Annotated in this window: 50 protein-coding genes, 1 tRNA gene and 1 pseudogene (2 of these 52 only partly in view); 32 read left to right on the top strand and 20 right to left on the bottom strand. The window is 71.1% G+C overall.

The window, feature by feature from the left end:
* Positions 1 to 270 carry the 3' end of an ABC transporter permease gene (locus C2L59_RS01845; protein WP_103347758.1) on the top strand. The gene continues 1056 nt to the left of window position 1, outside the view, so only the last 270 of its 1326 coding nucleotides appear in the window; its start codon lies off the left edge, out of view; its stop codon occupies positions 268 to 270.
* A gap of 3 nt (positions 271 to 273) precedes the next feature.
* Entirely contained in the window at positions 274 to 3015 is a 2742-nt protein-coding gene (locus C2L59_RS01850; protein ID WP_103347759.1) for a bifunctional YncE family protein/alkaline phosphatase family protein, read from the top strand.
* A gap of 40 nt (positions 3016 to 3055) precedes the next feature.
* Here C2L59_RS01850 and C2L59_RS01855 read toward each other — a convergent pair whose 3' ends face one another.
* Together C2L59_RS01855 and C2L59_RS01860 are read right to left on the bottom strand one after the other, a co-directional pair.
* Positions 3056 to 3679 carry a GNAT family N-acetyltransferase gene (locus C2L59_RS01855; protein WP_233223219.1) on the bottom strand — a complete coding sequence of 208 codons (624 nt, stop codon included), beginning with the start codon at positions 3677 to 3679 and terminating at the stop codon, positions 3056 to 3058.
* A gap of 21 nt (positions 3680 to 3700) precedes the next feature.
* The gene (locus tag C2L59_RS01860; protein WP_103347760.1) at positions 3701 to 4264 is read right to left on the bottom strand and encodes a hypothetical protein; all 564 of its coding nucleotides are present in this window, start codon (positions 4262 to 4264) and stop codon (positions 3701 to 3703) included.
* A 127-nt stretch (positions 4265 to 4391) separates the two neighbouring features.
* Between C2L59_RS01860 and C2L59_RS01865 the strand changes: the two genes are divergently transcribed.
* Both C2L59_RS01865 and C2L59_RS01870 read left to right on the top strand, forming a co-directional pair.
* Positions 4392 to 5012: a hypothetical protein gene (locus C2L59_RS01865; RefSeq protein ID WP_103347761.1), complete on the top strand. Its 621-nt coding sequence runs from the start codon at positions 4392 to 4394 to the stop codon at positions 5010 to 5012.
* A gap of 70 nt (positions 5013 to 5082) precedes the next feature.
* Complete coding sequence (locus tag C2L59_RS01870; protein WP_103347762.1) at positions 5083 to 5565, top strand: carboxymuconolactone decarboxylase family protein; 483 nt, start codon at positions 5083 to 5085, stop codon at positions 5563 to 5565.
* Here C2L59_RS01870 and C2L59_RS01875 read toward each other — a convergent pair.
* A pseudogene (locus C2L59_RS01875) lies at positions 5532 to 6709 on the bottom strand (aldehyde dehydrogenase family protein). The gene C2L59_RS01870 and the pseudogene C2L59_RS01875 overlap by 34 nt on opposite strands.
* Before the next feature lie 60 nt (positions 6710 to 6769).
* Between C2L59_RS01875 and C2L59_RS01880 the strand changes: the two are divergent.
* Positions 6770 to 7267: a TetR/AcrR family transcriptional regulator gene (locus tag C2L59_RS01880; protein WP_103347842.1), complete on the top strand. Its 498-nt coding sequence runs from the start codon at positions 6770 to 6772 to the stop codon at positions 7265 to 7267.
* Between the two features lie 24 nt (positions 7268 to 7291).
* Here the strand turns inward: C2L59_RS01880 and C2L59_RS01885 are convergent, their stop codons facing one another.
* The 3 genes from C2L59_RS01885 to C2L59_RS01895 form a co-directional block, all read right to left on the bottom strand.
* Positions 7292 to 9100 (bottom strand): glycoside hydrolase family 15 protein, encoded by a 1809-nt coding sequence (locus tag C2L59_RS01885; RefSeq protein WP_103347763.1) that lies wholly within the window; start codon positions 9098 to 9100, stop codon positions 7292 to 7294.
* 5 nt (positions 9101 to 9105) lie between these two features.
* Positions 9106 to 10158 carry a glucose 1-dehydrogenase gene (locus tag C2L59_RS01890; RefSeq protein WP_103347764.1) on the bottom strand — a complete coding sequence of 351 codons (1053 nt, stop codon included), beginning with the start codon at positions 10156 to 10158 and terminating at the stop codon, positions 9106 to 9108.
* A gap of 230 nt (positions 10159 to 10388) precedes the next feature.
* Complete coding sequence (locus C2L59_RS01895; RefSeq protein ID WP_103347765.1) at positions 10389 to 11051, bottom strand: lytic polysaccharide monooxygenase; 663 nt, start codon at positions 11049 to 11051, stop codon at positions 10389 to 10391.
* A gap of 251 nt (positions 11052 to 11302) precedes the next feature.
* Between C2L59_RS01895 and C2L59_RS01900 the strand changes: the two genes are divergently transcribed.
* Both C2L59_RS01900 and C2L59_RS01905 read left to right on the top strand, forming a co-directional pair.
* On the top strand, positions 11303 to 12709 hold the full coding sequence (locus C2L59_RS01900; RefSeq protein ID WP_103347766.1) for a DHA2 family efflux MFS transporter permease subunit: 1407 nt from the start codon (positions 11303 to 11305) through the stop codon (positions 12707 to 12709).
* Positions 12706 to 13119, top strand: a complete 414-nt coding sequence (locus C2L59_RS01905; RefSeq protein WP_103347767.1) for a MarR family transcriptional regulator — start codon at positions 12706 to 12708, stop codon at positions 13117 to 13119. The genes C2L59_RS01900 and C2L59_RS01905 overlap by 4 nt, the downstream gene beginning before the upstream one ends.
* 195 nt (positions 13120 to 13314) lie before the next feature.
* Here the strand turns inward: C2L59_RS01905 and C2L59_RS01910 are convergent, their stop codons facing one another.
* A complete protein-coding gene (locus C2L59_RS01910; RefSeq protein ID WP_103347768.1) occupies positions 13315 to 14208 on the bottom strand; it encodes a TIGR03619 family F420-dependent LLM class oxidoreductase in 894 nt (297 codons plus the stop codon).
* A 217-nt stretch (positions 14209 to 14425) separates the two neighbouring features.
* Here C2L59_RS01910 and C2L59_RS01915 point away from each other — a divergent pair, with 217 nt between their 5' ends.
* From C2L59_RS01915 to C2L59_RS01930, 4 genes are all read left to right on the top strand, one after another.
* A complete protein-coding gene (locus C2L59_RS01915) occupies positions 14426 to 14788 on the top strand; it encodes a YciI family protein (RefSeq protein WP_103347769.1) in 363 nt (120 codons plus the stop codon).
* Positions 14785 to 16002 carry an RNA polymerase sigma factor gene (locus C2L59_RS01920; RefSeq protein ID WP_103347770.1) on the top strand — a complete coding sequence of 406 codons (1218 nt, stop codon included), beginning with the start codon at positions 14785 to 14787 and terminating at the stop codon, positions 16000 to 16002. Before C2L59_RS01915 ends, C2L59_RS01920 begins: the two co-directional genes overlap by 4 nt.
* 170 nt (positions 16003 to 16172) lie before the next feature.
* Positions 16173 to 17633 carry an amidase gene (locus C2L59_RS01925; RefSeq protein WP_103347771.1) on the top strand — a complete coding sequence of 487 codons (1461 nt, stop codon included), beginning with the start codon at positions 16173 to 16175 and terminating at the stop codon, positions 17631 to 17633.
* A 158-nt stretch (positions 17634 to 17791) separates the two neighbouring features.
* Positions 17792 to 19579 carry a BTAD domain-containing putative transcriptional regulator gene (locus tag C2L59_RS01930; protein WP_158263016.1) on the top strand — a complete coding sequence of 596 codons (1788 nt, stop codon included), beginning with the start codon at positions 17792 to 17794 and terminating at the stop codon, positions 19577 to 19579.
* A gap of 1 nt (position 19580) precedes the next feature.
* Here the strand turns inward: C2L59_RS01930 and C2L59_RS01935 are convergent, their stop codons facing one another.
* Positions 19581 to 20660 carry an arylcarboxylate reductase gene (locus C2L59_RS01935; protein WP_103347773.1) on the bottom strand — a complete coding sequence of 360 codons (1080 nt, stop codon included), beginning with the start codon at positions 20658 to 20660 and terminating at the stop codon, positions 19581 to 19583.
* Between the two features lie 174 nt (positions 20661 to 20834).
* On the opposite strand from C2L59_RS01935, the gene C2L59_RS01940 reads away from it, so the two are divergent.
* The gene (locus tag C2L59_RS01940; RefSeq protein ID WP_103347774.1) at positions 20835 to 21815 is read left to right on the top strand and encodes a hypothetical protein; all 981 of its coding nucleotides are present in this window, start codon (positions 20835 to 20837) and stop codon (positions 21813 to 21815) included.
* Positions 21812 to 22291, top strand: coding sequence for a hotdog fold thioesterase (locus C2L59_RS01945; protein WP_103347775.1), 480 nt, complete (start codon positions 21812 to 21814; stop codon positions 22289 to 22291). Before C2L59_RS01940 ends, C2L59_RS01945 begins: the two co-directional genes overlap by 4 nt.
* 15 nt (positions 22292 to 22306) lie before the next feature.
* Here C2L59_RS01945 and C2L59_RS01950 read toward each other — a convergent pair whose 3' ends face one another.
* From C2L59_RS01950 to C2L59_RS01965, 4 genes are all read right to left on the bottom strand, one after another.
* Complete coding sequence (locus tag C2L59_RS01950) at positions 22307 to 23734, bottom strand: BTAD domain-containing putative transcriptional regulator (protein WP_103347776.1); 1428 nt, start codon at positions 23732 to 23734, stop codon at positions 22307 to 22309.
* A gap of 111 nt (positions 23735 to 23845) precedes the next feature.
* A complete protein-coding gene (locus C2L59_RS01955; RefSeq protein ID WP_103347777.1) occupies positions 23846 to 25279 on the bottom strand; it encodes an alpha/beta hydrolase in 1434 nt (477 codons plus the stop codon).
* Between the two features lie 26 nt (positions 25280 to 25305).
* A complete protein-coding gene (locus tag C2L59_RS01960) occupies positions 25306 to 26025 on the bottom strand; it encodes an ABC transporter permease (RefSeq protein WP_103347778.1) in 720 nt (239 codons plus the stop codon).
* Positions 26026 to 26036: 11 nt separating this feature from the next.
* Positions 26037 to 26921, bottom strand: coding sequence for an ABC transporter ATP-binding protein (locus tag C2L59_RS01965; RefSeq protein ID WP_103347779.1), 885 nt, complete (start codon positions 26919 to 26921; stop codon positions 26037 to 26039).
* Positions 26922 to 27029: 108 nt separating this feature from the next.
* Here C2L59_RS01965 and C2L59_RS01970 point away from each other — a divergent pair, with 108 nt between their 5' ends.
* Together C2L59_RS01970 and C2L59_RS01975 are read left to right on the top strand one after the other, a co-directional pair.
* Positions 27030 to 28166, top strand: a complete 1137-nt coding sequence (locus tag C2L59_RS01970) for a sensor histidine kinase (RefSeq protein ID WP_103347780.1) — start codon at positions 27030 to 27032, stop codon at positions 28164 to 28166.
* A complete protein-coding gene (locus C2L59_RS01975; RefSeq protein ID WP_103347781.1) occupies positions 28163 to 28765 on the top strand; it encodes a response regulator transcription factor in 603 nt (200 codons plus the stop codon). The genes C2L59_RS01970 and C2L59_RS01975 overlap by 4 nt, the downstream gene beginning before the upstream one ends.
* Positions 28766 to 28781: 16 nt before the next feature.
* Here C2L59_RS01975 and C2L59_RS01980 read toward each other — a convergent pair whose 3' ends face one another.
* Complete coding sequence (locus C2L59_RS01980; RefSeq protein WP_103347782.1) at positions 28782 to 29576, bottom strand: MerR family transcriptional regulator; 795 nt, start codon at positions 29574 to 29576, stop codon at positions 28782 to 28784.
* A 78-nt stretch (positions 29577 to 29654) separates the two neighbouring features.
* Between C2L59_RS01980 and C2L59_RS01985 the strand changes: the two genes are divergently transcribed.
* A complete protein-coding gene (locus C2L59_RS01985; protein WP_103347783.1) occupies positions 29655 to 30017 on the top strand; it encodes a nuclear transport factor 2 family protein in 363 nt (120 codons plus the stop codon).
* 27 nt (positions 30018 to 30044) lie between these two features.
* Positions 30045 to 30833, top strand: coding sequence for an SDR family oxidoreductase (locus C2L59_RS01990; RefSeq protein WP_103347784.1), 789 nt, complete (start codon positions 30045 to 30047; stop codon positions 30831 to 30833).
* Positions 30834 to 31333: 500 nt separating this feature from the next.
* On the opposite strand, the gene C2L59_RS01995 is transcribed toward C2L59_RS01990, so the two are convergent.
* From C2L59_RS01995 to C2L59_RS02005, 4 genes are all read right to left on the bottom strand, one after another.
* The gene (locus C2L59_RS01995; protein WP_103347785.1) at positions 31334 to 32794 is read right to left on the bottom strand and encodes a sulfatase; all 1461 of its coding nucleotides are present in this window, start codon (positions 32792 to 32794) and stop codon (positions 31334 to 31336) included.
* Positions 32795 to 32936: 142 nt separating this feature from the next.
* A complete protein-coding gene (locus C2L59_RS48540) occupies positions 32937 to 33872 on the bottom strand; it encodes an FAD-binding oxidoreductase (RefSeq protein WP_233223220.1) in 936 nt (311 codons plus the stop codon).
* Positions 33873 to 33929: 57 nt separating this feature from the next.
* The gene (locus tag C2L59_RS48545; protein WP_233223221.1) at positions 33930 to 34460 is read right to left on the bottom strand and encodes an FAD-binding oxidoreductase; all 531 of its coding nucleotides are present in this window, start codon (positions 34458 to 34460) and stop codon (positions 33930 to 33932) included.
* Complete coding sequence (locus tag C2L59_RS02005; protein ID WP_103347786.1) at positions 34457 to 35155, bottom strand: transporter; 699 nt, start codon at positions 35153 to 35155, stop codon at positions 34457 to 34459. The genes C2L59_RS48545 and C2L59_RS02005 overlap by 4 nt, the downstream gene beginning before the upstream one ends.
* Before the next feature lie 272 nt (positions 35156 to 35427).
* Here C2L59_RS02005 and C2L59_RS02010 point away from each other — a divergent pair, with 272 nt between their 5' ends.
* The 5 genes from C2L59_RS02010 to C2L59_RS02030 all read left to right on the top strand — a co-directional run bounded on the left by C2L59_RS02010 (position 35428) and on the right by C2L59_RS02030 (position 40801).
* The gene (locus C2L59_RS02010; protein WP_103347787.1) at positions 35428 to 36942 is read left to right on the top strand and encodes an NAD(P)/FAD-dependent oxidoreductase; all 1515 of its coding nucleotides are present in this window, start codon (positions 35428 to 35430) and stop codon (positions 36940 to 36942) included.
* A complete protein-coding gene (locus tag C2L59_RS02015) occupies positions 36935 to 37834 on the top strand; it encodes an alpha/beta fold hydrolase (protein ID WP_103347788.1) in 900 nt (299 codons plus the stop codon). Before C2L59_RS02010 ends, C2L59_RS02015 begins: the two co-directional genes overlap by 8 nt.
* A complete protein-coding gene (locus C2L59_RS02020) occupies positions 37831 to 39216 on the top strand; it encodes an FAD-dependent oxidoreductase (protein ID WP_103347789.1) in 1386 nt (461 codons plus the stop codon). Before C2L59_RS02015 ends, C2L59_RS02020 begins: the two co-directional genes overlap by 4 nt.
* A 198-nt stretch (positions 39217 to 39414) precedes the next feature.
* Positions 39415 to 40185: a hypothetical protein gene (locus C2L59_RS48550; protein WP_233223222.1), complete on the top strand. Its 771-nt coding sequence runs from the start codon at positions 39415 to 39417 to the stop codon at positions 40183 to 40185.
* A gap of 37 nt (positions 40186 to 40222) precedes the next feature.
* Entirely contained in the window at positions 40223 to 40801 is a 579-nt protein-coding gene (locus C2L59_RS02030; protein WP_255410224.1) for an aldehyde dehydrogenase family protein, read from the top strand.
* Between the two features lie 52 nt (positions 40802 to 40853).
* Here the strand turns inward: C2L59_RS02030 and C2L59_RS02035 are convergent, their stop codons facing one another.
* Positions 40854 to 42305, bottom strand: coding sequence for a helix-turn-helix domain-containing protein (locus tag C2L59_RS02035; RefSeq protein ID WP_199198866.1), 1452 nt, complete (start codon positions 42303 to 42305; stop codon positions 40854 to 40856).
* Between the two features lie 821 nt (positions 42306 to 43126).
* Positions 43127 to 43199 (bottom strand) — tRNA-Ala (locus C2L59_RS02040).
* Positions 43200 to 43469: 270 nt separating this feature from the next.
* Between C2L59_RS02040 and C2L59_RS02045 the strand changes: the two genes are divergently transcribed.
* The 10 genes from C2L59_RS02045 (at position 43470) to C2L59_RS02090 (ending at position 56288) form a co-directional block, all read left to right on the top strand.
* On the top strand, positions 43470 to 45644 hold the full coding sequence (locus tag C2L59_RS02045; protein ID WP_233223224.1) for an RICIN domain-containing protein: 2175 nt from the start codon (positions 43470 to 43472) through the stop codon (positions 45642 to 45644).
* A gap of 135 nt (positions 45645 to 45779) precedes the next feature.
* Positions 45780 to 46334, top strand: a complete 555-nt coding sequence (locus C2L59_RS02050; RefSeq protein ID WP_103347792.1) for an HdeD family acid-resistance protein — start codon at positions 45780 to 45782, stop codon at positions 46332 to 46334.
* 13 nt (positions 46335 to 46347) lie between these two features.
* Positions 46348 to 47274, top strand: coding sequence for a ribonuclease Z (locus C2L59_RS02055; protein ID WP_103347793.1), 927 nt, complete (start codon positions 46348 to 46350; stop codon positions 47272 to 47274).
* A gap of 10 nt (positions 47275 to 47284) precedes the next feature.
* Complete coding sequence (locus C2L59_RS02060) at positions 47285 to 48937, top strand: response regulator (RefSeq protein WP_103347794.1); 1653 nt, start codon at positions 47285 to 47287, stop codon at positions 48935 to 48937.
* A complete protein-coding gene (locus C2L59_RS02065; RefSeq protein ID WP_103347795.1) occupies positions 48934 to 50355 on the top strand; it encodes an ATP-binding protein in 1422 nt (473 codons plus the stop codon). The genes C2L59_RS02060 and C2L59_RS02065 overlap by 4 nt, the downstream gene beginning before the upstream one ends.
* A complete protein-coding gene (locus C2L59_RS02070; RefSeq protein ID WP_103347796.1) occupies positions 50355 to 51848 on the top strand; it encodes a carboxylesterase/lipase family protein in 1494 nt (497 codons plus the stop codon). Before C2L59_RS02065 ends, C2L59_RS02070 begins: the two co-directional genes overlap by 1 nt.
* Positions 51849 to 51930: 82 nt before the next feature.
* Positions 51931 to 53004, top strand: coding sequence for a hypothetical protein (locus C2L59_RS02075; RefSeq protein ID WP_103347797.1), 1074 nt, complete (start codon positions 51931 to 51933; stop codon positions 53002 to 53004).
* 1 nt (position 53005) lies between these two features.
* The gene (locus C2L59_RS02080; protein ID WP_103347798.1) at positions 53006 to 54133 is read left to right on the top strand and encodes a toxic anion resistance protein; all 1128 of its coding nucleotides are present in this window, start codon (positions 53006 to 53008) and stop codon (positions 54131 to 54133) included.
* Entirely contained in the window at positions 54130 to 55731 is a 1602-nt protein-coding gene (locus C2L59_RS02085; RefSeq protein ID WP_103347799.1) for a VWA domain-containing protein, read from the top strand. Before C2L59_RS02080 ends, C2L59_RS02085 begins: the two co-directional genes overlap by 4 nt.
* Positions 55728 to 56288: a hypothetical protein gene (locus C2L59_RS02090; protein WP_103347800.1), complete on the top strand. Its 561-nt coding sequence runs from the start codon at positions 55728 to 55730 to the stop codon at positions 56286 to 56288. Before C2L59_RS02085 ends, C2L59_RS02090 begins: the two co-directional genes overlap by 4 nt.
* A 156-nt stretch (positions 56289 to 56444) precedes the next feature.
* Here the strand turns inward: C2L59_RS02090 and C2L59_RS02095 are convergent, their stop codons facing one another.
* Positions 56445 to 57016, bottom strand: partial view of a hypothetical protein gene (locus tag C2L59_RS02095; RefSeq protein ID WP_233223226.1) — the 3' portion only. It continues 199 nt past the right edge of the window; the window shows 572 of its 771 coding nt (coding positions 200-771); its start codon lies off the right edge, out of view; the stop codon is at positions 56445 to 56447.

Consider the following 57016-nt stretch of genomic DNA (forward strand, 5'->3'; position numbering starts at 1 on the left):
GCGTGCACCAAGGGCGACGGCCTGGTCGAAGCCGAAGGGCCCGGCAACGACTGGCGCTGCGTCGTCTCCTGGCACCTGCCCGGCGTCGCCGCCACCGGGTCGGCCGTCTACCAGCTCGACGTCACCTCGGACGGGCGGTACGTCGCCGACGGCGACGGGCCGAAGGAAGTGAACGGCTACTTCCAGGTGCGGACCCCGGACGGGGACCAGCCCAACCCGCTCTGGCAGTTCGACGCGAACGTCGAGCTGCTCCCCACCACGAAGGGATGACCGATGCAGGTAACCCGCCACAGACGGCAGGCCAGGAAGGGCGGCACCGGCCGACGGCTCCGGTTCGCGACGGCCGGGTCCGTCACGCTCGTGCTCGTCGCCACCGGCGCGGGCGTCGGTGCCGCGTCGACCCGGCAGTTCGGCGAGGACCAGGTCGGCCAGGTCACCGGCCAGGGCCGGGTCGTCGCCGCCGACCAGTACCTCGACCCGATCGGTGACCGGCTGGTCGTGAACAACGGCAAGATCATGGCGTCCTCGGTCAGCCCGGACGGCAGCCACCTCGCCGCGCTGACCACCGACGGCGGGATCGCGCTCACCGTCGTCGACCTGAAGAGCTGGCAGGTGCAGCAACTCGTCGGCAACTCGGCCACGGCGAACCTGCGCATCGCCGGCAACGACGTCGGCCAGGAAGGCCCGTCGTACGCCCCGGACGGCAAGGCGCTGTGGCTGGCCCAGACCGACGGCTACACCAAGTTCACGGTCAACCCGGACGGCACGGTCGCCACGCCGGTGTCCGTCAAGATCCCCGCGGACGGCGCGAAGCACGCCTTGGTGGCCCAGGCGGTTTTCTCCGCCGACGGGTCCACCGTGTACTCGGCGGTCAACGGCCAGAACCGGGTCGTTGCCCTCGACGCGGCGACCGGGGCGGTCAAGCAGAGCTGGGCCGTCGGCAACGCCCCGCGTGACCTGGTCCGCGTCGGCAGCAAGCTGTACGTCAGCAACGAAGGCGGCCGCCCGGCGCGCCCCGGCGAGCCGACCCTGAACTCCTACAACACCCAGGTGCCGGCCAGCCCGTTCACCGGCGCCACCACCAGCGGCACGGTCAGCGTCATCGACCTGGCGAAGCCGGCCGCCGCGCCGGCGAGCATCGACGTCGGCCTGCACCCGACCGCGGTGTACGCCAAGGCCGGCGCGCTGTTCGTCACCAACACCGCGAGCAACACCGTCTCGGTCATCGACACCTCCCGCGACCAGGTCGTCCAGACCATCGCGACGCAGCCGTGGCCGGAGGCGGCGGTCGGGTACGAGCCGGACGGCGTCACCCTCACCGCCGACGGCCACCTGCTGGTGACGCTCGGCCGCGCCAACGCGGTCGCCGTCTACCGCTACCACCGGGCGCAGGAGCCGGTGAGCTACGTAGGCCTGCTGCCGACGGACTACTTCCCGACGGCGATCGCCACCGTCGGCCCGGACATCGTGGTCTCCAACACCCGCGGCATCGACGCCCGCCGCCCGACCACCGCGGCCGGGCACGGCACGCACGACACGACGTCGAGCCTGCAGAAGTTCCGGCTGCCGGCCGACCCGGCGATCCGCGGGTACACGGCCAAGGTGTTCCGGCAGAACGGCTGGACGCCCGGTTCGGTGCAGGTGGCCCACGACCACGGCCACCGCAACCCGGTGCCGGTCCCGGCGCGGCTCGGCGACCCGTCGACGATCAAGCACGTTTTCCTGCTGGTCAAGGAGAACCGGACCTACGACCAGGTCTTCGGCGACGAAGCACGCGGCAACGGCGACCCGACGGTGACGCAGTTCGGCGAGAACGTGACGCCGAACCAGCACGCGCTCGAGCGGCAGTTCGGCCTGTACGACAACACCTACGACATCGGCACGAACTCCGCCGAGGGCCACAACTGGCTGATGCAGGCCGACAACCCCGAGTACACCGAGTCTTCCGCGGGGGAGTACCTGCGCAGCTACGACACCGAAGACGACGCGCTCGGCCACCAGAGCAGCGGGTTCCTCTGGACCGGCGCGCAGGCGGCGGGCAAGTCGGTGCGGGACTTCGGCGAGTTCCAGCAGTTCCTGACCAAGCCGGCCGGGGCGAGCTGGCAGAACCTGTACTGCGACGCCAAGAACATGGCCGCGACCGGTGAGCCGACGGCGTACCCGCTGGTGTCGTCGTCGCCGATCCCGTCGCTGAACGACGTTTCGGTGCCGGGCTTCCCGAAGTTCGACACGTCGGTGCCGGACATCTACCGGTACCAGATCTGGAAGAACGACTTCGAGAAGCACGGGCCGGCCGACCTGAACATGTTCTGGCTGTCCAGCGACCACACCGGCGGCCCGCCGAACGCGGCCGCCCAGGTCGCCGACAACGACCTCGCCGTCGGCAAGATCGTCGACGAGATCTCGCACAGCCCGTACTGGAAGGACTCGGCGATCTTCGTCGTCGAGGACGACTCGCAGGCCGGCCTGGACCACGTCGACGGCCACCGCGCGCCGGTGCAGATCATCAGCCCGTACGCCCGCCGCGGTGTCGTCGACAGCCACTACTACTCGCAGATCACGATGATCCGGACGATCGAGCAGATCCTCGGGGTCAAGCCGATGAACCAGAAGGACAGCGCGGCGACACCGATGAGCGCGGCGTTCACGCAGAAGCCGGACTACACGCCGTTCACGGCGCTGCCGAACCGGACGTCGCTGACGGCGGGCCTGGCGACCCAGCCGTCCTGCGGCCCGGACACCCCGGCCGCGCCGAACCCGGCCGCCGCGCCGGTGCCGTCGGCGGCCGTGCCGGCGGACAAGGCGCTGCTCGCGACGCAGTGGCAGGAGTGGACGACGCACCAGCGGCTGACCGGCCCGGACGCCGTCGCGGACTACGCCAACCCCGCGCAGATGAACCACTTCACGTGGTACCAGACGCACGGCTGGCAGCTGCCGTACCCGGGTGAGCACCAGGTCTACGCCCCGGACCAGGTGCCGGGCGCCTACCTCCCGTCCGCGGAGTCGGACGGCTGAGCAGGTGACCGGGGGGCTCCTTCGGGGGCCTCCCGGTGCTTCAGCGGGCGAACCGCGGGAGCCGCCCCAGGTGTTCGGCCCGCCAGTGCCGGCCCCGCCGAGGCGTCCGCCAGTGCCGTCCCCGGCGGGGCTGCACCGGCCCGCGAGCGGCGACGACCACCGGCCGGTGCTCGGCGAACCGGGCGGCGGTGAGGCCCATCAGCACCGGGTACCGGACCTCGCCGCGACGCAGTTCGGTGTCGCGTGGCCGGCCTTCCTCCCGGAACCCGAGCTCGCCGTGCAGCGCGAGCGAGGCGAAGTTCGCGCCGTTGATGCTGACCTCGCACTTGCGGTAGTGGCGCAGCTCGAACATGACGCCGAGCAGGATGGTGACGGCGTCGGCGGCGTACCCGCACCGGCGGTACTGCGGCCCGATCCCGATGCCGTAGCTGAACCGGCCGGAAGCCGGGTCGGCCTGGATCCAGATCGACCCGACCAGCGTCCGGTTGTGCAGCGTCTCGATGGCGAAGTGGAAGTCGTCACCGGTGTCGCCGGCCACCCGGTGCGTCGCCCAGTGGCGGTAACCGCCGGCCCGCCCGTCGTGGTCGCGGTCGAACCGGATCAGGGTGCGGTGGTCCGCCGGGCGGACCTCCCGCAACCGCACTTTCCACCCGGCCCAGCTCATCGGCAGTGATGGTACCGCGTCTCACCAGTAGCACTGCGTCGTCATGTCATCCAGCCGGATGAACCGCGAAACCCCGTTCGCGCCGACGATCGCCTTGACGAACACGGGGTTGACCCCGTTGAGGTTCCACCGCGCGGTGTTGACGGCCTGGTAGGCGCCGCTGCCGTTGAGCCAAGGGTAGGTGCTGGCCAGCAGGTGCCCGTTGGCGTCCCAGATCTCGATGCCGACCTGAGCCCCACCGGCGGTCTGCATAAAGAACTGCGAAGCGCACTGGGCGCCGCGCGGCACCGAGTTCGTGACGACCCAGTAGCCCTCGAACGCCCAGCCGTTGGAGGCGAAGAGCCACCCGTTGTTCCGCCCGGAGCGGGCGGTCCCGGCCCCGACGTCGAACCCGGCGGAGGCCGAACCCCCGGTGGCGACCAGCCACGAGGACTGCGGGTTGACCTCGAACCCGTCCTGCACCTGCGACAGCGAGGCGTGGGCGACGCCGGAGCTGACGGCCATCAGCGAAGCGGACACGACGGCGGCCAGGGTGAGACTGCCGAAGCGGCGCAGGGTTCTGCCGCGGGAAATGGTTGCGAGCATGCCGGTTCCTTCCTCGATTCGTAGCAGTTACGACGCAACTGAGCAGCGCGGCCGTGGCGGTGATACATGCCGGGGCAGGGGAGTTGCGGCCGGTAACGGGGGAGGGTGCCGAGGGCGACTCCCGGATATGGACACACCGCCCTTGCCCGCCCTGCCGGATCGTGCCGCGGATGCCGGGTTCCGGCGCTGCCTCGCGGACCTCCTCGGCCTCGTCCGCACCCACCTCCCCGCACGGGCCGTCGAAGCCGGCGAAGGCGAGGAGGACCAACGCGGTGCCCTGCGCAAAGCCCTGGGCTACCTCGACTCCGACTACCCCGACCTGCCGGAGCCGTTCTTCGACGCGCTCCTGCAGGCCGCCGTCCTCGATCCCGATCCGAGCCTGAACCGGCAGTTCGTCGAGCCGCTCAAGGCGGCCTTCGGTGCCCGCCGGACGCAGGAAGCGCTGCTGCACACCTTCGCCACCGGCACGAATCCCGAACGCGCCGGGGTTGCCCGGGCCTGGTACTGGGCCACCCTCGAAACCTTCGAAGACCTCGAAGCCCGCTGGAACCGCGCCGCCCTGCACGAGTTCGTGGCCAACGACGACCTCGATGTCCGCCGGTGTGTCCTGCCGCTGCTGCCGCTCGATCCCGCCGACCATCCGGCCGAGACGAAACCGCTGGTCGACGCGGCCATCCGGATCGCGCGGACGCACTCCGACGCCTACCTGCGGCAGCGGGTCGAACTGCAGGTCGCCGATCCGGGCTGAAGGGCTGTCACAAGCTCCGCACCTCCGGTGTCTCGAGGTCGTTACCGCCCACGACCAGGAGGACGAAACCATGGAACCCCGCATCGACCTGTTCACCACCGAGACCGGCTCGCGGCTGGTCAAGCGGTTCGCCGGCCTCGGGCAGGTGATCGAACGGTCGCCGCTGCCGAAGACCACGCAGGAGCTGGTGAGCCTGCGGGCCAGCCAGATCAACGGGTGCGGCTGGTGCCTCGACATGCACGCCAAGGAGGCCGTCGCGGCCGGGGAGAGCGCCGTGCGGCTCGCCCTCGTCGCCGCGTGGCGGGAAGCCACCGTGTTCACCGAGGCCGAGCGGGCCGCGCTCGCGCTGGCCGAGGAGGGCACCCGGATGGCCGACGCCGCCGAGGGCGTCTCCGACGAAACCTGGGCCCGGGTGCGGGAGCACTACGACGACGAGCAGGTGGCCGCCCTGGTCGCGCTGGTCGCCCTGATCAACGCGGCCAACCGGCTCGCCGTGATCGTGCACCTTAAGGGTGGCTCCTACGAAGCCGGGATGCTCGCCGCCGCCGGGTGAGCCGCGCTGGGCACGGTGATCGTCTTGTACTCGGTGTAGGTGCCGATCCCGGTGGCGCCGTACTCCCGGCCGAGGCCGCTGGCCTTGAACCCGCCGAACGGGCCGTCGAACCCGATCGGTGCGCCGTTGACGGTCACCGTGCCCGTCCGGACCCGGCGGGCGACCGCCAGCGCGTGCGCCGGGTCCGCCGACCACACGCCGCCGGAGAGGTCGTACTCGGAGTCGTTCGCGATGCGGACCGCGTCGTCCTCGACGCCGAGCCGGATGTAGTCGAGGACGCGCTGCTGCTGGTCCCGGCGGACCATCGGGCCGACGAACGTCCCTTCGGCCGCCGGGTCGCCGACCGGCAGGGATTCGATCAGGTCCTGCAGGCCGGCGACGACCTCTTCGTACCGGCTGCGCGGCGCCAGGATGCGCGTCTGCGCGATGCACGATTCGCCGTTGTTGAGCAGCGAACCGAACTTTACGCCCTGGACCGCCGCGTCGAGGTCGGCGTCGGGCAGGATGATCGCGGCCGACTTGCCGCCCGGTTCGAGGCTGACCCGCTTGAGCTGTTCCCCGGCCAGCGCGGCGATGCGGCGGCCGGCGCGGGTCGAGCCGGTGAAGGCGACCTTGTCCGCCAGCAGTTCCGCGAGCAGGTTCATGCTGAGCGTGTTCTCGGGCGACACCTTGAGGACGACGGTGTTGCCGGCCAGCAGGGCCGGGATGATCTTCGCGAGCGCCGAGGAGAACGGCGAGTTCCACGGGATGACCACGGCGACCACGCCGATCGCCTCCCGTCGCACGACCGACCGGAACGGCGCGGCCGGGTCCGACGGTTCGAGCGTCGTTTCCCAGCCGAACTCCGCGGCCGCCGTCAGGAACGCGTTGGCCTGCCGGGTCAGGCCGGACTGGCCGGCCTCGGTGAACCACAGCGCCGAACCGTTCTCCGCGGTGATCAGTGCGGCGATCTCGTCCGCGCGCTTCTCGCGCAGGCTCGCCAGCCGCCGGAGCGCCGCGATGCGGTCCGCGGGCGGGGTGTGCGGCCACGGCCCTTCGTCGAAGGCGCGGCGCGCGGCCGCGACAGCGCGGTCGACGTCGGCGGGCAGTGCCTGCGCGGCGCGGCCGATGACGGAATTGTCGTGCGGGACCGGATGTCCAGCAGATCGGTGCTGCTCGGGGTGGTCCACGTGCCCTCGAACTGCTGCTGACGACGGGCGCCCGCATGCTCGCCGACGACCCCGCCACGAGCATCGCGGCGATCGCGGCGGCGGCGGGCGTGGACCGCCGGACGGTCTACCGCCGCTTCGCGGGCCGCGAAGAGCTCCTGGCAGCGGTGTACCAGGCCCGCCTGACCGCGATCGAGGCGGCGATCGAAGCCGCCCGGCTCCGCGAAGCGCCGGTGCCGGTGGCCCTGCACCGGTACGTGGAGGGAATCGTCGGCGTCAACCGCACCTGGCCGACCGAGGTGAGCCGGATGCGCTCCGACCCGGAAATCTGGGCCCGCCGCCTGCGCGCGATCGACGAGGTGGACCGGTTCCTGCACCGCGCCACGGACGAAGGCGTCCTCCGGCCGGGCCTGCCGGACCGCTGGCCCGGCAACGTGCTCGGCCGGCTGGTGCAGCTGTCCACCCGCGACCTGCCCGGGCTGAGCGACGCCCAGGCTGCCGACGTCATCGTCGACACGTTCCTGCGCGCCTTCGGGAAAACCGAGACCGGCTAGGTCGAGTGTCGAACAGGCAGACGCTCAGCCGGCCCGCTGGTGCCGGCCCGGGGCGTTCGTCCCGGTGTCCGACCCCGAAAGCGCCCGGGCCGTGTTGACCAGCCCGACCATGCTGAACGCCTGCGGCGTGTTCCCCACCTGGCGGCGCGCCTCGGTGTCGTACTCCTCCGACAGCAGCCCGACGTCGTTGCGCAGGCCCAGCAACTGCTCGAACAACCCGCGCGCCTCGGCCGTGCGCCCGGTTGCGTTCAGCGCGTCCGCGAGCCAGAAGCTGCACGCCAGGAAGCTGCCTTCGCCGCCCGGCAGCCCGTCGACGCCGCCGTCCGCGTCGGCGTCGTAGCGCCGGACGAAGCCGCCGTGGGCCAGTTCCGCGCGCACCGCGTCGACCGTTCCGCGTACGCGGGGGTCGTCGGCGGGCAGGAAGCCGACGCGGGGGATGAGGAGCAGGGCCGCGTCCAGGCCGCGGGAGCCGTAGAACTGGGTGAAGGTGTTGCGGTCGGCGTCGTAACCGTGGGTGCAGACGTCCTGGTGGATCTTCGCCCGCAGGGCGCGCCAGCGGTCGGCCGGGCCGTCGAGGCCGTGGTCCTGCACGGTGTGCACCGCGCGGTCGACACCCGCCCAGGCCATCACCTTGGAGTGCACGAAGTGCCGCCGCGGGCCGCGGACCTCCCACAGGCTGTTGTCCGGCTGGTCCCACTGGCCTTCGAGGAAGTCGAGCAGGCCGCGCTGCAGGTCCCAGGCCGGGTGGGAGGTCGGGAGACCGGCCTCGCGGACCAGGTGGAGGCCGTCGAGGACCTCGCCCCAGACGTCTAGCTGGAACTGGCCGGCCGCGGCGTTGCCGACCCGGACCGGCGTCGAACCCTCGTAGCCGGACAGCCAGTCCAACGTGGCCTCGGGCAGCCGGCGGGTGCCGTCGGGGCCGTACATGATCCGCAGGCCGGCGGGGTCGCCGGCGGCGGCGCGGACGAGCCATTCGCGCCAGGCGCGGGCTTCGTCGTGGTAGCCGGTGCCGATCAGGGCCTGCAGCGTGAAAGTGGCGTCGCGCAGCCAGCAGTAGCGGTAGTCCCAGTTGCGTTCCCCGCCGAGCTGCTCGGGCAGCGACGTCGTCGCGGCGGCCAGGATCCCGCCGGTCGGGGCGTAGGTGAGGGCCTTCAAGGTGATCAGGGCGCGGCGCACCTCGGCCTGCCACGGCCCGGTGTAGCGGCACCGGCCGATCCAGTCCGCCCAGAACCGTTCGGTGTCGGCCAGCGCGGTTTCGGCGTCGGCGCTCTTCGGCCGCGGCCGGTACGACGCGCCGTGCGTGAGGACGAACGGGATGCGGTCCCCGGCGGCGACGGTGAACTCGGCGTGGGTGGCCAGGTCCTCGCCGCGCAGCGGGACCGGCGTGCGGACGCGGATCACGTCGGGGCCGGCCACCGCGACCAGTTCGTCGTCTTCGCGCCGGACCCACGGGGTGACCGAGCCGTAGTCGAACCGCAGCCGCAGCAGCATCCGCATCGGCACCCGCCCGGTCACGCCTTCGACGATCCGGACGACGTCGGCGGCCTCACCGCGCGGCGGCATGAAGTCCAGGACGCGGACGGTGCCGCCCGCGGTGTCCCATTCGGACGACATGATCAGCGAGTCGCCGCGGTACGAGCGCCGGGTGGCGGGCCCACCGGACGCCGGGGCGAGCCGCCAGGTCCCGGCCTGCTCGTCGTGCAGGAGGGCCGCGAAACAGGCGGGGGAGTCGAAGCGCGGCAGGCACAGCCAGTCGATCGCGCCGTCGCGGGACAGCAGCGCGGCCGTGTGCAGGTCGCCGAGCAGGGCGTAGTCCTCGATCGGGGGCGCCATGGCGGTCAGTGCTCGCCGGCCAGGTCGAGGACGACCTTGACGTCGTCGGCTGCGGCCTCGAAGGCGTCGGGCGCCTCCTCCAGCGGGACCCGCCGGGTGACGAGGCCGGCCAGCCAGTCCAGGTCCGCGCGGCCGAGGGCGTCGGCGGCGGCGTGGTAATGGCGGAGGTTGGCGTTGACCGAGCCGATGACGACGTCGTTCTCCAGGACGAGTTCGCGGTTGATGGTCCCGGCGTCCACGGTCAGGCTCCGGCCGGTGGGGGAGACGCCGGTCAGGCAGACGATGCCGTAGGAGCCGATGCCGGCCATCGCGTCGAACACCAGCGAGCCGACGCCGGTGGCCTCCAGGACGATGTCCGGCTCGAGGCCGGGCAGCACCTTCTCGATCGGGTCGTGGTGGTAGGTCGCGCCGAGCTGCTCGACCAGCCGGGGCTTGGGGCCGTCGGTGACGCGGTCGAGGACGTGGACGTCGAGGCCGCGCTGGACGCCCAGCAGCGCGCCGAGCAGCCCGATCGGGCCCGCGCCGGTCACCAGCACCCGCCGCGGCTCGAACCAGGCGCGTTCGCCGACGCGCTGGAGCTGCTCCCACGCCTTCGCGACGACCGTGGTCGGTTCCATCAGCATGCCGACGTCCCGCAGCCGCGGGTCGAGGCGCACCGCGTAGTCCGCCTCGACGGTCCACAGCTCGCTGCCGTAGCCGTCGATTTCCTTGATGCCGCGCTCGGTGTAGCGGCCGTTGCGGCACATGTCGAACTCGCCGGCCGCGCACGCGCCGCACGGCACCGGATCGGGCCGCCGGACGACGCCGACGACGAGGTCGCCTTCGGCGAAGCCGCCGGCCGGTTCGAGCACCTGACCGAGTGACTCGTGCCCCAGCACCAGGCGATCCCGGCCCGGCGGCGCCCAGCCGTACTCGCCGCGGGCGATCTCCTTGTCCGTGCCGCACACGCCGAGCGCGAGACCCCGCACGAGCAGCTCGCCCTCGCCCGGCTGCGGATCGGGCACCGTGCCGACCCGCAGGGACCCCTGCTGTTCCGGCACGACGGTCAACGCGCGCATTCTTCGCTCCCTCCCGCGACGGCTCGCGGCGGCTGGTCCTCCGGCACCGGGTTTGACGCGCGAGGGCGGCGCAAAACATGCGACCGGCGACGCATCGGTGGACAAACCCGACGAGGGGTGCAGACGGGGACCTACCAGCCACAACGCCGTTACCCGATAGGGTGAATAACGCGCGAAAAAAGGTGGTGCCGGTCCGGTTCTCCGGAACGGCACCACCTTTTTCGGAATTGCTAGCTGAAATTCACGTCACTGCACCACATGTACGTCTGGTCCTGGTGCGAAGCCTGCCAGATCGTGAACACGATGTGGTGGCCCTTGTACCCGCCGGAGGTCTGGACGTCGAACGTGATGTCCTTCGCCGGGGCGTACCGGCCGGTCTGCGTGATGAAGTCGAGGTTGCCCCAGCCGAGGCGCTGGGTGGTGGGGTCGAACCCGTTCTTGCTGACGTAGACCCGGAAGTAGTCGGCGCCGTGGCTGGCCTGGTCGTACAGGTGCATCGAGAAGTTCGCGCCGAGGTTGCTGGTCCGCCACGCACCCGGGGTGTTCAGGGAGTTGTTGCGCGCCAGGGCATTGCTGCAGAGCTGGCCGTCGGGGGTGGCGCCCTGGAAGTTGCCCTTGAGCCCGTCCCGCAGCGCGCTCATCCAGTTCCACATGGTGTCGGCGTTGGCCTGGAAAGCCTGGTAGCACATGGGATCCTGCTGCTGCATGGCCGGATTCGTGTGCTGGTTGCCCCAGTCCTGCCAGCACTGGTAGGCGCGGGTGCGGGGACTGACGATGGTGCCGTGCGCCGAAGCGGCCGGGACCCCGACGAACAGGCAGGTCAGCAGGGCGATGACGAGTGCGATGACGCTCCGCCGTCCGGTGCCGGACCGGGAGGTGCCGCGCATACGCATGATGGGCCTCCATTCTCGGATGAATCGAGCGTTGGTGATCCATGTGGGAGCGCTCCCAGCGTAGGGAGCAGCGTATACGTGGCCCGGCAAAAGTTCAACCAAGAAATCGGCCAGTGTGGCAGCCGGTTACCTGTTCGGTTGAGCGGCGGCGTACTCCTCCTCGCCGGCGGGCTCGAGCCTGCTGGGCCGCGACCGCCGTCGCCGAAGCCGGGGAGCCCAGCAACAAGTAGTTGTTGTGCAACAATTACTTGATGGCCACCCCGCCTCCGCGCGGCCGGACCGTCGTGCTGCTGACGTGCTGCCTGAGCGTGGTCGTGGCCGGGCTGGACACCACGATCGCCAACGTGGCCCTCCCGTCCATCCGGCAGTCGCTGAACGCGCCGGTCAGCGGCCTGCAGTGGGTGGTCGACGCCTACGTCGTGGTGCTCGCCTGCCTGCTGCTGCTCGCGGGCTCGGTGGCCGACCGGTTCGGCCGCCGCCGGGTGTTCCAGGCCGGGCTCGGGGTGTTTTCGCTCGGCTCGCTGCTGTGCGGCCTCGCGCCCTCGCTCGGTGCGCTGGTCGGGTTCCGCGCGCTGCAGGCGGTCGGTGGCGCGATGCTGAACCCGGTCGCGATGTCGATCATCGCCACCACCTTCACCGACCCGAAGGAGCGGGCCCGCGCGGTGGGTACGTGGGGCGCGGTGGCCGGCCTGGGCGGTGCCTGCGGCCCGGTGCTCGGCGGGCTGCTGGTCAGCGGCCTCGGGTGGCGGTCCATCTTCTGGGTCAACGTGCCGATCGGCCTGCTGGCCATCGTCCTGACGCGGCGGTTCGTCCCCGAGTCCCGGGCGGCGCGCGGCAGGCGGTTCGACCCGCTCGGCCAGCTGCTGGTCGTCACGTTCCTCGGTCCGGTGACCGCCGCCGTCATCGAAGGGCCCCGGCACGGCTGGACGTCACCGCTGATCGTCGGGCTGTTCGCGCTGGCCGCCGTCTCGGTGTGCGGCCTGGTGGTGACCGAGTCGCGGCGCGCCGACCCGCTGGTGGACGTCCGGTTCTTCCGCAGCCCGGCGTTCTCCGGGGCGGCGGTCATCGCGGTGGCCGCACTGGCGGCCGTGGTCGGGTTCCTCTTCCTGAACACGCTCTACCTGCAGGAAGTCCGCGGCTACAGCGCGCTGCACGCCGGCCTGCTCACCCTGCCGATGGCCGCCGCGGGAGCGGGGTTCGCGATGGTGTCCGGGCGCATCGTGGCGGCCCGGGGCGCCCGGCTGCCGCTCGTGCTGGCCGGGCTGCTGCTGGCGACCGGTACCGGCCTGCTCGCCGGCACCGGGCCCGGCACCCCCGCCGGCTACCTCGTCCTCGCCTACCTGCTGTTCGGGGCCGGGTTCGGCCTGGTCGGCACCCCGATGACCACCGCGGCGCTGGCCGGGATGCCCCGCGACCAGGCCGGGGTCGCCGGGGCGATCGCGTCGACCTGCCGCCAGACCGGCGGGGCGATCGGCGTGGCGGTGTGCGGATCGCTGCTCGCGGCCGGCGCGGCCACCGCGACGGCGTGGGCCGTGCTGACCGGCTGCGGCGTCGCGGTGGTGCTGCTCGGCCTGCTCTCGACCGGCCGCCGGGCCCGCGCGCACGCGGAATACAGTGGCCGCCGGCTGCACCCGCAAGGCATGGACGTGGCCCGATGAACCCCGAACCGAGCACGGCGGCGCAGGCCTGGACGGCGATGCTGGCCTTCGTCACCGGCCAGGACCGGCTGCGCGCCCTGCGCCTCGAGCTGGACCTCGGCGTGGGCAAGGCCGAACTGCTGATCAAGCTCGCCCAGGCCCCGATGACCCTGCGCGAGGTCGCCCAGGCCGCGGAGGTGGACCCATCGGCGGCGACGGTGGCGGTCGACCGCCTGGAACGCCGCGGGCTGGCCGAGCGCCGGGCCCACCCCGGCGACAAGCGCAGCCGGCTGGTCCACCTCACGGAGGCCGGGCTGCAGGCCGCCGCCACCGCTCGGCGCATTCTCACGGAACCGCCGCCGGCGCTGGCCGCACTGGACGCCGGCGACCTGGCCGCCCTGACCCGCATTTTCGCCACGCTCAACGCGTGACTCCCGGCCGGCCGCCTCGCCGGGCACAAAAAGATGGCGGCGGCCGGCCGCGGCGACCTTCGCGCCTGCCGCCCCGACGGCAGGGTGATCGCCACGGCGAGCCGCCGCCTACCCCGGACGAGCCCGCATCCAGGACCCGTCTCCTCTGACGTGCCCACGGGCGCCGGATCTCAATCATGTGCCCCGGGGATCGGGTCAGCCGCGGGCGGTCAGCTCCAGCAACCGGCCGGTCAGGTCGAGGAGTTCTTCGACGCTGCCGATCAGGTAGGAGAGGTCGACGAACGTGTGGTCCGGCGCGATCAGCTCGACGACCTTGGTGACCGAGGCGGCGATGGTTTCCAGGTCCGTGCCGGGCGCGACGTTCACCCGCAGGGCCACACCGAGCGCCTGCGGGTCGCGGCCGGCCTGCTCGGCTTCCGCCCGCAGGTTCGCCAGGGTGCCGGTGAGCACGTCGGCGGGGAACGCTTCGGGGATCGACCAGGCGGGCAGCCAGCCGTCCGCCCGCCGGGCGACCCGCTGCAGCGCCTTTCCGCCGAACCCGGCCAGGTAGACGGGCGGCTTGCGCACCGGCTTCAGGTCGACGTGGCTTTCCGGGATCGTGTAGCCGACGCCTTCGTGCGACACGAGGTCCTCGGTCCACCACGTCTCGAGGAGGTCGAGCAGGTCGTCGAGCCGCTTGCCGCGTTCGCCCATGGGCACGCCGACGGCGGCGTACTCGTCGGGCGACCAGCCGATGCCGAAGCCGGGGATCAGCCGGCCGTTGCTCGCCACGTCGATGCTGGTCAGCAGGCGCGCGAGGTTCGCGGGCTGGTACTGGGTCGCGTTGATCGTGCTGGAGCCGAGCACCGCGGTCTCGGTCACGGCGGCGGCGATGGCCAGCGCGGTGAAGGGATCCTGCGCGGTGTGGAACTCCTCGGGCATGGTCTCGTAGCCCGGGTAGGGCACGACCGGGGCGACGGGCGACAGCAGCCGGTCGCCGACCCAGAACCCGGCCGCCCCCGCCCGCTCCGCCTCGCGCGCGTAGTGCGCGATCCCGCCCGGCGTGGCCGCCGCCTTGCCGAACACCGGAAGGCTGAACCCAAGTGGCATTGCTTCTCCCCTGGAGTGTGAACGGACCGTGTCGGCCCTGCTGCCACTAGTACTCGCATTTAGTTGCTCGTTCAAGCAGTTCTCACGCCGAGGTGGGCATTAGGCTCGGCCGCCGCGGGCGCGCGAAGTTCTTCCGGGGCCGTGTCGATCCGCGCGCCGCCCGTTCGACCAGGGGGCGCGAAGGCCGGGAAGCGGCCCGCGGGAGAAGGAGCAGACGATGGCGAAGTACCTGCTGGTCATGCGGGGCACCGACGAGTCGAACGCGGCCATGATGGCGAACATCGACGAGATGATGGCCACGAGCCGCCAGTTCATCGAGGACCTGCTGAAGGCCGGCGTCTACGTCGCGGCCGAAGGGCTCGACGATCCGCAGCAGGGTGTCGTCGTCGACTTCGGTGGCGAGACGCCGGTGGTTACGGACGGGCCGTACGGGGAGACCAAGGAGCTGTTCGGCGGGTTCTTCCTGATCGACGTCGCCTCGAAGGAGGAGGCGGTCGAGTGGGCCAAGCGCGTCCCGGCGGCGCCCGGGGCGAAGGTCGAGGTCCGGCGGGTGCCCGGAAGCGACGAGGTCCCGCAGTGACGGCCCAGGTCGAGGCGGTCTGGCGGATCTCCTCGGCGCGGATCGTCGCCGCGCTGACCCGGTTCACCGGCGATTTCGGCCTGGCCGAAGACGCGGCCCAGGAGGCGGTGGCCGAGGCACTGGTGTCGTGGCCCCGCACGGCCCCGGCCGACCCCGCGGGCTGGCTGATGGCCACGGCCCGGCGGCGCGCGATCGACGCGATCCGCCGCCGGGCGGCCCTGCGCGACCGGTACGCGGCCCTGGCGGCCGCCCCGGCGCCGGCCGGCGACGAACCCGACCCCGACCGGATCGACGACGACGTCCTGGCGCTGATGTTCGTGAGCTGCCACCCGGTGCTCTCACCGGAGTCCCGGGTGGCGCTGACCCTGCGCGTGGTGGCGGGCCTGTCGAGCGCGGCGATCGCCCGGGCGTTCCTGGTCCCGGTGCCCACGGTCCAGGCCCGCATCACACGGGGCAAGAAGACGATCGCGGCGGCCGGGGTCCCGTTCGAGCTGCCCCCGCCGGCCGAGCGCCGCGAGCGCCTGGGCGGCGTGCTGAGCGTGCTCTACGTGATCTTCACCGAAGGGGCCACGGCGGCCGAAGGCGACCGCCTGGTCCGTCCGGACGTGGCGTACGAGGCGATCCGCCTGGCCCGGACGCTGGCGGCGCTGCAGCCGGACGAGCCGGAGGTCCACGGCCTCCTGGCGTTGTGCGAGCTGACGGCCGCGCGGTTCCCGGCCCGCACGGCCCCGGACGGATCGCCGGTCCTGCTCGAAGACCAGGACCGGAGCCGGTGGGACGTCTCGGCGATCCACCGCGGCTTGGCGGCGCTGGCGAAGGCGGCGCCGCGCGGATTCGGCCCGTACGGCCTCCAGGCGGCGATCGCGGCGGTCCACGCGTCGGCGCCCTCGGTGGCGGAGACGGACTGGGACCGGATCGTGGTGCTGTACGAGGCGCTGGGCCGGGTGGCGCCGTCACCGGTGGTCGAGCTCAACCGCGCGGTCGCGGTGGCGATGGCGTCGGGACCGGGGGAGGCGTTGCCGATCGTCGACGAGCTGGTCGCGTCGGATCGACTGCCGGGGTCGCACCTGGTGCCGACGGTCCGCGGGGAGCTGCTGACCAGGCTGGGCCGGGTCGAGGAGGCACGCGCGGAGCTGGCGCTGGCAGCCCGGTTGTGCGGCAACGAGCGGGAGCGTTCGGTGCTGCTGGGCAAGGCGGCCGCGCTGGAGAACTGAGACGTCCATCCCGTTGCCCGGCACGGTATTCCGTGCCTACGCTGGGGGAGCTGGTCTATTTTGGACACGCTGACCTGCGGTGGAACGTCTCGGGTGGGCGAGTTTCCGGCTGTCCCGTTGTGCGAACCGGAATTTTGTGGCTCCTCCGGCCGGTCTCTAGCTTCGCCGTCATGGAATGGAGCTTTCGGACGGCGGAAGAACAGATGGCCGCATTGCGGGCCGGTGCGGTGACTTCGGTGGAACTGACCGACGAGGCGATCGCCCGGATCGAGCGTGACGACAAGGTGATCAACGCGATCTGCGTGCCGGACTTCGACCGGGCGCGGGCCGCCGCCCACCGTGCCGACCGGGCCCGGGCCCGCGGTGAGGACCGGCCGCTGCTCGGGATCCCGGTGACGGTCAAGGAGTCCTACGACATCGCCGGGCTGCCCACGACCTGGGGCATGCCATCGCACCGGAACCACGTACCGGCCGAGGACGCGGTGCAGGTGTCGCGGCTCAAGGCCGCGGGCGCGGTGGTGCTCGGCAAGACCAACGTGCCGCTGGGCCTGCAGGACATCCAGAGCTTCAACGCCCTCTACGGAACGACCAGCAACCCGTGGGACCACGGCCGGACTTCGGGCGGGTCGTCCGGCGGGTCGGCGGCGGCCCTGGCGTCCGGGTTCGGCGCGCTGTCCCTCGGCACCGACCTCGCCGGCTCGCTGCGCACCCCCGCGCACTTCTGCGGCGTCTACGCGCACAAGCCGACGCTCGGGCTGGCGGCCAGCCGCGGCATGGTCCCGCCGGGCGAGCCGGCGTTGCCGGTCGACCTCGACCTCGCGGTCGTCGGCCCGATGGCACGCACCGCCCGCGACCTGGCCCTCCTGCTCGACGTCATGGCCGGCCCGGACCCGCTGACCCACGGCGTGGCCCACCGGCTGGCCCTGCCGCCCGCCCGCCACGAGCGGCTCGCCGATTTCCGCGTCCTGGTCCTCGACGAGCACCCGCTCATCCCGACGGGCACCGCCGTGCGGGCGGCCGTGACCCGGGTGGCCGACGCGCTGGTCGACGGCGGCGCCCGCGTCGAACGGCACAGTCCCCTGCTGCCCGACCTGACCGAAACCGCGACGCTGTACATGCAACTGCTGATTTCGGGCACGGTCGCCCGGTTCCCCATCGATTCGCTGGAGCAGCCGGACCCGGCCGACGAAAGCCTCAATGCCGTACGGCTGCGCGCGATGTCGTTCAGCCACCGCGACTGGCTCGAGGCGAACAACCGCCGCGAGCTCCACCGCCAAGCCTGGCGGCAGCTGTTCGCCGAGTTCGACGCGGTGGTGTGCCCGATAACGCCGACGCCGGCCTTCCCGCACGACCACCACCCCAATCCGATGGAGCGCCACATCGACATCGACGGCGCCGGCTACCCGTATTTCGACCAGCTGGTCTGGGCCGGCCTGGCCACCATGCCCGGCCTGCCGTCGACCGCGATACCCACGGGCCGGTCCGCGGAGGGCCTGCCGGCGGGCGTGCAGCTGATCGGCCCGATGTCCGAGGATCGCACCCCGCTGCGGCTGGCCGAACTGCTCGAGCACCGAATCGGCGGCTTCGAGGTACCGGAACCGGCCGGCCGGGGCCGTTTCCCGCGTTCCTGAACCGCCGCACTCCGCGTCCGATTTCGGCAATTTCCGGACGGTGTGGGGCGATTTGCGAATTTGGTCGGGAATCGCGAAGGCTACCCATGTCGATGATGGTCGCGGCCACGCGCGGCTCGGTAGCGTCGGCACTCTGGCGACCACATTGCGGGGGTGTTGTGGAGTATCGGTTCAAGCTGCTCGGCGCACTGGAAGTGCGGGTGGGCGGTGCTCCGGTGGTGATCACCGCCGCGAAGCACCGGGTCCTGCTCGCGTCGCTGCTGGTGGACGCCAACCGCGTCGTGCCGCCGCGGACGCTCCTGCTCAGGATGTGGGGCGAGCACCCGCCGCCCGGGGCCCGCAACACCCTGCAGAACTACGTGTTGCGGCTGCGGCGGGTGCTGGGCGACGCCGCGCCGATCCGCACGCGACCCGACGGTTACGTCATCGAGGTGCCCGAAGACGCGGTCGACCTGGTGCGGTTCACCGCCCTTTGTGCCCGGGCGAAAGCGTGCGTTGCGGCCGGTGATGTCACACCGGCGATCGGGGCGCTGCGGGCGGCGCTGGAATTGTGGCGCGGGGAAGCGCTCTCCGACGTGCCTTCGGAGGTGCTACACGCAAAAATCGTTCCGGCGCTGACCGAGCAACGGCTCGCCGCGGTCGAACTGCGGATCGACCTCGCGTTGCGGACCGGCGGGCACCAGGACGTGCTGCCCGAACTGCACGAGCTGACGGCCGCGCACCCGTTGCGGGAGCGGTTCTGGGCCCAGCGGATGCTGGCGCTGCACCGGTCCGGGCGGCAGAGCGAGGCGCTGGAGTGCTACCGCGTGATCAGCGCGAAGCTCGCCGGCGAACTCGGTCTGGACCCCTGCGCCGAGTTGCGGGAGGCGCACGCCCGGGTGCTGGCCGCCGAGCCGGCCGGGACGACCGCGGCGCCGCCCCGGGCACCGGCCGGCAACGTGCCCGCCGAGCTGACGTCGTTCGTCGGTCGTGAAGCGCAGCTCGACCTGGCGAACCGGATGCTCGCCGACCACCGGCTGGTGACGCTCACCGGGGCCGGCGGCGCGGGCAAGTCCCGGCTCGCGCTGAAGATCGCGACGGCCCGCGCCTTCCCGGACGGCGTCTGGCTGGCCGACCTCGGGTCGTCGACCGACGGCGAGGTCGGCCGGGCGATCGCCGGCGCGCTGGGCATCGCGGGCGAGCGGCTGGTCGACCACCTGCGCGACAGGGAACTCCTGCTCGTGGTGGACAACTGCGAGCACGTGGCCGGGCCGGCCGCCGAGGTGCTCACCACGCTGCTGCGGTCGGCGCCGGGGCTGCGGGTGCTCGCGACCAGCCGTCAGCCACTCGGCGCCGCGGGCGAGAACCTGCTGCCGGTGCCGCTGCTCACCGAGGACGAGGCGATCCGGCTGTTCACCGACCGGGCGGTCGCGGCCCAGCCGGGTTTCCGGCTCACGCCCGGGAACCGGGACCTGGTGCGCCTGCTCTGCCACCGGCTCGACCGGATCCCGCTCGCCGTCGAACTCGCCGCGGCCCGGCTGAATTCCCTGTCCGTCAGGGACATCGTCGACCGGCTCGGCGACCGGTTCCGGCTGCTGGGCGGACCGGGCCGGCCGGTGACGTTGCGCGGGGTGCTCGACCGCAGCCACGCCCTGTGCACGCCGGCCGAACGCCTGCTCTGGGCGCGGATCTCGCTGTTCGGCAGCGGGTTCGACCTCGCCACCGCCGAATCGGTGTGCTCCGGCGGTCCGATCCGCCGCGACGACGTCATCGACCTGCTCGCCGCCCTGGTCGCCAAGTCGATCGTGATCGCGGTGACGGGCCACGAGCGGACCCGGTACTCGCTGCTGGCGACGTTCCGCGAGTACGGGGCCGGGAAACTGGCGGAACTGCGCGAAACCGGGCGGTTGCGGCCCCGGCAGTTCCACCCACCCGGCGGCGACCGGGTGACCGAGCCGGCGGCGTGAGTCAGTAGATACCCTCCGGCATCGCCGGGGTGTCGTACAGCGGACGCACGTTCGCGACGCCGTCGCACGGCCAGTCGCGGCCGGTGTCGTACCGGACGGCCAGGTCGCGCTCCAGCACGTTGGGCAGGAACAGGTCCTCGTGCAGCACGGTCATCCGGACGCGGCCGGACTCGGTGTGGTCGACGGTCCGGGTCCAGTCGTCCTGGTCGACGACCGCCATCGTCACCTGGGGGTAGTTCGGGAGGTGCGGCATCAGCTCGCCGTCCTGCAGCACGGGCAACGCCATCGTGTTGCCGAACGTGTTGCCGTACATGACGACCAGCGGCTTGTCCGCGCCGAGCGCCTGCCGGAACGTGCGCCACACCTCGGGTGTCACGTGCGTCCCGGTCATCCGCACGCCGGCGACCGCGGCCACGAGCGCGGGCCGGGTCCGGATCAGCGCCTGCAGCAGCGCCGGGGTGGTGACCAGGTAGTCGACGTGCTGGCTGTCCACGATGGACTCGACCTGCTCGATGACGTGGTCGATGTACTCGTTGGCCACCGCGAGCCGCCCGGTGCGCAACGCGCGTTTGACCCACCGGGGGTCGAAGTCGACGCTGTACACCCGTGCGCCGTACAGCTGCACGAGGTCCCACCCGCTGTGCCCGATCAGGTGCGGGCCGCTCGGGGTTGCCTGCAACCACGTCCGCCCCTCCTCGAACCCTTCCCGGCGCATCGACCACCGGCGCCACGCGCCGCGCAGCCGGAGCATCTGCTCGGTGTAGAACACGCGGCACGGTTCGCCGGTCGTGCCGCCGGATTCCCAGATCCGGCCGGCCAGCGGGCGCGGCACGGCGAGCGGGACGAGGTCGCCGGGATCGAGCGTCCGCAGCTCGTCGAGCGCGAACGTGCCGAACGCGGCGAGTTCGGTGTACTTGGTGATGTCCCGCGGGTCGAACGAAAGCGTGGCCGCCCGCCGCAACCAGTAAGGGCTGCCCGTCTCCGGGTCGAACTGGCGGCCGATGATTCGTTTCGTCCACTCGTCCAGATCCTGGTCGAGCGCACGCTCGACCAGTGCGCCGGTATCTTCGATGGTGGTCAACGGCCTCTCGTTTCAAGCGTCGTGACGGGCGGAGGAGCAGAGCGTTGGTCCGAGGTTAACGCGGCGGCCCTTGCGATCGGCTTGCATCGCGATCGGTTGTCCTGCAAGCGAAGTGCAACGTCCGCTGCCTTAGCCTTGCGGTGCTGGACGACTGCGGATGCACGGGGGCCCGAATTGACTGTCGCGTACTTCTTCGCCGGTGGAATCGCGCTGAAAGCGCCGGGAACCGAACTGTACGACGCCTTCCCGGTGATGCACGAATGGATCGACCGGGTCGCCGCGTGGACGGACCTGCCGGTCGCGCGGCTGCTCGTCGAGGACTTCTCGGGGGCGCTGTCGATCGGGCACACCGGCGCACCGCCCGACTTCCGTCACGTGGCGGAGGTCCGGCAGGTCGCCAACGCGCTCGGGATCTGCGACGTGCTCGCCGAGCGGGGTGTCCGGCCCGCGGCGATCGGGGGCTCGAGCCTCGGCTTCATGATCGGCGCCTGCCTCGCCGGCGCGCTCGGCCGCGAGGAGCTGTTCGACCTGCTCCGGTTCAGCAGCACGTTGCCGCGAACCGTGGCCGGGGAACCGGCGCAGGGGTTCGCGACGGTCGTGGCGACCGACGACGAACTCGTCGGGTACTCGGCGTGGCCGGACGTGTTCCTGGCCGCGGAGCTGGGCAGGTTCGCCGGCGGCTCGGCCGGGGTGTACATGCTGTCCGGGTACCTCGACGCCCTGCACGACCTGGCCCGGTCCCAGCCGGAGGGCAAGGTCACCGTGGTCGAAGTCCTCGGTGGCGCCCACAACCCGCGGCAGCAGTTCATGCTCGAACTGCGCAAGCCCTACCTCGACGGGATGAAGTTCGCCGACCCGGCCGTGCCGTTGTTCTCGGGCCTGTCCCCGCGGGTGATCACCACGGCGGACCAGGTGTACACGGACTTCCTGCTGAATTCGACGCAGTTCACCTCGTCGTCCGGGGTGTACGCCGCCCTTGCCGCGCAGGGCACCACGCTGGCCGTCGGGCCCGGGGTCGCGGGACCGCTGTCGAAGTTCGGCTTCCCGTTCACCATGGTCCAGGTCACCGGGAAAGCGCACTTCGACCTGCTCGCCGGCACGATGGCCGACCTGGGCCTGCAGCGGGGCTACTTACTCGAAGGGACAAGGAAATGACTCAGACAGCGGCGATCGAAGCCGTCTTCGCCCGGCTGGGTGCCGATTTCACCGGCACCCTCCAGGAAAGCATGGGCATCCGGTACGACGAGGTCACCGCGGAGCGCGTCGCCGGCCGGATGCCGGTGGCGGGCAACACCCGTTCGTTCGGCCTGCTGCACGGCGGCGCGTCGTGCGTGTTCGCCGAAACGCTCGCCACGGTGGGGGCCGCGCTGCACGCCAGCACCGGCCGGCTCGGCATCGGCGTCGAGATCAACGCGACGCACCACCGGTCGGTCCGCTCGGGCGACGTCGTCGGCGTGGCCACCGCCGTCCACTTGGGACAGACGCTGGCCAGCTACGACGTCGTGCTCACCGACGAGCAGGACCGCCGGATCTGCACGGCGCGGGTGACGTGCATCCTGCTGGACCGCGCCAAGACGACGACCGCGCCCGCGGTGCGGCTGGAGCAGGAGGCGGGGGTGGCCGGCGCCTGACCCAGCGGCGCGCGATCAGGCCCCGACGTCGATCCGGGCGGGCCGGCGACGCAGCCGCGCGGCGGTCACCCGGATCGCGACGGGCAGATAGCCGCAGGCGCGGGGAATGTCCGCGGTGTCCCGGCCCGGCCCATCACCGCCGAGGATGCGGCTGAACAAGGCGGAAGCGTCCTGCGGCGGCAGCGGCCCGACGGTCACCTGCTGCGCGCCTTCCAGATCGGCCAGCGGGTCGCGGCTGGTGATCAGCACGGAACAACGGGGGCCACCGGGCAGCAGCGGCCGGATCTGCGCCGTGTCGGCCACGTCGTCCAGCACGAGCAACAGGTGCCGATCCCCGGTTTCGGTCCGCCACCGGGCCGCGCGCGCCGCAAGGGTGTCGGGCATCGCCGCCCTGTCCACCCCGGCCGAGCCGAGCAGGATCCCCAGCGCGTCGAACGGGGTGAGGGGTTCGAGGCCGGGGGAGTGGGCCTGCAGGTCGAGAAACATCTGGCCGTCGGCGAACTCCTCGGCCAGCCGGTGCCCCACGTGCACGGCCAGCGCGGTCTTCCCGCTCCCGCCGACCCCGTCGACCACGGTGATCGGCGTGCCGGAAGGACCGTCCTCGCCGAGGACGAGGTGGCTCAACCGGCGGATCTCACTGCCGCGGCCGGTGAAGTCGCGGACGTCCCGCGGCAGTTGCCGGTGCCGCCCGGTGTGCGGCCGCAGGGCCGGATCGTTGCCGAGGATCCGCTGGTGCAGCCGCCGCAGCCCGGGCCCGGGTTCGAGGCCGAGGTCATCGACCAGCACCTGCCGGGTGCAGCGGTAGACGTCGAGGGCGTCCGCCTGGCTGCCGCAGCGGTACAGGGCGAGCATGAGCAGCTCGGCCAGGTGCTCCCGGGTCGGGTGCGCCGAGTTCAGCCCCCGCAGCTGCGGGACGAGCATGGCGTGCCGCCCCCGTTCGAGCTCCAGCGCGGCCAGCTTCTCGTGCGCGAGCAGCCGTGCCTCGTCCAGCGGGCCGGCCTGGTCCCGGATGGCGGAGCCGGGAACGTTCATCAACGCGGCCCCACGCCACAACCCGAGGGCGGACCGCAACAGCTCCCTGCTCCGGTCGACGTCGCCGGCGTCCTCGGCGTTCCTGACCCGGTCGCGGAAGGTCTGGGCATCGAGCTCCCCGGGCCGGACCCGCACCCGGTACCCGCCGGGAACGTTCTCGATCCGCGGCGGGCCACCGTCGTCAACTTTGGCCATGGCCCCCCGCAGGCGGCTGACGTAGGCGTGCAGGGTGGGCACGGCCCGGGCGGGCGGGTCCTGGTCCCACACGGATTCGACCAGCGCGGAGGTGGCCACGACCGCGTTGGGCGTGAGCAGCAAGGTACCGAGAACGGCCTGCGCCTTCGGCCCGCCGAGGGCGAGAGAGGTGCCGCCGGCCACCACTTCGAGCGGACCGAGTATCCGGAATTCCACAGAACGACCCCCCGTTCGAGCGTCACGCCACGAGAAGGACGCTGCCAGCCACCGATGACGTGCCGGTCACTTGCGGGTCACTCGTCTCGCTGTCGGGGGCGCCGCCGGCGGTCAGCTTTGCGCGGGGCAGAAGGTGTCGTCCGGCCGCTTCCCGCTCACCAGGTACTCGGTCACGAGCGAGTTCCCGCACTGGCTGGGCGTGAACAGGTAGGCCCCGTGCCCGCCCTGGTCGATCGTGATCATCCGGGCGCGCTCGCCGAACGCCGCGCGCAGCTTGCGGGCCCCGGACAACGGCGTGCCCGGGTCACGCCGGTTCTGGACCATCAGCACGTTCGCCGGGCCGTGGCCGGTGATCCGCACCCGCGGCTCGGCCGGCGGGGCCCAGTAGGCGCACGCCGCGATGTTCGCGCTCGCCGCGCCGAGCAGCGGGTAGCGGACCCGGTCGACCGCGACGTCCAGCTGGTAGCTCGCGATCGAGCGCGGCCACGCCGAGTCGCCGCAGATCACCGCGAACCGGGACGCCAGCAGGTTTTCCACCCCGGTCACCGGCGCCTGCGGCGGCTTCGGAGCCCGGCCCTGGTCGAGCCCTTGCCAGTCCTCGGCCAGCTTCGTCAGGTCCGTCGAGTACAGCCCTTCGAACGTCAAGCCGCGGAAGACCGAGCCGGTGACGCCTTCGACGGGCGTGCGGTCCAGCCGTGCGGCCAGTTCGTGGAACTTGGCCGTCACCTGCGAAGGCGTGGTGCCGAGCTCGTACTCCGGGTGCTTCGCCGCGAAGGCCGCGAAGTCGGGGAACCGGTCCTCCATGCCCCGCCCGAAGCCGCGCATCGCGTCGATGTCGTAGCCGCCCGGCCCGAGGTTGCTGTCCAGGACGATCCGGTCGCTGCGCTCGGGGAACAGCGTGGTGTACACCGCGCCCAGGTAAGTCCCGTAGGACGCGCCCAGGAACGACACCTTCGGCTCGCCGAGCGCCGTCCGGATGCGGTCCATGTCCCGCGCGGTGTTGGCCGTGGTGACGTACGGCAGCATCGATCCGGTCTTCGACCCGGCGCACTGCCCGGCTTCCCGCTTCGCGATCGCGGCTTGCTTCACGACGTCGGCCGGGCCCTTCGCGTACGGCAGGTTGCCGACCGCGATCTGCTCCGGCGTCAGGTCGCACGTCACCGGGGTGCTGTGCGCGACCCCGCGCGGGTCGAACCCGATGATGTCGTAGGAGTCGAGCACTTCTTGGGGCAGCTTCACGTACTTCAGCAGCTGCGGGTAGTCCAGGCCGCCGCCGCCGGGGCCGCCCGGGTTGGTCAGCAGCACGCCCCGCCGCTTCTCCGGGTTTTTGCTCGGCAGGCGCGACACGGCGACGTCGATCGTCCGCCCGCCGGGCTCCCGGTAGTCCAGCGGGACCTTCATCGTCGTGCATTGCAGGTCCGGCGTCGGGAACGCCCCGGCGGGACACGGTCCCCAGCCCACGGTGTTCGGTGCGGCGGAGGCCACGGGGACGGCGGTCGTCGCGCCGAGCACGGCGATCGCGGCCACCAGCAAGGTCTTGCGCATCGGAATTCCTTTCGTTCGCGCCGCGCTCAGCGGCGCGGTTCCCAGCGGAAGAGGCGGGTCGCCAGCACGACCGCGACGACGACCCAGGCCAGGGTCGGGGCGAACAGGACCAGCGAATCGGCGACCGGGCGGCCGCCGTTCCACGCGTCGAGCACCAGCTCGGCCGCCGAACCGCCGGGCAGCAGGCGCTTGAGCAGCGTGAGCTCGCCGGTGCCGGTGAGGCCGACCCAGCCGGCCACCGCGATCACGCCGACGCTGATCGGCAGGGTCGTCACCTGCGCGTGTTCCGGCGAGTTCGTCAGCCCGGCCGTGGCCAGGCCCAGCGCGAGCATCATCACCACGGTGGCCCCGACGGCCGCGGCCAGCAGCAGCGGGTTCGCCGGCTTCCCGGTGACCGCGGCCAGCACCGCGAGCAGCACGGCGATCTGGACGACCGCGATCGCGGTGACCGGCAGCAGCAGCCCGCCGAGGATCCCGGCGTCCCCGGCCGCCGTCGAGCGCAGCCGCTTGAGGAACAGGTTCTGGCGGCGGGCGGCCAGCGTCGTCACCGTCGTGGTGTAGAGGCCGATGCCCAGCACGAAGAACAACGTCAGCGTCGCGATGTAGCCGAGGCTCCCCACCTCGGTGAAGACGTCGTGCCGGGCGATGAAGAACGCGCTGAGCGCGGCCGGCAGCACCAGGGCGGTGACCAGCACGAGCCGGTTCCGGAAGAGCTGGATCAGCTCGCCGCGAGCGATCGTCAACATGGGTCCTTCTCTCAGGAGTTTTCGATGGCGCGGAAGACGTCGTCGAGCCGCGTCGGCCCGGCCTGCAGGTCGAGCAGCTCCACGGCCTGGTCCTGCGCCCAGGCCAGCAGCGTGTGCAGGTCCTTCTGCAGGCCGAAGGTCTCGACGAGGAACTTGCCGTCCACACCCCGCGTGGCGAGCAGCGGCGGTGACGGCGCGTGGGCCGGGAGTCCGAAGTGGATGGTCGAGGGCAGCGTCCTGGTCAGCTCGGCGACGGTGCCCTCGCGGTGCAGGGTGCCCTGGTGCATGAGCCCGATGCGGTCGGCGCGTTGCTGCGCCTCCTCGAGGTAGTGCGTGGTGAGCACGACCGTGGAGCCGTCCTCGCGCAGCCGGTCGACGGCGTCCCAGAGCGCGTCCCGCGACTGGATGTCGAGGCCGGTGGTGGGCTCGTCGAGGAAGACCAGCTCAGGTGTGCCGTAGACGGCGGTGGCGAAGTCGAGCCGTCGCTTTTCCCCTCCCGAGAGCTGCCCGGCCTTGGTGCTCGCCTTGCGGGTGAGGCCGGCCACGTCGAGCAGGCGCCCGACGTCGTCGTGCCGCCCGGAGAGCCGCCCGACCAGCCCGACGGTCTCGCGCACGGTCAGGTCGGCGGAAAACCCGCTCTCCTGCAGCATGATCCCCATCAGCGGGCGGACGGCGGCGCGGTCGCGGGGGTCCTTCCCGAACACCCGCACGGCACCCGAGGTCGGCGCGCGGTGGCCTTCGACCGTCTCCAGGGCCGAGGTCTTGCCGGCGCCGTTCGTACCGAGCAGGGCGTACAGCTCCCCGCGATCCACCTGGAACGAAAGGTCTTTCACGGCGGGGAAGCCGCCGTAGGTGAGGGTGAGGCGATCGACGTCGATGACCGGTGTCGTGGACATGCCCCGAATTCCAGCGTGGATCGGCGCGGCCCGGCAGTGCGGCGACGTCACCCGGACACATGACGTGGTGTCACTGGTGCGGCCCGCTCAGCCGGATACGCTCGGCTGGTGGAGGTGCCGACGATCGCGCGCAGGACGTCCTGGACCGGCGGGAAGGTCCAGGAACGGCTGCGCCGGCTGAACCTGATCACGACCGTCCCGCCGCTGGCGCTCGTGGGCGTGTTCCTGCTGCTGACGACCGCCCGGTCCGGGTGGCACGTCGTCATCCAGGTCGTGGGACTGCTCGCGGCGCTGGCGACGGCCGAACGCTGGACCGCGGGTGACTACCTGCGCGTCGCGCGGCCGAGCCTGGCCGTCACCGCGGTGGTCTGGCTGGCCGGGTCGCTGACCGACGACACGGCCGCGTTCTTCGGGCTGTCCGTCGTGGGGTCGTACCTCATCCCGCCGCTTCCCCGCCACCGGCTCGCCGCACTGGCCGGGCTGACGGTGCTGATCGCGGGGCTGGGCGCGGCGAACGCGCTCGTCCACGACGACCGGATCGGCTGGCGGCTGTTCCAGTTCGCCGCCGTGCCCGCGGCCGCCATGCTGGTCTCGACCGCGTTCATGTTCGTCAGCCAGCGCTTCTTCGACCTGATCGCGGAGCTCGAGCAGTCTCGCGAGCGCGAAGCGGACCTCGCCGTCACCCGGGAGCGGGTGCGCTTCGCGTCCGACCTGCACGACATCCAGGGGCACACCCTGCACGTGGTGAAGCTGAAGGTGGCACTGGCCGAGAAGCTGCTGGACCGCGAACCGGACCGGGCGCGCGAGGAACTGCGTGAGGTGCACGACCTGGTCGGGGAAACCATCGCCCGGACCAAGGAACTCGCCTACGCCCAACGGCGGCTGAACCTGTCCGCCGAGCTGGAGAACGCCAAGAACCTGTTCGAGGCCGCGGGAATCCACGTCCGCGTCACGCGCGAGTCCGAAGTGGACGCCAGCGCGGGCGAACTGCTCGGCCAGGTCCTGCGCGAGACGACGACCAACATCCTGCGGCACGCCGAAGCCCGCCAGGTGGGAATCACGCTCACCCGGCGCGGGATCGCGATCGTCAACGACGGCGCCCCGGACACCGGCCCGCCCGAGCTCGGCGGGCTCGCGGTGCTCCGGCAGCGCTTGGCGGAGCAGGGCGCCGAGCTGGAAGTCACGCACTCCGGCAGCCGCTTCCGCACCGCGGCGGCCTTCCCCCCGCCGAAGGAGGCCCGATGACGACGGTGGTGCTCGCCGACGACGAAGCCCTGCTCCGCAAGGCACTGGCCGCGCTGCTGCCGCTGGAAGGCGAGATCACGGTGCTGGCCGAGGCCGAAGACGGCGAGACGGCGGTCGCGGCCACCCTCGAACACCGGCCGGACGTGCTGGTCATCGACCTCGAGATGCCCCGCGTGGACGGGCTCGGCGCGGTGGAGGAGATCCGCCGGGCCCGGCCGGAGCAGGTGATCCTGATGCTGACGCGCCACGCCCGCCCCGGCGTGCTCCGCAAGGCGCTGAAGCTCGGCGTCCAGGGCTTCGTCAGCAAGGCGGCGGAACCGGCCCACATCACCTCGGTGATCAGGACCCTGCACGCGGGCAAGCGCTGGATCGACCCGGACGTCTCGGCCCTCGCCGTCGTCGACGACTGCCCCCTGACCGACCGCGAGCTGGACGTCCTGCGCGCGACCCGTGAGGGTTTTTCGGTGGCCGACATCGCCGGGCAGCTGCACCTCGCGGAGGGCACGGTCCGCAACTACCTGTCCAACGCGATGCAGAAGACCCAGACCCGCACCCGCCACGAAGCGGCCCGGTACGCCCGTGAGCACGACTGGCTGTAGCCGGCCCCTGACCGCTTCACGTGACGCGAAAGACCGGCCAGCCGATCTCGGTGCGCCACGCAGCGGGATCGCGTGCGTCACGAGGGCCGACGACGTAGACCTCCCGCATCGGCCCGGCCACCGACATCGCGTTCTCCACCACCCAGGTCCCGAGCTGGCCGTAGGTGACCTCCACGCCGTCGTGCTCGCCGACGTGGGTGGTGACGGCCAGTTCCGCGGCCGGAAGAACCGCGGGGTGCACGCGTCCGGTGCGAGGCGGCGCAGCGGTCGGCAGGTAGACGAGCGCGCGACCGCGTTCCTGTTCGAAAAGCGCGTTGTCGTAGCAGCCGCCCGGTGGCCCGGTCACGGCGGCGCCGACGGCCGCCTCCAGTTCGGCCATCGCGCCGGCGAACCAGGTCTCGACGTCGCGGTGCCCGACCACGGCCTCCACCGCCGCGACCGTCCGGGCGGGCTCCGCACGCAGCTCGACGTCGATCGGCGCGGGGTCGGGCCGGAGCAGGCGCCGCAGCGAGACGACCGCGGCCCGGGTGCGGTCGAGCACGTCCTCGAGGCGTTGCAGGTGGTCCGCGACCAGGGCCGCCCGGACGTCGGGGTCGGGGGTCCGCAGGATTTGCTGCACGTCGCTCAAGGGGACGTCGAGTTCGCGGAGCCGGTGGATGACCTGCGCGGCCGGGATCTGGTCCAGGCCGTAGTAGCGGTAACCGGTGGTCTCATCCACCACGGCGGGCTCCAGCAGGGCCGCCTCGTGGTACCGGCGCAGCGTCCGCACGCTCAAGTGGGTCAGCCGCGAAAACTCCCCGATGCTCAGCACCCCTCCATTCTGGACTCTCCCCCCGGGAGAGAGTCCACGGCTTGACCCTCCCGCGCGGCGAGGTCACACGATGGGCTCATGACACAGCACACCGACCTCCCGTCCGATCTGCTCCCGGCCACCGTGCGCGAGTTCATCGCCGCCCACGTCGTCCGCGACGCCGACACCGCTTCGTCGTTCCTCACCGAGGACGTGGTCGTCGTCGACCAGGACGAAACCTTCCGCGGCCGGGAGGAGGTCCACGCGTTCCTGCGGGACGCCGGGTCCGAGTTCGAGTACACGACCGAGCAGATCGGCGCCCGCCGCGTCGACGACGCCCACTGGGTGGTGACCGTGCGGCTCGAGGGCACCTTCCCGGGCGGCGTCGCCGAGCTCGGCTACCGGTTCACGTTGCGGGAGGACCGCATCGCCGAACTCGTCATCGCCAACCACACCGCCTGACCTACGCCGATTTCAGTGGAGAACGAAATGCCTGCTTCAAATCGTGATCGTCTCGACGGTCGCCGGGCCCTGGTCACGGGCGGTTCGAAGGGCTCGGGCAAGGCCGTCGTGGAGAGGCTGCGGGAGATGGGTGCCGACGTGTACGTGACGGCGCGGACGATGCCCGACGGGTACGAGCACCCCGACCGGTTCATCGAAGCGGACACGACGACGATCGAAGGCACCGACGCGGTGGCCGCTCGCATCGCCGAAACCGGCGGCGCACTCGACATCCTCGTGCACGTCGTCGGAGGTGCGTCGACGCCGGCCGGTGGATTCGCGGTCATCACCGACGACCAGTGGCTCACCGAGCTGAACCTCAACTTCCTGGGCGCGGTGCGGCTCGATCGGGCTCTTCTCCCGGCGATGATCGCGTCCGGGACGGGTGTGGTGCTGCACTTCACCTCGATCCAGCGTGAACTGCCCCAGTACGACGCATCCCTGGCGTACGCGGCAGCGAAGGCTGCTCTGCGCACGTACAGCAAGGGACTCGCCAACGAGCTCGCGCCGCGCGGCGTGCGGGTGAACGCAATCAGCCCCGGCGGGATCGAGACCGAAGCCTACGAACGATTCGTCGACCGGATCGCCGATGGCAACGGACTCACCCGTGAAGCAGCCAAGCAGACCATCTACGACTCCCTCGGCGGAGTACCCCTGGGACGATTCGCGAATACCGAGGAAATCGCGGACCTGGTCGGATTTCTGGTCTCGGACCGCGCCTCGGCAATCGTGGGCGCCGAGTACGTGATCGACGGCGGAACTGTGCCGACCGTCTGAGCGAGGAGCCATTTCCTCGCAGTCACTCGCGAGCAGTTCCATCCGGCAACCGAGCTCCTCCTGCGCGGGCAGAACTTTCAGATGCTGCTCGGCAACGCCCGGAAACGTGTCGGCAACGTCGTCGACACGTTTCCGGTGCTCGCCTGGTCGTCGGGTTCGCGCCTCGCGTCTCCAGAGCGGTGGCGCGCATCAGTTTGCGTGGACGAGCGCTCAGCTTGACCCACCAGGTGACGGCCCGCATCCGCCACCTGACCTTATCGATGATTTGTCAGCTGGGGCAGGCAGAGATCCAGTCACCTGCGGCGAGGAGAACATCTGACCACGCAAGCCCCGTACCGGTCCTCCGCACAGCCCGTCGGGCCACCACCTCCCTTCGATCCACAGCTCGCTCCAGTCGTTGAGATGCTGACCAGCCGCGACACCCGGCGCAGGACCTCGGGCTTGACTGGGCAGAACCGTCTGCTCTGCGGGCATGAGCGGATGCTCGGCCTCCGGCTGATTCAGCGCCGGCAGGCGGTCGCGCCGTGGCAGGAGATCATCGCCTGCAGGGTGTCGTGCAGCCGCTGTGCTTCGTCGGGGGCCAGCTGGGTCGCGGTGTTGTGCAGTTCCTGCGGGTCCGTGCGGCGGTCGTAGTACTCCTTGGTGCCGTCGGTGTACTCGACGTAGGTATAGGTGACGCCGCGGATGGCTTCGTAGGTGCTCGGGTTGCCGCTGTTCTTCTTCGGCTTGTCCGGATCCGCCTTGTCGAAGTCCGGGCCGTGGTGCTCGATCAGCCCGACGGTGCGCCAGGCTTGCGGTGTGGTCCCGGTCAGCAGGGGCACCAGGCTTTCCCCGTCGACCTGCGTGGGTGTGGAGGCGCCGGCGAGTGCCTCGAACGTCGGCCGCAGGTCGATGTTCTCCGCCGGCTGGTTCACCGTCACGCCGGCCTTGACGCCGGGCCCGGTGATCACCAGCGGCACGTGCACGTCGGTGTCGAACGCCGTCTGCTTGCCGGGGGTGAGGCGGTATTCGCCCATGTGGTAGCCGTTGTCCGAGGTGAACACGATGTCGGTGGAGCCGCGGACGCCGGCCTGGTCCAGCGCGTCCTGGACGGTACCGATCATCTTGTCGACCGATTGGACGGCTTGCGCGCGTTTGCGGAAGTCCTTGTCGATGGTTGTCTTTTCCTTGTCCGTCAGCGGTGTGCGGGACGCGAGCCACGGCGGCGCGGCGGAAGGTAGTGCGTCGAAGGCGGGCCCGCGCGGCGCGGTGAGGCCGGGAAAGGCGTCGGCATCACGAGGAGCCGGGGTGTAGGGGCCATGCGGGGCGAAGGTGGCGAGCTCGATCGCGAACGGCGCGTGCGCGGCCGCCGAGGTGGAGACGAACTGTGCGGCCTTGCCCGCCATGACGTCGACGAGGTAGTCCTCGGGGTTTTTGCCGTAGTGCTTGAGCGTGCCGTTTTCGTTGAGGTCGTAGTCGAACTCGCCGTAGGCGTTCCCGGCGACGTCCCATTCGTTCCAGCCCGGCGGCACGGCGTCGGTCTTGGGGTCGTACCCGTTGAGGTACTTGCCCATCATGGCGGTGTGGTAGCCGGCCTGCTGCAACGACGTGGCGTAGGTCGACTTGTCGTCGCCGCGGCCGTGGAACACCGCGTAGCCGCCGTCTTTGCCGCCGTTGGTGAACACCCCTGTGTCGTGCGGCAGCATGCCGGTGAACAGCGACGACCGCGACGGGCAGCACAGCGAATCGGTCACCGTGTAGTTGGCGAAGGAGGTGCCGGTCCTGGCCATTTCCTGCACGTGCGGCAGGTACTGCAGCAGGTTCATCGAGAGGTCGTCGGTGAGCACCAGGACGATGTTCGGCTTGCTGCCCGCCGAGCCGGAGGGCTGGGAAGGTGCCGAGCTGCCGACACTGCACGCCACCGCCGTCGAAGCCAGTGCCACGGTCAGTGCCGGAATCAGGAGACGGGTGATGGGGGCCATGCCTGCACGCTAAGAGCCGCACGACAGAGCGGGATCAGCGTCGTGTTCGGGTTCGGTAAAGGGCGGGTCCGGGCCTCGGTGGCCACGAAACGTACCCGAGAAGGTTTGGCTGTCCCCATCGCCGCTGGCGGGAGGGACAGTGTCAGTGACACCGCCCGCGGACAGCAGCAACGTGGCGCCAGACGTCCTGCGCCCCGGAGCGAGGTGCTTCAGAAAAGCCCCAGGAGGGACACTTGTGCACCTGTCGAAGTGGATCAACCAAGATCGGCCCGGGACACGAAGAAACCCCTCCGACCGGCCGAAACGACCTGATCGAAGGGATTCTGCAAGAGTGTGGAACTAAGGGGACTCGAACCCCTGACCCCCTCACTGCCTGTGTCGCAACTGTGTGTTGTTCGGCGGGGTGGTAACCGGGGGTCTGCCCCAGCTGTGCCCCGGTGAAATCGGTGAGAGGAACGCCCGCGTTCGCTGCAAACAAATGTGCGGTCGGTACACGACCCCGGGGCATGGAGCCGGTGCTGCCGTTGATCATGTCATTGAACCTGTCCACGGCCCACGCCGCGCGCAGTCCGGGGCGTCCCATGATCATCGGGACCCCGCGGCCGAACTTCGGTTCGTCGGCCCAGATGGTGCGCAGATCGTCCGGGGCGATGCCGGTGGCGATCCGGTTCGCGATGAGGGACCCGATGTACGTGGCCTGGGCGAGCCCGTGACCGTTGCACGCGAGGGAGTAGTAGACGTCGTCGCCGGTCGTGCCGGCGACCGGCAGCCAGGTCGAGGTGATGCCGATCCAGCCGCCCCACGCGTGGGCGATCACCACGTCCGCCAGCGGCGGGAAGCGGCGCGCGAACGCACGGGCGAGGTCGGCGACCACCGCCGGGTCGGGACGGCGTTCGGGAAGCGGGTAGCTCGTCGCACGTTCGATTTGGCGGACGCCGAACACGATGGTGTGGCGTGACGTGAGCCGGTAGTTCTCCATGATGTTGTGCTGGGTGATGAGTCCGGACCGGCTGGTCCAGCCGAGAGCGGCGAGCCGTTCCGGGGCGATCGGCTCGGTCTCGACCTCGGTGACCCACATCGGCGACGGGCGAGGCGAGCACTGCGCTTCGCAGGCCACGCAGGAACTTGCCGGGGTTCATGATTCCGCCGCGGATCTCGCGCATGCCGCCGAGGAAGCCGTGCGGGATGCCCAGTTTGCCGGCCGTGCCCTCCTCGACGTGGGCCCCGGCACGGCGGAGGATCTTCGCGATACGACGCGTCGCCCCAGCTGTCCGCGCGAGACGGCCGCGAAAACGTTCCCCGTGGCCTCGTAGTCGCAGTCGGTGCCGAGCGCCTCGATCAGGCCCTCGACGTGAGCGGCGGCGTTCTCGGTGAGGCGGATGATCGCCGGCATGCGCTTGCGGTGGAGCAGGTTCAGCAGCTGGATGTCACCGCCGGGAGCGCTCGCCAGCTGGCCGGCGTTGCGGGAGCCCGAGCCGTGCCCGCAGAACGCCGACTCCAGCAGCACGGCGTCGACGCCGTGCTCCGCGAGGCGGAGTGCGGTCGCCAGGCCCGCGAGTCCGCCGCCGATGACCGCGACGGAGCAGGTGGTGTCCTCCGTCAGCGGCGGCCGGAGGTCAGTGGGGGAATCGACCCATCCGGTGAACGTGGTGCAAGTGGTGCTCATGCGATTTCGATCCCGGGGGCGGGGGTGACCGGGTCGGGGCCTGCGCCGACCCGCTTGTCGTGCGCGGCGAAGGCGGCATAAGCCCGGTAGATGACGAGCATCGCCAGGCCCCACGTGAACAGCGCGAGGATGTAGAACCGGGTGTGGTCGGCGTCGTCGCCGGGGATCCGCCAGAAGTCGTAGATCGACGCGACGACGACGTTCAGCGCGGTGGCACCGAGTAACCACACGGCGTGGGCGCGCTCGCCGATCTCCCGGAGGCGCCACGCGAAGTAGCTCAGGAAGCCGGATGTTGCGAGCGCGGTGATCAGGAAGAACACCTTGCCCGGGGTGCCGATCTCGTCGGCGAACTCGGACAGGACGAATCCGAGGACCGCGGCCAGGGAGAAGGCGCCCACCTCGACCCGGAGCGTGGGCTTGTACCTGTGGGTGACGACCAGCAGACCGAGGACCAGGATCAGCGTGAACCCGATCGAGCGCGAGAACGCGTCCAGGAAGAACGCGATGTGGTGCGTCAGGGAATCGGGGCCTGCCTTGGTGACCCCGTAGACCAGGAAATTGCTTCCCGACACACCCATGATGATCCATTCGAGGCCGATCAGGTAGTTGTGCTGGCCTCTGATGACCTTCACGCCGCAGATGAGTCCGACTGCGATCATCCAGATGTCCGCTGCGGCGAAGAGTATGTCGCGCATGGCAGCGCCTCCTTGAGTGTGACCGTGATCTCGCGCGGCTCCACAGTGGCCTGCTCGCGAGGCCGCCCGCTACGCCGATGTGCACCCACGTGTCGCGACAGTCGCCGCACACTGCACCACGACGCCGGGGGCACGGCAACGCAGTGGCCCGGGCGGTGCACTGTGCACCACGTCGTCCCGCAGGACGGGGCATCGCGACGTAGAGCGCGGACCTCCGCGGCGGGCACCGTGGAAGGGCACATCGACGTGATCACCATCGAAAGGCCTTCACGATGAACGCATCGACGCAGCCACCCGAGGAATTCGACATCGTCATCATCGGTGCCGGCATTTCCGGTATCGGCGCCGCGCGGTACATCGTCGAGGCGTTCCCCGACAAACGCGTCGTCGTGTTCGAGGGGCGCGACGACATCGGCGGCACCTGGGACCTGTTCAAGTATCCCGGCATTCGTTCGGATTCCGACCTGCACACCTTCGGCTACGAGTTCAAGCCCTGGAAGGACCGCGCCGCCATCGCGGAAGGCCCCCAGATCCTGAACTACCTGCGTGAAACCGTCGAGGAGAACGACCTCGGCAGGCTCATCCGCCTCGGGCACAGCGTGCAGCGCGCCGAATGGTCCGGTGCCGACGCGCGCTGGACGATCGACGTGCGCACCGCCGCCGGCGACAAGCGCGTCACCGCCGGCTGGATCTTCGCGGGCACCGGGTATTACCGCTACGACGAGGGCTACACCCCGCACTTCGAGGGCCGCGAGGACTTCGCCGGCGACATCGTCCACCCGCAGCAGTGGCCCGAGGGCTACGACTACGCGGGCAAAAAGGTCGTCGTGATCGGCAGCGGCGCGACCGCGGTGACACTGATCCCGTCGATGCTGACCGGCGAGAGCGCCGCAGCCCACGTGACCATGCTCCAGCGCACCCCCACGTACGTGGTGCCCTGGCCGAAGGTCGATTCCGTCGCGCTTCTGCTGACCCGGCTCTTCGGCGAACGCCGCGGCTACGCGATGACCCGGTTCATCAACATCTGGATCGACCGGGGTGTGGTCAAGTCGCTGCGCACGTTCCCCCGCCTGGGCCGCGCGGCCATCCGGCGCATCAACAAGCAGTCGCTGCCCAAGGGCTTCGACGTGGACACCCACTTCAACCCGCCCTACGACCCGTGGGACCAGCGCCTGTGCCTTTCCCCCGACGGCGACTTCTTCGCCGCGCTGAGCGAGGGCAGCGCCTCGATCGTCACCGACCGGATCACGCGTTTCACCGAGTCGGGGATCCGGCTCGAGTCGGGCGAGCACCTCGACGCCGACCTGATCGTCACCGCGACCGGCCTCAACGTGCGCCTGCTCGGCGGCATCGAGCTGGTGGTCGACGGCGCGCCGGTGAACCCCGCCGAGCGCGTCGTCTACCGGGGCACCCTGCTTTCGGGGATCCCCAACCTCGCCATCGCGATCGGCTACACGACCTCGTCGTGGACGCTGAAGGTCGGCATCCTGTGCCGCTACTTCTGCGCATTGGTGGGGCACATGGACGCCTCCGGCTACGACAGCGTCGTCGTCGAGGCCGATCCCGCGATGGAGACGCGGCCGGTCATGGACCTCAGCTCGGGCTACGCGCAGCGGGCCCGCGAAACCACCCCGAAGCAGGGGACGGGCCGGTGGCAGATGTCGATGTCCTACCCGCAGGACGCCAAGCTGCTGCGGGGCTCCCTGCTGGACGACGCGCTGCGGTTCGAAACCACCGCCGGTGCGGAAAGCGCTCGCCCGGCGGTACGGGAGGAGATCGGTGCCTGAACCCGTCGAAGACCGTTTCGTAACCCTTCCGGGCGGCACCCGGGTCTGCTATCGGATCGACGGCGAGCCCGGCGCCGCACCGGTCCTGCTCATCGCCGGCCTCGCGGAAGACCTGACGACGTGGTCGCGGCCGTTCGTCTCCGCGCTGGCCGCGGCCGGCCTCCAGGTGATCCGGATGGACAACCGGGACTGCGGCCGCTCCGCTTACGCGACCACGCCGCCGCCGAGCACGCTGCGGCAACTGCTCGCCCGGCCCCGCCGGGACGCCTACACGCTGGCCGACATGGCGACCGACGCCGCGCAGCTGATCGAGCACCTCGGCCTGGGGCCGGCGCACCTCGTCGGTCGCTCGATGGGCGGGATGATCGCGCAGACCGTCGCGGCGCGGTACCCGGCCCTCACCAGGTCGCTGACCTCTTTGTACGCCACCACGGGGAACCGGAAGGTCGGGCAGCCGGCCCTCTCGGCCCTGGCGCTGCTCGCCGCCTCGCCGCCGCGGAACCGGGTGCAGGCCGTGCGCGCGCACCTTCGCCTGACGGCGCACATCGCGGGCACCGAGTTCCCGATCGACGAGGTCGAAGAGGCGAGCCACGCCGTCGAGACGTGGAACCGCACGGACGGCGACGGCGCGGCGGGGACCGCCCGGCAGGTCCAGGCCATCCAGGCCGCGGGCGACCGGACGGCGGAGATCGGCCGCAGCACGGCTCCCACCCTGGTGCTCAACGGCGACCGCGACCTCGTCGTCGCGCCGTCCGGGGGCGACGCCACCGTGGCCGCGATCGCGGGTTCGCGGCACGTGGTCATTCCCGGAATGGGCCATCACCTGCCCGACGCGCTGGCTCCCCTCGTCGTCGGCCACGTTGTCGAACACCTCGAAAGGGCATCAGCATGACAGAGTCACGCACCGCGGACGTCGCCGTCGTCGGCGCCGGGGTCTCCGGGTTGACCGCGGCACGCCGGCTGGCGCAGGCCGGCCTGTCGGTCGTGGTGACCGAGGCCAGCGACCGGGTCGGCGGCCGCGCGATGAACCTCGACGTCGCCGACGGCGTGATCACCGAGGGCGGCGGCCAGTGGGTCGGACCGGGCCAGGACCGGATCCTCTCCCTGCTGGACGAATTGGGGCTGGAGACCTTCAAGACCCACGTCGACGGCAAGTCGATCTACCGCCGGCGCGGCCGATCGAAGCGGTACGACGGCCTCGTCCCGCCGCTGAGCCCGCTCGCGCTCGCCGACTTCGCCCAGTTGCAGCTGCGGCTGGAGCGGATGGCGAGAACCGTGCCGCTCGACACCCCGTGGACCGCGCGCCGCGCCCGCTCCTGGGACGCCACCACGTTCGGGCACTGGCTCGACGCGAACGCGATGACCGCCGAGGCCAAGGAGATGTTCACTGTCGGCTTCTCGGTGACCAACGCCGAGGACCCGCACGCCACGTCGCTGCTGGTGCAGCTGGCGCGGATCCGGGGCGCCGGCGGGATCGGCCACACCCTCAACATCACCGGCGGGGCGCAGGAATCGCGGGTGGCCGGCGGCACGGTCCGGATCGCGCAGCGCCTGGCCGGGGAACTGGGAGACGCCGTGGTGCTCGACTCGCCCGTCGTCGAGATCGCGCACGACGCCGACGGGGTGTCGGTCCGGTCGGCCCGGGTCGACGTCCGCGCGGACCGGGTGATCGTCGCGATGTCGCCCGCCGACGCCGCCCGGATCCGCGTCACGCCCGGCCTGCCCACCCGCCGCACGATGTTGCAGCGTCGCTGGAGCGTCGGCGCGGAGAGCAAGCTCTTCGCCGTCTACGACCGCCCGTTCTGGCGGGAGCAGGGCTTGAACGGCCAGGCGGTCACAGACCTGCCGGTGGCTCAGTACGTCGTCGACAACTCCCCGCCCGACGGCAGCGTCGGGATCCTGCTGACCTTCCTCGGCACCGCCGGGCAGCGGCCCGACGCGATCCTCGACGACCCCGCCGCGCGGCGCTCCGCCGTCCTCGACGATCTGGCCGTGCTGTTCGGGCCGCGAGCGGCGAACCCGACCGAGTACCTCGAGAAGGACTGGACGCACGAGCCGTGGATCAGCGGCTGCGTCGGCTCCCGCGCCCCGGGCTCGCTGACCCAGTACACCGATGCCGACCGTTGCCCGGTCGGACGGATCCACTGGGCCGGCACGGAAACCGCGACGGTCAACCAGGGCTATTTCGACGGCGCGGTCCGTGCGGCGGAGCGCGCCGTCCGAGAGGTGCTGGACTCGGGTCTGCTCAAGGTGGCGAGCCGGCCTGCGGGATGACCACGAAGCCGGCCGCGCGCACTGGCGCAGGGCCGATTCCGGCGAATCCGGGATATCGCGGAAAGCACCACCGAACGGAGTGGTCGTCATGAGCCAGCAGCGCGAAGAACGGACACCGGAGGTCACCACCGGCCTCGGCCGGACACTGGGCGTCCCGCAGATCGTCTTCATGGTCGTGGCGATGGCCGCGCCCTGACGGTGTTCGCCGGACTCATCCCGTTGATGCTCGGTTCGGGCAACGGCATCGGAACGCCGCTCGACTTCGTGATCGTCGGAGTCGTGCTGGTGTTGTTCACCGTCGGGTACTCGGCGATGACCCCCGAGGTGCGCAACGCGGGTGCCTTCTACTCCTACGTCCAACGGGGCCTCGGCATCGGGGCCGGGCTGGGCGCCGCAACGCTCGCCCTGGTCACGTACTCACTCCTCGTGGTCGCCGTCTCGGCTTACCTCGGGGCCGCCGCGCGCACTGTGATCGAGACCTTCTTCGGCGTCCCGGTTCCCTGGTGGTGCCTCGCGGCCGCCGGGCTCACCGCGATCGGTTACCTGGGATACCGCAACGTCGAGGTCAGCGCACGGGTGCTCGGCGCGCTGCTCATCGCGGAGGTCGGGATCGTCGTCCTCGTCGACTTCGCCGTCGTGCTGCGCGGAGGCGACCACGGTCTCTCCACGGCCCCGCTGACCTGGGACGCGTTCACCGGCGGCGGCACCGGCTCGGCATCGCGCACGCCCCCGAGCTCGCGGCGCACGACCCCGAAGCACTCGCAGCCGGGCTCGCCGACCGCTATCTGTCTCGGGCCGCCCACGACATCATGCAGGTTCTCCTCGTCACGAGCTTCTTCGCCTGCGTGCTCACCGCGCACAACGTCGTGGGCCGCTACCTGTTCGCCCTCGGCCGGAAGAGCGCGCTCCCGGTTTCGCTCGGCTCGGTCCACCCCGCGCACCGGTCGCCGCACGTGGCGTCACTGCTGACCTCCGGGGTGATCGGCGCGAGGGGCCGGGCAAGGTCCTGGCACCGCACCGCCTGGTGCACCCCCTGCGAGAGGCCCTCGCCGAACGCATCGCGCGGCTGCGGATCGGGCACTCGCTCGACGAGGAGTCCGATCTCGGCCCCATCTCCAACGAACCGCACCACCGGACCCTGATCCAGCGGATCGAGGACCTGCGCGGGCTCGGTGCCGAGATCGACCAGCCCGGGGAGCTGCCCGGTCTGGCGGGCTTCTTCCTGTCTCCCACGCTCGCCATCGGGTCCGACCCGGACCGCACGACCGCCGAGCTGTTCGGGCCGGTCGTCTCCGTGCACGGCGTGGACTCGGACGAGGACGCGCTGCGCGCCGCCAACGCGCACCCGTCGGGCCTGGACGCCTATGTGTTCGGCACCGACACCGACCGCGCGATCGCGATCGGTGCCCGGGTCATGTCCGGCGAGGTGCGGGTCAACGGCGCCAAGCTCGCCGATCTCGGCGACGGCTCCGCCCAGAGCTTCTGGGGCCCGTCCGGTATCGGCGGGCACGGACCGGCGGAGTCGGTGCGGGTGTTCTGCGGAGATCGGGTCGTCGGGGTCGATTCGCCGGACCTGCCCCTGTGATCGGCCCGGGAGGAGACCAGGCCCACAGCGAGCGCCGCGGAGGTGATCGGTTTCAGTCCCGCAACTGCACGAGCATGAGTGCTGCGACCACGCTCGCGGCGTTGTCGGCGAGCGGCACCGGCAGCAGCTGGTCGGCGCGGGCCAGCCGTCGCTCGATGGTGTTGCGGTGCGTGAACATCCGCTCCGCCGCGGCGGAGCCGTTGAACCGTTCCCGAACATAGGTCAGCACCGTTTGCCGCAGCACCGGGTCGGCAGTCGCGAAGTCGCCCAGAGTGTCGGTCACGAACTGGTCGGCCTGCGCCATGTCGGCCGTGAGCACCGACACCAACGCGACGTCCTCGTACCGGACGACAGGACGCGCCGAGCCCATCCGCGCCAGCAACCGCTGCGCGGCGGCCGCGTCCAGGTGGCTACGGCGAAAACCGTCGAGATCCCGCCCGCAACGTCCGAACGCGACACGGATTCCCGGGTGGCCGTCCAGACCGGCCTCCGCCGCCTCGGCCGACGGGACCGTGTCCGCCGGGACCCACACCCACAGCACGGTGGCGCTCGCGTTCAAGGTGAATCGGCGCGAGGCTCCGCATATCTTCATCACCGTCTCGGCGGCCGCGTCGAGACCGGCGGCCTCGTCGGCGGAGTCGCTCCAGATGATCGCGGCGACGTGACTGCCCGCCAGCGCGTACCCGAGCCGCGATTCGGCCGGCGCTCGGCCGATCGGCGCTCCTTCGAGCAAGAGCTGGACGGTGGCGTGCCGCTCAGCGCTGGCGCCCCGCGCGAGGTCCGCCCGTTCCTGTTCGACGTACTCGTCGAGCGCCGCGATCGAATCGTCGATGAAGGTCGTCATCGACCGCTCGGACACCTTCATCAAGTCGCGGAGCTCGCCGACGACGGCAGTCGTCGCGAAGCAGGCGTCGACCCACAGCTCCCACGCCCCGTGCTGGGCACCCCGCCACGAACCGAGGTCGTGCATGTCCAGGCCGCGCCGCACCAGGTCGCGTGCGAACTGCAGGACTTCCGGGTCGACGCACGGCCCGACTCGCGCCCCGGGGTCCTGGAGCGTGGCCGACAACCAGTGCCTGAAGTAAGCCTTGCTCATGTGCCGGTCGGCCGCCGCGAGCTGCGGGTCCTCCAGCAGTGCGCGGTACTCGGCCTCCCGGTGGGCGGCGGCCACCACCTCGTCGACCGCTACGCTCGTCGAAGCCAGAAGGCACTCGGCGACGTCCCGCATCAGCTCGGCGGTGCGTCGGCTCGGTCGCGGCCATTCTGCGTCCACTGTGGCACTGTAACGCCACACGTCGCCGGCTGGGTCTTCCTCGGCGAGGGCCTGACCGACCTGGTCGACGTGGTGCTGGGTGTGCGGGGACCGGCCCAGCGTGGAGCGGCATGAGAGTGCGCGCAGGCCTGTCGTCGTGGTTCGTGCATCTGGATGCCGGCCGGCGCCCGCAGCGTCGTTGAGGGCGGACGCTGGGGATGTCTGTGCCGGGGAACTCCACGGTTGGGCCAACGCTGGGTTGTCTCAGCCGGGTGTGGAGGTCGTTGTGGCGTGGGTGGAGCAGTGTGGCAGCCGTGAGGTTTCGGCGGCAAGGTTTCGGCGTTCGTTCGGTGTCGGGGGTTTGGCTCGTGGCGTGATGCTGTGGCCTATGCCGCCGGGTTGGAGGTGGATCGGCATCGGCGGGTGTAAATGGATCCGGCCGACAGCGCGGTTACGGTGGCCGAGTGGGCAGGGCGGTGGTTTCGGTGGCTGGATCTGGATCTGCGGAAGATCGAGAGCTGTCGGAGCACATTCTGCCGAAGTTCGGGGGTGTGCCGTTGGGTGCGATCACGGCGTTGGGTGTGGCCGAGTGAGCTCGGGAGCTGGAGCGGGCTGGGTTCGCCTCGTCGACGGAGCCACAAGACCTGGCTGATCGCCGGCGGCGCGCCGGAGATCGCGCAGGCCCGTCGGCTCGGGCATCACCTGGACAACCCGGGTCATCGAGACCTACTCCCACGTCGCGCCGGAGGTCGAGCGGCGGCTGCTCGACGATCTCGAGCGGCGCTGGCACACCGCGGCCCCGCCACCACCAACGCCGTCACCCAGCGTGGCCGACAGGGGGCGGGTGGCGCCGGTTGTTCCCCTCATCGCCACGGTGGGGGTCACCCGCCGGACGGGCCCAGGAGCAGCCCGAATAGCGCGCCGACGACCGGCTGAGGGTGGGGCAGTGCTCCAGTTTGCCCCACCAGGAGCACAACATCACGCCGTAAGCCGATCACCGAAGATCGAACCGGGAATGCAGAAAACCCCTCCGACCAGCCACAGCGGCTGAAACGAAGGGGTTCCTTACGATGTGGAGCTAAGGGGACTCGAACCCCTGACCCCCTCACTGCCAGTGAGGTGCGCTACCAGCTGCGCCATAGCCCCGAGGCGAAGGTGAACTCCGCATCTCGTATGCCCATACAGTACACCCCGCCCAAGACCCCTTCACGCGGGGGTCCCCGCATCCCCCTCTACCCCCTCGCAATCCGCTGACCTGCACATTCACACCTTATTTTTAGTCCTGTATTGACTCCTCGCCGTGACCGCCGTTACATTTTGCGCGGTTGTGACGCCGAGGTCCCCGCCCGTTACGCCGCGTCTCCAACTCCGGGCACACCTCTCGATGACGCCGCGAATGCGGCAGAGGAGGCTTCGATGACGAGACGGCGGTTGCTGACGCTCCTTGCGGCAGCATCAGTCCTGGCCGGGGGCACCACGGCCGTCGCGCACGCCGCGGTCACCCCTGATGGGTGGTACACCGTGGCCGGCGCCAACAGCGGGAAGTGCGTTGATGCCCGGGGGGCCGGCGGTGCCGATGGGACCGTTGTGCAGCAGTACTCCTGCAACCAGACCAGCTCGCAGCAATGGCAGTTCCAGGCCACCGGGGACGGCTACTTCCGGGTGAACGCGCGCACCAACCCGGCCGCCGCGTGGGATGTCACCGATGTCTCGACCGCCGATGGTGGGCTCGTGCAGCTCTGGACCTACTCGAGCGGGGCCAACCAGCAGTGGCAGGCCGTCGACGAGGGCGGGGGCCGGTACCACTTCGTCAGCCGCCACAGCGGGAAGTGCCTCGACGTTCCCGGCGCTTCCGGCAACGATGTCCAGCTCCAGCAGTACGCCTGCAACGGCACCGCCGCCCAGTCCTTCATGCTGACCCCCGTGAACACGAGCCAGCCCGGACAGCCCGACTTCGGCCCGAACGTCGTCGTCTTCGACCCGTCCATGCCGAGCTCGACCATCCAGAGCCGGCTGAACAGCATCTTCTCCCAGCAGGAACGCAACCAGTTCGGCAGCCAGCGCTACGCCGTCATGTTCAAGCCGGGCACCTACGCCAACGACGTCAACGTCGGCTTCTACACCCAGGTCCTCGGCCTCGGCCTGAGCCCCGACGCCGTCAACATCAACGGCGCCGTGCACGTCGAGGCCGACTGGTTCCCGCCGCAGAACGCCACCCAGAACTTCTGGCGGGGCGCCGAGAACCTGTCCGTGACCCCGAACGGGGGCGCCGACCGGTGGGCCGTCAGCCAGGCCGCGCCCTACCGGCGCATGCACGTCCGCGGTGACCTGCAGCTCGACGACGGCGGCTGGGCCAGCGGCGGCTGGATCTCCGACACGAAGATCGACGGCCAGGTGCGGTCCGGCTCGCAGCAGCAGTGGATCTCCCGGAACTCGCAGTTCGGCAGCTGGAACGGCTCGAACTGGAACATGGTCTTCGCCGGCGTCCAGGGCGCGCCCGCCAACACCTTCCCGGCTCCGCCCTACACCACGGTCGCGCAGACGCCGGTCGTGCGCGAGAAGCCGTTCCTCTACATCGACGGCGCCGGCAAGTACCAGGTGTTCGTCCCCGGCGTGAAGGCCAACGCGGCCGGCACGAGCTGGGCGAACGGCGCCGCACCGGGCACATCGCTGTCGATCGACCAGTTCTACATCGCCAAGCCCGGCGCCACCGCCGCGGACCTGAACGCCGCGCTCGCCGTCGGCAAAAACCTGCTGGTCACGCCCGGTGTCTACCACCTGAACCAGACGCTGCGCGTCACCCGGCCGGACACCGTCGTGCTCGGCCTCGGCATCGCCACGCTCGTCCCGGACAACGGCATCACCGCGATGACCGTCGACGACATCGACGGCGTCAAGCTCGCCGGCCTGCTGATCGACGCCGGCACGACCAGCTCGGCCACGCTCATGCAGGTCGGCCCGGCCGGCTCGACCGTGAACCACGCCGCGAACCCGACGTCGCTGCACGACGTCTTCTTCCGGATCGGCGGCGCCGCCGTCGGGAAGGCGACGACCAGCCTGGTCGTCAACAGCAGCAACGTGATCGGCGACCACATGTGGATCTGGCGCGCCGACCACGCCGAGCGCAACGAGTACGTCGGCTGGACCACCAACACCGCCGACACCGGGCTGGTCGTCAACGGCAACGACGTCACCATGTACGGCCTCTTCGTCGAGCACTACCAGAAGACGCAGGTCGTCTGGAACGGCAACGGCGGCCGTACCTACTTCTTCCAGAACGAGATGCCCTACGACGTGCCGAACCAGGCCAGCTGGATGAACGGCTCGACGCCGGGCTTCTCCGCCTACAAGGTGAGCCCGAACGTCACCAGTCACGAAGCGTGGGGGCTGGGCAGCTACTGCTACTTCAGCACCAACCCGTCCGTGGCAAGCGCCCACGCGTACGAGGCGCCGAACACGCCGGGTGTCCGGTTCCACGACATGGTGACCGTGTCGCTCAACTACCAGGGCACGATCACGCACGTGATCAACAGCACCGGCCCGGCCACGCCGTCCGGGACCAAGGCCGTCAACCTGGTGAGTTACCCCTGAATCACCGGCGTGCGCCGTGGTGGCGGCCGCGGCGCACGCCGGTCCTTTGTGGATACCCCCGAACGGGGTGTTCGAGGAGCCGGACAGGGGTAATCGTCGCGATACTGAGGTCCCCAATCGATCCGGGAGCGGCAGATGACCTCTTTCGCAGCGTTCACCGTCGTCGAACCCCGCAAAGCCTGGCCGATCGCCGCCGTCCGCGGCGTGCTCGCCGTGCTCTTCGGGCTTTTCGCGCTGATCTGGCCCGGCGCTACCGTGCTCGTCCTGGCGATCCTGTACGGCGTGTACGCGATCGTCGACGGCATCGGCGGCCTGATGCAGGCGTTCCGCCCGGGTGACACCGGGCACCGGGTGGCCTACGGCATCCTCGGCGCGCTCGGCATCATCGCCGGGATCCTCGTCCTGGTCTGGCCCGGCATCACCGTCCTGCTGCTGGCCCTGCTGGTCGGCTTCTGGGCGATCATCACCGGCATCGCCGAAATCGCCGCGGCGGTCCGGCTGCGCAAGCAGATCCGCGGCGAGGCGTTCCTCATCGCGGCCGGCGCGATCTCCGTGCTCGCCGGCATCCTCATCGTGATCAACCCGATCGCCGGCGCGTACGGCATCGCCCTGCTCGTCGGCATCTACGCGCTGCTCTACGGGATCATGCTGCTGGTGCTGGCCTTCCGCCTCCGGAAACTCGCCGGCTGAGTACCGTGCGGGGGTGTCGACCCGCGAACTGGTGGTGCTGGGCACCGCGTCCCAGGTGCCCACGCGCCACCGCAACCAGAACGGCTACCTCCTCCGCTGGGACGGCGAGGGCCTCCTCTTCGACCCCGGCGAAGGCACCCAGCGCCAGATGCTGCGGGCCGGCGTCGCCGCCACGGACATCACGCGGATCTGCATCACGCACTTCCACGGCGACCACAGCCTCGGCCTGCCCGGCGTGATCCAGCGGCTTTCGCTGGACAAGGTCAGCCACCCGGTGCACGCCTGCTTCCCGGCGTCCGGCGCGCACTACTTCGAGCGGATGCGGCACGCGACGGCGTTCTACGAGCAGGCCGACCTGCGGGAACAACCGATCGCCGGGGACGGCCCGGTCGCCACCGGGAAGTTCACCCTCGAGGCGCGGCGCCTGAGCCACCCCGTCGAGGCGTTCGGCTACCGGCTGACCGAGCCCGACGGCCGCACGATGCTCCCGGGGAAACTGCAGGAACGCGGCATCGCGGGCCCGGACGTCGGCCGGCTCCAGCGGGAGGGGCGCCTGGGCACCACGAGACTCGAAGACGTCAGCACGCCGCGGCCCGGCCAGCGGTTCGCGTTCGTGATGGACACCCGCCTCTGCGACGCGGTGTACGCCCTCAGCGAAAACGCCGACATGCTCGTGATCGAGGCAACGTTCCTGGCCGAGGACACCTCGCTGGCGAAGGACTTCGGCCACCTGACCGCGCGGCAGGCCGCGCGCGTCGCCGCCGAGTCCGGCGTCCGGCAGCTCGTGCTGACCCACTTTTCCCAGCGCTACCCCGATCCGAACCGCTTCGAGGAGGAGGCGCGGGCCGAATTCGGCGGCGAGATCGTGGTGGCCGAGGACCTGGAGCGGGTCCAGGTGCCGAAACGGCGCTCCTCCCCAACGGAGCAGGAAGCGCCGTAGGCTGCATGTCGTGAGCCAGCCGATCCTGATGACCGTCGACGACGATCCCGCCGTGTCCCGTTCGGTCGCCCGTGACCTGCGGCGCCGCTACGGCAAGGACTACCGCGTCATCCGCGCCGACTCCGGCCCGGACGCCCTCGACGCGCTGCGCGAGATCAAGCTGCGCGGCGACGCCGTCGCGGCCATCCTCGCCGACTACCGGATGCCGCAGATGGACGGGATCGCCTTCCTCGAGAAGGCGATGGACCTGTTCCCGCACGCCCGCCGCGCCCTGCTGACCGCCTACGCCGACACCGACGCCGCCATCCAGGCGATCAACGTCGTCGACGTCGACCACTACCTGCTCAAGCCGTGGGACCCGCCGGAGGAGAAGCTCTACCCGGTGATCGACGCCCTGGTCGAGACCTGGAAAGCGGTCGGCGACCGGCCGGTCGAGGAGGTCAAGCTCCTCGGCCACAAGTACTCGTCGCCGTCGTTCCACATGCGCGACTTCCTCGCGCGCAACGCCGTGCCCTACCGCTGGTACTCCGTCGACGAGGACGAGGGCAAGCGCCTGCTCCAGGCCGCCGGCGCCACCCGGGACGACATCCCGGTGGTCGTCACGCCGGACGGCACCGTCCTCAAGCAGCCGTCGGGCGGCGAGATCGCCGACGCGGTCGGTTTGTCGACCCGGCCGGCGCAGGAGTTCTACGACCTCGTCGTGATCGGCGGCGGCCCCGCTGGCCTCGGCGCCGCGGTGTACGGCGCCTCGGAGGGCCTGCGCACGGTGCTCGTCGAGAAGAAGGCCACCGGCGGCCAGGCCGGCACGAGCTCGCGCATCGAGAACTACCTCGGCTTCCCGGACGGCGTCTCCGGCGCGCAGCTGACCGACCGGGCGCGGCGCCAGGCGCAGAAGTTCGGCGCCGAGGTGCTGACCGCGCGCGACGTCGTCGGCCTGGAGGCCCGCGGCTCACAGCGGGTGATCACCTTCGGTGACGGCAGCGAGATCGCCGCGCACTCGGTGATCCTCGCCAGCGGCGTCACCTACCGCGCCCTCGAGGCCGACGGCGTCGAGGAGCTCACCGGCCGCGGCGTCTACTACGGCTCGGCCGCGACCGAGGCCCCCGAGTGCAAGGGCGAGCACGTCTACATCGTCGGCGGCGCCAACTCCGCCGGGCAGGCCGCGGTGTTCTTCGCCAAGCACGCCAGCGACGTCACGATCCTGGTGCGCGGCCACTCCCTGGAAGCGTCGATGTCACACTACCTGATCGAGCAGATCGCCGGCATCGGCAACATCCACGTCCGCACGCACACCACCGTCAAGGAGGTGCACGGCGACGGGCACCTCGAGCGGCTCACGCTCTGCGAGAACGGCGTCACCGAGACGGTCGAGGCCGGGCACCTGTTCATCTTCATCGGCGCCGCCCCGCGCACCGACTGGCTCGGCAACGGCATCCACCGCGACGACCACGGCTTCGTCCGCACCGGGCCCGACCTGCTGACCGCCGGGCAGCGGCCGGCCGGCTGGCCGCTCGACCGCAACCCGCACTACCTCGAGTCGTCGATCCCGGGCGTGTTCGTGGCCGGTGACGTGCGGTCGCAGTCAGTCAAGCGGGTGGCCTCTGCGGTCGGCGAAGGCGCGATGGCCGTGACGCTGGTACACCGGTACCTGGAGGAACAATGAGCGCACTGCCGCGGGAAGAGCTTCGCGGCCTCTTCCTGTTCGAACACCTTTCCGAAGCCCAGCTCGACTGGGTCGCCGCCAACGCCGTGGCCGAGGAGTACGAGGGCGATTCCTTCGTCATCCGCGAGGGCGACGAGGCGACCTGCTTCTACGTGATCCTGAACGGCGCCGTCCGGATGACGCGCCTGGTCAGCGGCACCGAAGTCGAGACGAACCGGTCCGACCAGCGCGGCGCCTACTTCGGCGCGACGCAGTTCTTCGTCCACCAGGAAGCCGAGCACCGCTACGGCGCTTCGGTGCAGGCGCTGAGCGACCTGACGCTGCTCGCGCTGCCCGCCGCCGAGTTCTCGGTCGAGTTCCGCCGGTGGTTCCCGATGGCCACGCACCTGCTGGAGGGCATGTACCTCGGCTGGCGCAACAGCGACACGGTGATCGGCTCGCGGCGGCGGCTGCTGGCGCTCGGTGAGCTGTCGGCCGGCCTGACGCACGAGCTGAACAACCCGGCCGCGGCCGCCGTCCGGGCCACGTCCGCCCTGCGGGAACGCGTCGCCGGGATGCGGCACAAGCTCGCCTTCCTGGCCAAGAAGGACATCGACCCGGAGCTGCTCTACCAGCTCATCGACGTCCAGGAACGCCTGGTCAAGCAGGTCGCGCAGGCGGAGAAGCTGACCGCGATGCAGCAGGCCGACCGCGAGGACGAGATCGGCGACTGGTTCGACGACCGCGGCATCGACGGCGGCTGGGACCTCGCCGACATCTACGTCCGCGCCGGCCTGACCACGACCGACCTGGACAACGTCCTGGAGCAGGTCGGCGACACCTTCATCGACGGCGCCGTCCGCTGGCTCGCCTACGCGCTCGAAACCGAGATGCTGATGGGCGAGATCGAGGACTCGACCACCCGGATCTCCGCACTGGTCGGCAAGGCCAAGCAGTACTCGCAGATGGACCGGGCGCCGCACCAGTGGGTCGACGTCCACGACGGCCTCGACTCCACGCTGGTGATGCTGTCCGGCAAGATCGGCGGCGGCGTCCGGGTCGTCAAGGAGTACGACCGCACCCTGCCGAAGGTCCCGGCGTACCCGGCCGAGCTGAACCAGGTCTGGACGAACATCATCGACAACGCCCTCGGCGCGATGAAGGGCGACGGCACGCTGACGCTGCGCACGTGGGGCGAGAACGACCAGATCCGCGTCGAAATCGGCGACACCGGCCCGGGTATTCCCGCGGACATCAAGCCGCGCATCTTCGAGCCGTTCTTCACGACGAAGCCGGTCGGCGAGGGCACCGGGCTGGGCCTGGACATCTCGTGGAAGATCGTCGTCGAACGGCACCAGGGCGACCTGCGCGTCGAATCCGAGCCGGGGAACACGCGGTTCGAGGTCTGCCTGCCGACGGCCGAGCAGGCCTCGCTCTGATGGCTTCCGTCCCGACGGTCACGACCGAACTCGGGGCGCTGGTCGGGCTGGCGGGCGACGGTGTCCGCGTGTGGCGCGGGATCCCGTACGCCCGCCCGCCCGTCGGCGAGCTGCGGTGGAAGGCACCGCAGCCGCCGGCGCTGTCCGGTGGCGTGCACGTCGCGACGGAGTACGGGCCGCACGCGATGCAGGCGCCGGACCCGATGAACCCGACGGCCGTCTGCGACGAAGACTGCCTGTACCTCAACGTCTGCACGCCCGAAGGCCCCGTGCCGGAGGGCGGCTGGCCGGTATTGTTCTGGCTGCACGGCGGCGGCTACCGCGTCGGCCACGGCGAGCAGCTGGGGGACGGCGAGGAGTTCGCGCGCGCCGGGATCGTCGTGGTCACCGTCAACTACCGGCTCGGTTCGCTCGGCTTCCTGCACCTCGGCGGGATCTTCGGCTCGTCCGAGGTGGACGCCGGTGTTTGCGGGTTCCTCGACCAGGTCGAGGCCTTGAAGTGGGTGCGCCGCAACATCTCCGCGTTCGGCGGGGACCCGGCGCGGATCACCGTCTACGGCGTTTCGGCGGGCGCGAAGAGCGTCGGGAACCTGATGGGCAGCCCGCTCGGCACGGGGCTGTTCGCGCAGGCGATCAGCAGTTCCGGCGGCGCCGACCACGTCGCCACGCCGGAAGCGGGGACGGCGCTGGCGCGGCGGCTGCTCGACGAGGTCGGCTGCCACGACCTCGCCGCGCTGCGGGCGTTGCCCGCCAAGGAGTTCGTCGAGGCGCAGGAGCGGATCCTGAGCGGGTTCCAGGCGCTGTGGCTCTGGCGCCCGACGCTGCACCCCCGCGTGCTGCCGGAGGTGCCGATCGAGCCGATCCGGCGGGGGAGCGCGGCCGGCGTCTCGCTGCTCGTGGGCTGCAACAGCAACGAGGGCAGCACGTACGCGCTGATGCTCGGCGACGACGTCGCGACCGCTCCGGCTTCCGATGTGCTCCAGGGCATTCTCGGTGACAAAGGCGCTTCGCAGCTTCTCGAGACGTATCTTCGCCGCGTCCCCGACCTCAAGGCCGCGAAGATCGCCGCAATGGGCGACGAGCGCTACGGCATCCCGACGCAGCGCCTCGCCGACGCGCAGTCCGCCTACGCGGCCGTCTACCGCTACCGCATCGACATCGCCGCGCCCGGCGTCCCCGAGCAGCTCGACGGCGGCCACGGCACCGAGACGACGATGGCGTGGAAGACACCGCTGCCGCTCGCCTCGCAGGGTTCCGCCGTCAACCCGAAGCGGGAACGCGCGGCGTTGCTCATCCACCGCGCCTGGGTGCGGTTCATCCGCGACGGCGTCGCGGACGCGGACGGCCCCGAGTGGCCCCCGTACGGCCCCGAACTCCGGCCGGTGCTGGTTTTCCGGGAAGACACCGACCTGGTGCTCGACCCACGCTCCGACGAGCGAACAGCCTGGGGCGACACGGAATGGGCGTCCGGGACCTGGTTCCCGGTGACCTGAGACCGATCCTTCACCCGCCGTTCACTTCGAACCGGCTCGCTCCCGCGTCCAATGAGCGAAAGCCCGTCGAGGGGAGTGGCTCGTGAAACGCCGGGTGTCGATCGGACTGGCCGTGGTGCTGGTGCTGGCCGTCGCGGGGGTGATCATCTGGGGCCGCGGCGACGGCACCGCGTCCAGTGCCGCGACGGTCCGCGGGGTGATCGGTTCGGAAAAGCAGGCCTTCTTCACCGACCAGCGCGTCATCGACGCCTTCGCCCGGCACGGCCTGAAGGTCGAGGTCGACACGGCCGGGTCGCGGCAGCTCGCGACGACCGTCGACCTCGGGAAGTACGCGTTCGCGTTCCCGTCGTCGTCGCCCGCGGCGCAGAAGATCCAGCGCGACCGCAAGGTCACCACGGTCTACACGCCGTTCCAGTCGCCGATGGCGGTCGCGACCTTCGAGCCGATCGTTTCCCTGCTGCGGGCCGACGGCGTGGTGCACAAGGGCGCCGGCGACTACGACGTCCTCGACGTCGCGAAGTACCTCGACCTCGCGCAGGCCGGCACGCGCTGGGACCAGCTGCCCGGCAACACCGCCTACCCGGCGCGCAAGAACGTCCTGGTCACCACGACCGACCCGCGCGAGTCGAACTCCGCGGCCATGTACCTGTCCATCGTTTCCTTCGTGGCCAACGGGAACGCCGTCGTCAGCACGCCGGAGCAGGAGGCGAAGGTGCTGCCGTCGGTGGCGAAGCTGTTCCTGGACCAGGGGTACACGCAGAACAGCACCGAGGGGCCGTTCGAGGACTACCTGTCGGCCGGCATGGGCAAGACGCCGCTGGCGCTGATCTACGAGTCGCAGTTCGTCGGCCGCGTGGTGCGCGGCGACGGCTCGATCCGGCCGGACATGCGGATGCTCTACACCGCGCCGACCGTGTACTCGAAGCACACGCTCGTCCCGCTGTCGGGTGACGGCGACAAGGTCGGGCAGCTGCTCACGACCGACCCCGAGCTGGGCAGGCTCGCCGCGACCTACGGCTTCCGCACGACCGACCCGAAGCTGTTCGCCGAGGTCGCCGCGCCGGCCCACGCGCCCGCCGACCTGGTGGACGCGGTCGAACCGCCGTCGTTCGAAACGCTCGAGCGGCTGCTCGACGCCGTCGGCAAGCAGTACTGACATGGACTTCGCGCTCACCCCTCCCGAGCCGGTCACCGCGATCCCGGCCGAGCGGGCCGCCGGGCTGATCACGCTCGGTTCCGACACACGGACGGAAATCACCGTTCGCGCCTCGGAGTTCGCGTCCCGGCTCGAAGCCCTCGACGTCCGTTCGCCGGAGTTCACCGATCTGCTGGACGAGCTGCTGGCGGTCGGCGAGGCCGACATGCGCGCGGCGGCCGGCGTCGCGGGGACGATGCTCGACCGGTCCCTGCGCGGTACGACGGCTCCGCAGGACGGCGTCACGACGAGCCTCGCGAGCCTGCGCCGGACCGTCGCCGAGCTCGATCCGGCGAAGCTGCCGCTCACCGGCCGCAAGCTGCTGGGGATGTTCCCGGTCGCGGCCGGCGCGAAGCGGGCGCTGGACCGCTACCGGGCGGCGAACGAGCCGGTCAACGCCCTGGTCCTCGACCTGCGCGGCCGCCAGGACGTCCTGCGCCGCGACAACGCCGCGATCAAGGGCGAGCGCGAGCGGCTGTGGAAGGTGATGGGAAAGCTCGCCGAAGCGGCCGCCCTGGCCGAGGCCGTCGACGGTGCGATCGAGCGGCAGGCCTCGGTGTTCGACCTCGCGGATCCCGGGCGCGCGCAGGTCTTGCGTGGCGACGTGCTGTACCCGATCCGGCAGCGCCACCAGGACCTGCTGACCCAGCTCGCGGTCAGCGCGCAGGGCTACCTCGCGCTGGACCTGGTGCGCAAGAACAACGACGAGCTGATCCGCGGGGTCGAGCGGGCGGTGTCGACGACGGTGTCCGCGCTGCGAATCGCGTTGCTGGTCAGCGGGGCGCTGGCGAGCCAGCGGGACGTCCTCGACGAAGTCGCGGCCCTGCAAACGACCACCGACGGGCTGATCCGCGCCAACGCCGAGCTGCTGGACCGGCAGTCCGCGGAGATCCGCCGGGCGAGCAGCGACCCGGCCGTTGCGACCGAGACGATCCGGCAGTCCTTCGACCGGATCTACGCCTCGATCGACGCGATCGACGGGTTCCGCGCCGACGCCGTCACCGCGATGGCGGCGACCGTCGAGTCGCTGTCCGGCGAGATCCGCCGCGCCGAAGACCACCTGCGCCGTTCGCACGAGGGGGAAGCATGAGGAAGGTCCTGGCGCTCGCTTTGAGCGCGTTGCTGCTGGCCGGCTGTTCCGAGCCTTCGACGGCTCCGCTGGGCGAGCCGGAGCCGGGGACGCTGCGGATCCTCGCGGGCAGCGAGCTCGCCGACCTGCAGCCGGTGCTCGACGAGGCCGTCCAGGCCACCGGCGTGAAGGTCAAGTTCACCTTCACGGGGACCCTCGAGGGCGCCGAAGCGCTGGCGAACGGCAGCGTCGACGGGAAGTACGACGCGGTGTGGTTCTCCTCCAACCGGTATCCCGCCGGGCTCCCCGAAGCGGCGAAACGGCTCGGAAACCAGGTGAAGATCATGAGCTCGCCGGTGGTGCTCGGCCTGGCCGCCTCGGTCGTGCAGCGGCTCGGCTGGGCGGGCCGGCCGGTCAGCTGGGGCGAGATCGCCGCGCAGGCCGGGAAGAAGGCGTTCAGCTACGGGATGACCGACCCGTCGGCGTCGAACTCCGGGTTCTCGGCGCTGGTCGGGGTCGCGTCGGCGCTGGCCGGCGCGGGCAACGCGATCGATGTCCGGCAGATCGCTTCGGTCACACCGCAGCTGACGCAGTTCTTCGGGGCCCAGGCGCTTTCGGCGGGTTCTTCGGGCTGGCTGTCGGACGCGTACGTCCGGCGTGCGACCGGCCCGGACCGGGTCGACGGACTGATCAACTACGAGTCCGTGCTGCTGTCGGCGAACGCGTCCGGGAAGCTGCCCGAGCCGCTCACGCTGATCTACCCGAGCGACGGCGTCGTCACCGCCGACTACCCGCTCACCCTGCTGGCGTCCGCCGGTGACGACGCGCGCTCGGCCCACCAGCGGCTCGCGGACCACCTGCGGACGCCTGCGGTCCAGCAGCGGATCATGGAGACCACCGGGCGGCGTCCGGTCGTGCCCGGGGTCGCGCTGGGGCCGCAGTTCGCGCAGCGGGACCTCGTCGAACTGCCGTTCCCGGCGACGCAGCAGGCGGTCGACGCGTTGCTGTCGGCGTACTTCGACAAGCTCCGGCGGCCCTCGCGGACGCTCTACGTGCTCGACACGTCCGGCTCGATGGCGGGCGGGCGGATCGACGCGCTGCGCTCGGCGCTCGTGGGACTGACCGGCGCGGACACCTCGTTGACCGGCCGGTTCCGGCGGTTCCGGAGCCGGGAGGAGGTGACCGTGCTGCCGTTCAGCACCGGGCCGGCGGCGCCGCGGACGTTCACCGTGCCACCGGAAAACCCGGCGGTGGAGCTGGCGCGCATCAAGGCGTTCGCCGAGGGGCTTTCGGCTCGTGGCGGGACGGCGATCTACGACAGCCTTTCCCGCGGGTACCAGGTGCTGGCGCCGTTGACGGCCGCGGATCCGGACCGGTTCACCTCGATCGTGCTGATGACCGACGGGGAGAACGCGAACGGGTCGTCGCTGCCGGACTTCCTGGCGTCCCTGGGGTCGCTGCCGGCCGCGGTGAGGCAGGTGCCGGTGTTCACGGTCCTGTTCGGCGAAGGCAGCAGCGACGAGCTGACCCAGGTCGCGACGCGGACCGGCGGCAAGGTGTTCGACGCGCGCGACGTCCAGCTGTCCCGGGTGTTCCAGGAGATTCGCGGGTACCAATGATGCTGCGCTACCTGGGAACGACCAAGAACCTCGCCGGCTGCGTCGGCGGGCTGGTCGGCGTCGGCCTGTACCTGGTGGGGGCGGTCGGGTGGTTCTGGCCGTTCGTCGTGGTGGCGCTCTACGCCGCGGGCGCTTTGCTGGCGCCGGGGGAGAAGGTGCGGCTCGTCGCCGACTCGTCGGTTGCGCTACGGCAGTCGCTGGACGAGCTGGAGGCCACGGTCTCGGCGTCCCGCCTTCCGGCGTCCTGTGTGGACACGGTCGGCCGGATCGTCGAAGTGCTGCGTGACCTGCTTTCGCGGCCTTCGCGGCTTGCGGCGGATCCCGATCTGCAGCACGCCGTCGTCCGGCTGGCGGGCACGGATCTGCCGCTGTCGCTGGAAACCTACCTCAACCTGCCGTGGTGGTTCGCGGCCCGGCGCGCCGGCGCGGGCGAGGAACTGGTGGCACAGCTGGCTTTGCTCGAGGCGGAGGCGCACCGGGTGGCCGAGCGGTTCTACGCGGCGGAGGTCGATCGGCAGGCCGACCACACGCGGTACCTGCGGGATCGGGACGCCTGAGCCGGGTTCCACCCCTGTGAGTGATGATGTTCGAACGCGCGTTCGAGTAGCTTGGTCGTTGTGAGCCGGCTCGGTTCACCACGGCAAAGGGGGAGCGTTATGGGCGCGCAGCGAGTTTCGGCAGGGTCAGGGTCATGGCCGCGGTGGTCAGCCAGCTCAGCAGATCCGGCAGGGGAATGCGGGAAAGCGGTCCGGCCATTCCTCCGCCACTGTGTGCAGCACGAGCTCGTCGTGCCGCGGCTCCACCTTCGTCAGTTTCAGGCCGGGCGGAAGTTCCGGCAGGGGAAGCACGATGGGCTGGAAGCGCCGGGGCGGGCGCAGCTGCCGCCGTCCGATGTGGAGGGTCTGCGGCACGAGCACCACGGCGTCGTCCGCCACCTGCGGGCGGAGCGTCAGGTGGCCCCAGTGCGGCCGCTTGGCCCAGCGGATCTGCAGCAGCCCGTCGCCGGCCGGGGTGGCGAGGATCCCGGGGCGGGCCTTCGCCACCCGGTCCCGCAGCACGTCGGCGGACACGGCGATCCCGAGCTGCACCCGCGCGGGCTTGGCGGCCGGCGTGGGCAGCGAGCGGAGGCGGACGTCTTCGGCGAGCACGGTGACGCGGCGCAGGGGAATGGTGCCGGGTTCGCCGTCGTCGCCGGCCTCGGAATCCGGCCAGTCCACGTCCTCGGCGACGATCCGGACGTCGCCGAGGCGCCCGGTGGCCAGCCGGAGGCTGTCGGCGGGGTAGT

This window comes from Amycolatopsis sp. CA-128772 (genome assembly GCF_002904295.1).
Taxonomy (GTDB): Bacteria; Actinomycetota; Actinomycetes; order Mycobacteriales; family Pseudonocardiaceae; genus Amycolatopsis.

Coding starts and splice junctions, on each gene's coding strand:
- C2L59_RS02065 (WP_103347795.1), top strand. CDS start 48,934: ATGAGCGCACTGCCGCGGGAAGAGCTTCGCGGCCTCTTCCTGTTCGAA.
- C2L59_RS01975 (WP_103347781.1), top strand. CDS start 28,163: ATGACGACGGTGGTGCTCGCCGACGACGAAGCCCTGCTCCGCAAGGCA.
- C2L59_RS01995 (WP_103347785.1), bottom strand. CDS start 32,794: ATGGCCCCCATCACCCGTCTCCTGATTCCGGCACTGACCGTGGCACTG.
- C2L59_RS02045 (WP_233223224.1), top strand. CDS start 43,470: ATGACGAGACGGCGGTTGCTGACGCTCCTTGCGGCAGCATCAGTCCTG.
- C2L59_RS01885 (WP_103347763.1), bottom strand. CDS start 9,100: ATGGCGCCCCCGATCGAGGACTACGCCCTGCTCGGCGACCTGCACACG.
- C2L59_RS01890 (WP_103347764.1), bottom strand. CDS start 10,158: ATGCGCGCGTTGACCGTCGTGCCGGAACAGCAGGGGTCCCTGCGGGTC.
- C2L59_RS01870 (WP_103347762.1), top strand. CDS start 5,083: ATGGAACCCCGCATCGACCTGTTCACCACCGAGACCGGCTCGCGGCTG.
- C2L59_RS01895 (WP_103347765.1), bottom strand. CDS start 11,051: ATGCGTATGCGCGGCACCTCCCGGTCCGGCACCGGACGGCGGAGCGTC.
- C2L59_RS01880 (WP_103347842.1), top strand. CDS start 6,770: ATGCTCGCCGACGACCCCGCCACGAGCATCGCGGCGATCGCGGCGGCG.
- C2L59_RS01955 (WP_103347777.1), bottom strand. CDS start 25,279: ATGCGCAAGACCTTGCTGGTGGCCGCGATCGCCGTGCTCGGCGCGACG.
- C2L59_RS01965 (WP_103347779.1), bottom strand. CDS start 26,921: ATGTCCACGACACCGGTCATCGACGTCGATCGCCTCACCCTCACCTAC.
- C2L59_RS01945 (WP_103347775.1), top strand. CDS start 21,812: ATGACTCAGACAGCGGCGATCGAAGCCGTCTTCGCCCGGCTGGGTGCC.
- C2L59_RS48540 (WP_233223220.1), bottom strand. CDS start 33,872: ATGTGGGTCACCGAGGTCGAGACCGAGCCGATCGCCCCGGAACGGCTC.
- C2L59_RS01855 (WP_233223219.1), bottom strand. CDS start 3,679: ATGAGCTGGGCCGGGTGGAAAGTGCGGTTGCGGGAGGTCCGCCCGGCG.
- C2L59_RS02070 (WP_103347796.1), top strand. CDS start 50,355: ATGGCTTCCGTCCCGACGGTCACGACCGAACTCGGGGCGCTGGTCGGG.
- C2L59_RS01915 (WP_103347769.1), top strand. CDS start 14,426: ATGGCGAAGTACCTGCTGGTCATGCGGGGCACCGACGAGTCGAACGCG.
- C2L59_RS48545 (WP_233223221.1), bottom strand. CDS start 34,460: ATGAGCACCACTTGCACCACGTTCACCGGATGGGTCGATTCCCCCACT.
- C2L59_RS01910 (WP_103347768.1), bottom strand. CDS start 14,208: ATGCCACTTGGGTTCAGCCTTCCGGTGTTCGGCAAGGCGGCGGCCACG.
- C2L59_RS02050 (WP_103347792.1), top strand. CDS start 45,780: ATGACCTCTTTCGCAGCGTTCACCGTCGTCGAACCCCGCAAAGCCTGG.
- C2L59_RS01960 (WP_103347778.1), bottom strand. CDS start 26,025: ATGTTGACGATCGCTCGCGGCGAGCTGATCCAGCTCTTCCGGAACCGG.
- C2L59_RS02080 (WP_103347798.1), top strand. CDS start 53,006: ATGGACTTCGCGCTCACCCCTCCCGAGCCGGTCACCGCGATCCCGGCC.
- C2L59_RS01900 (WP_103347766.1), top strand. CDS start 11,303: ATGGCCACCCCGCCTCCGCGCGGCCGGACCGTCGTGCTGCTGACGTGC.
- C2L59_RS02010 (WP_103347787.1), top strand. CDS start 35,428: ATGAACGCATCGACGCAGCCACCCGAGGAATTCGACATCGTCATCATC.
- C2L59_RS01905 (WP_103347767.1), top strand. CDS start 12,706: ATGAACCCCGAACCGAGCACGGCGGCGCAGGCCTGGACGGCGATGCTG.
- C2L59_RS01860 (WP_103347760.1), bottom strand. CDS start 4,264: ATGCTCGCAACCATTTCCCGCGGCAGAACCCTGCGCCGCTTCGGCAGT.
- C2L59_RS02085 (WP_103347799.1), top strand. CDS start 54,130: ATGAGGAAGGTCCTGGCGCTCGCTTTGAGCGCGTTGCTGCTGGCCGGC.
- C2L59_RS01865 (WP_103347761.1), top strand. CDS start 4,392: ATGGACACACCGCCCTTGCCCGCCCTGCCGGATCGTGCCGCGGATGCC.
- C2L59_RS02005 (WP_103347786.1), bottom strand. CDS start 35,155: ATGCGCGACATACTCTTCGCCGCAGCGGACATCTGGATGATCGCAGTC.
- C2L59_RS02020 (WP_103347789.1), top strand. CDS start 37,831: ATGACAGAGTCACGCACCGCGGACGTCGCCGTCGTCGGCGCCGGGGTC.
- C2L59_RS02090 (WP_103347800.1), top strand. CDS start 55,728: ATGATGCTGCGCTACCTGGGAACGACCAAGAACCTCGCCGGCTGCGTC.
- C2L59_RS01850 (WP_103347759.1), top strand. CDS start 274: ATGCAGGTAACCCGCCACAGACGGCAGGCCAGGAAGGGCGGCACCGGC.
- C2L59_RS01925 (WP_103347771.1), top strand. CDS start 16,173: ATGGAATGGAGCTTTCGGACGGCGGAAGAACAGATGGCCGCATTGCGG.
- C2L59_RS01985 (WP_103347783.1), top strand. CDS start 29,655: ATGACACAGCACACCGACCTCCCGTCCGATCTGCTCCCGGCCACCGTG.
- C2L59_RS01990 (WP_103347784.1), top strand. CDS start 30,045: ATGCCTGCTTCAAATCGTGATCGTCTCGACGGTCGCCGGGCCCTGGTC.